We start from the raw sequence: 57,671 nt of genomic DNA on the forward strand, positions 1-57,671 counted from the left end.
GTAGACTTAGAAATGGTTGAGAAAGAAGCAGCTGATAAATCAAGACGTGTTTTTAGAGGAATCTTTATAACAACAAAAGGGATAATAAACTCAGATATCAATGGTAGTTTGAATATCCTAAGAAAGTATTTAGGTGAAAAAAATATTCCCAGGTTGATTATATCGATGAGGGATAAGGGGTTTCGAGATAATCCTTTTAGACTACGTGTAGTTTAATATGCTATTGTATCTTCGGGTAGAATAGAAGCGTCAAAGACGCCTTTCTTGTCAAAAGAACATATCCATTCAGGTAAGTTTTCAGCAGTTTGTCGTGAAGGGGATATAAAGGAGTTTCCTTTAACTTCTATTTCTTTGGCAGGGGTGCTAGGCACACTTTTTAATTTTGAAGATATAGAAAAACTGTCAGGTCACTTGGCTTCTGTTAAAAAAGATGTAAAAAAAGTGCTTTCAAGTTCTTATATTCTAAACAAAATATAAATCGCACTCATTCGAGTGCGATTATTTTATAGGTCAAAATACATTTCAAATTCTTTTGGATGAGGCATGTTGTCAATTGCAGCTGAGTTACATCTGTTTTGCTTAACAATATTCATCACAAGTTCTTTTGTAAATACACCGCCTTCAAGCAGGTAGTCATAGTCTTCTAATAAGGCATCTGTTGCCTCTGTTAGTGATTTTGGAAGACCTTTGATTTTTGCCTTTTCCTCATCTGGTAGGTCAAAAATGTTGACATCATATGGTCCAAAGCCTTCTGCAGTAGGGTCGATTTTATTCTTGATACCATCGATGGCTGCCATTAATAAAGCAGAATATGCTAAGTATGGGTTGCAAGTAGCATCAGAAGATCTAAACTCAAAACGCTTTTCTGATGGTCTGTTTGCATAACCTGGTATACGAATCACTGCAGAGCGGTTAGCAGTTGCAAAGCAAATACTTACTGGGGCTTCATAGCCAGGTACCAAACGCTTATATGAGTTGGTAGAAGGATTTGTAATAGCCAGAAGTGAAGCTGCATGTTTTAGCATACCCCCAATAGCGTATAGGGCTGTCTGACTCATACCTGAGTAGCCGTTTTCATCATAAAAGATTGGATCGCCGTCTTTAAATAAGTGGAAGTGAACATGCATACCGTTACCAGCCTCTTTGTGGAATGGCTTTGGCATAAAGGTCACTGTTTTTCCAGCCTTAAGGGCAGTGTTCTTTACAATATACTTTAAAAGCATGGTTCTATCTGCCATATCATGCGCATTGCCAAAAGACAGTTCAATTTCCAACTGACCAGGGCCACCAACTTCAGGATGGTGATACTTGACTGGTACACCGTTCTCTTCTAGTAATAAAACCATTTCATTTCTTAAGTCGTAGTTAATATCAAAAGGTATATCTACATGATAGCCACCATGATGAGGCACTTTAAAGCCAAGATTATCATCGCAGTGAGTGTTCCATTCAGCTTGTTCAGCATCTAATTTAACCATGATATGGTGTGGATCTAATCTGTATGAGAAGTGGTCTAGAATATAAAATTCGAATTCTGGTCCAAATGATGATTGGTCAGCAATACCACTTTCTTTCATATATTCTTCTGCTTTAGAAGATATGTAACGAGGGTCACCTTCGTAACGCTTAACACCATGATCTAGGGTGTAGATATCAGCCATCATGGTAAGTGTTTTTCTTTTGGTAAATGGATCGATAAATGCAGTTGATAAATCTGGTATGAAAACCATATCTGATTTTTCTACTGTTAGAAAGCCATAAGAAGAGCCGTCGAATCCAATACCGTCTTCTAAGGTATGTTCTGTTATTCTGTCTACTGTAATTGTCAAGTGGTGCCATCTGCCTGCTAAGTCGATGACTTTAAAATCAATAAACTTAACGTCATTTGTATGGCAAAATGCTTTTAATTCTTTTAAATCCTTAAACATAAAAACCTCCTTGTGTATAAGTCTATTATAATTCAATCGACTTATTATGACAATGATAATAGTTAAAACAACTATAAAATATAGAATTTGTAGTTAGAAAAACTTTCAAAAAATTCATGAGATAGAGGCAGATTTATTGGGTAAAAAAATTAACAAAATAAGTGTTGCAATCTTTTCTTTTAATGATATAATGAATCTTGCTTTTTAGAAAAAGGAGGTCAAATGAAAGTAAAAGAATTATTACTAGAAATTTTTTATGTAGCAATTGGTTGTATATTATTGGCCTTTGCTATAACAGCTATTTTAGAACCCAATAACTTAATGACAGGTGGTATTACAGGTTTATCCTTAATACTGGATAATCTATTAGGTATAAACTATACAGTGTTTTATTATGTGTTTTCTTTAATCATTCTTCTAGCAACCTATTTAACACTGGGTAAGTATGAGGCGAGTAAGATTATCTTGTTATCAATCCTATTTCCTGCTGTACTGATGATTTTTAGTCAGTTTAAGTTTCAGTTGATTGAAGATGATATGTTCTTAGCAGCATTCTATTATGGTATTATCGCAGGAGCGGGTGTTGGTCTGATTTTAAAGTCTGGGTATTCGACAGGTGGAACAGACTCTATTGGTAAGATTCTTCATAAGAAGAAATACCCATATATTTCAGTGAACCAAATCATCACCATGATAGATATTGTTATCATTATTGTTTCTATATTTGTTTTTGATGTAAGAGTTGCCTTATATGCCATCTTAACTCAGCTGGTGCTTTTAAAAGCTGTAGAAGTTGTTTTATATGGTTTGTCACCCAAACTTGTTAAGTTAGAAATCATTTCAGATGCAGAGGAAAAAATTAAAGACTATATACTTCATGAAATAAAACGTGGCATTACCAAATACAATATTATTGGTGGCTACAGCAATGTTTCAAAGACTAAAATCATCACCATATGTTCTCCTAGAGAATCTTTGATGATTAAGAACTTCATTGCCGATCTTGATGAGAAGGCATTTGTTGATGTACTGCCAATCATGTCGGTATGGGGTGAGGGTTTAGGTTTTAAGAGAATTACAGAAGAAAACTAAAAAAAGCACCTGAGTGCTTTTATAGATTAAATGGATAGTCACTAGGTGATGCCTTATGGGTCATTTTAGATTTCTTTTTAGGATGGACAAATGTCACTTCGTTTGAGAAGAGGGCAATTTGGAACCATCCTTTTTTAGTCATAAAATCAGGATGATACTTGGTGTCTCCCCAGATTGGATGACCAATATGAGAAAGTTGAACTCTGATTTGATGGTGTCTACCTGTCTCTAATTCTATAGAAATAAGTGAGTAAATCTCATCGTCTATCGTCATGGTCTTAAGACGCTTGATGTGCATAACAGCTCTTTTGGCCTTAGGTGTTTCTTGATCAACTACTGATGACACATTGCCTTTAAACTTCTTTTTTAAGAAGTGAACCAAAGTCTGGTCCTCAGGTGTCCCTTTAACCACAGCTAGATAGGTCTTTTTAAAAGTTCTAGCTTGAAGCTGTTTAGATAAATGAGCCGTTGCCTGGGGTGTTTTACCAAATACAACAAGTCCACCTACGGGCCTATCTAACCTATGAACAAGTCCTATATAAGGCTTTTCTAAGCCTTTTTTTCTCATATACTCATCTAGCATAGAAGCTAAATCTTTATCATTACTCAAGTCTGATTGAACAGGCACACCTGGTGCTTTTAAACAGACGATAATATCTTGATCTTCATAAATAATTTCTTTCATACATACCACCTTCTCAAGCATTATATCACATGCTTATCTTTGATGCTAATGCAATTAAAGGCAAAAAAAATAACAGATATGATCTGTTATTTAAAATATAAGTTTTAAAACGAATCCTACACATGCTAGAAATGCACCGAAAATAGCAATTGGAACGAGGAGGGCTAGTCCGACTGGTATTAAGGCGATAACGACTGCAACTGCAAGAATGCCTAATAATAATCTAAATAAACCAACACTGATACCTACAAATAGTTTTAAAAATAATATAACAACTAATAATGTAATTAAAAATCCCATAATTTTCTCCTTTACTTTTCTTTATCTACTATGATTGGATTAGGTGATACAAGTTTCTTTCTAGAGGCCAGACCCAATAACAAGATGATGATGTCATCAATTGGTCCTGGTGCTAGATCAACTGGTGAAACAATGTATAAAACTAAAAATATCATTAAGAGTAACTGTTTCATTGATTATCTCCTTTTCTAATCTGTTATGTCTTTTGATACTTATACTATAGATGTCTAAGGTTAATGAATAATTTGAGTAAAATTAGAATTAAATTAGAATCCTGACTTAATACTTTTTTAAGGTATTTTAAAGTAAATTTCCATCTTATACTTGTAGAATAGTCCTGGAGGTTGTTATGTTAAAAGTAAATGAAGTCAGTAAGAAATTTAAAAAGCTTGTGGCAGTAGACCATGTAAGCTTTGAAGTGGATAGTGGAGAAATTGTTGGTATACTTGGACCTAATGGGGCTGGTAAGTCAACGACTATAAAAATGATTGCAGGTCTATTAAGGACGTCTAGTGGGACCATTACCATAGATGGTCATATGAATAAGTCTGTGGAGGCCAAGAAAAAATTTGCCTATATACCTGAGTTTCCTGAAATGTATGATTTATTAACAGTAGATGAGCATATGCGTTTTATAGCCCAGGCTTATGAGATTGAGAATTGGGAAGACTTTATTGAACCCTATTTTGAACGTTTTGATTTAATGGATAAAAGAGACAAACTAGGAAAAGAGTTATCAAAGGGGATGAAACAGAAACTGAGTATTTGCTGTGGTCTTCTGACGCAAGCAGACCTTTATTTATTTGATGAGCCTATGATTGGCTTAGATCCAAAGGCCATAAGAGAAACAAAGAAGATTATGAGCGAATTAGCACAAGCGGGTAAAACCATCTTAGTTTCTACCCACTTGTTAGATTCTATAGAACAAACCTGTAACAGGGTCCTTGTTATGAAAGAAGGTTCTATCATCGTCAACTCTTCTATGGCGGATTTAAAGAGCCATGGCGATTTATCCTTAGAAGAAATCTTTTTAGAGGTGACGGAAGATGAAATCATTTAGTGTCCTTTTGAGTATTGAAAAAGCCATTATAAAGAACAAAGTACTTGAAATTATAAAGAGTCCCAAGCGTCTGATTACATACACACTTTACATAGCATTTATGGCTTGGGTTCTTGTTTTCAACAGCAGGAACTTTGACGGCTTTAATAGGGAGTCTATGATGACCTATGGGCAAGGCGGTGTTTTTATCTTTGTGTTTATGATGGCTTATGGCTTGACTAAAAAGTCCAGTATATTCTTTAAAATGAGTGAAGTAAACCTCATATTTTCTTCACCTGTAGATCCGAGAAAACTTCTTTTGTTTACACTATTAAAGAGGATACCCCAGTATCTTTTTACAAGTGTCATTACATTGGTTTTTCTTTTGGCCATGGTTATCAGTGTATTTAATCCTTCGCTTCAAGAAGTGATCATAACGGGACTTGGTTATTCTCTGCTTTTATTAACCCTAGAACCTTTAGGTTTTTGTTTGTTTGCCATATTTACTAAAAAAGGCAGACCTGAAATGAGTGAAAGCCTAGTAAAGAAACTCTTTATTCTAATAGGCCTAATTGCAGGTGGATTTGTCCTGAATAATATAAGGGTCAATGGCTTTTCAATGACATCAGTCTTTGATGGCCTGCGGCATCAACTTCTTAATATGATTCCTATTGTGGGTTGGGGAAAAGCCTTAACTGTAACAGCTATGACAGGTGTTACAAGCTTAACTTATATATATTTAAGCCTGATGGTGCTTATGTATATAGCTTTGGTAGGCCTAACATACTTTTTAGGGACAGATTATTATGAAGATGTAATTGGTGCATCTGAAAAAAGACAAAAGCTTATATCAGAAGCCAAACAAGGCAAGAATCAATTTAAAGGTTTTCATTTTAAAAAGAAAAAGGTAACCATCAAAGACAAGTATAAAAAGGCCGGTGCCATCCACTGGAAGAAAAAGATGCTGACATCTAAATCAGACTTAAGTGTCTACCTGTCGTTAGAGTCACTTTTATGCTTGATTTTATCTATCGGTGGAAGTATCTTTATGGAAGAGACCCAAGCTTTACCTTATATGGTCATGGGACTTTATTTTTATATTAAGTTTCTTTTCTCCATGAACACATCCTTAGATAAGGAACTGAATAAACACTTTTTCTATACCATACCGGATAATGGTATGAGAAAGCTTGTTATGGTTTCTAAAATAGATGTAGTAAGGTTTTTCATCAATGCTTGCATTGTTGTCATGACGACTTACATAATGACAAGAAACAATGATATTGGTCTTATAGTCTTGCCTTTTGCTGCAAGCATGTTTTATGTCATGATGCTTTTATCAAGTTTTACTTTGAAGCTCTTTTTTACAGCAGAAGACTTTAACAGACTTTTACTTTTGTTTAAAATGTTCCAGATGATACTTGTTATGATGCCATCAGCCATAGCAATGATGATCATCGGCATGCTTACAGAATCTGTAGCACTTGCCTTATTAGGAAGTTTAGGTATAAATCTATTGCTGGCAAGTATCTTTCTAGCGCTTGGCGACACCATTTTAAATCGCATGGAACTTAAATAGTCTTTTAGAAGATGTTATACACTGTATGACATCTTTTGTAATTGAAATATGTCGACTGTTTCTTTATAATACATTTAGAAGAAAGGTGGCATTATGTTAACTACTAAATCTTGTTGAGACGTTGATGTAAAAGCATCGAGTTTCGATGAAAGAAATATAATGTTTGAAGTTTCCATGTTAAAGCATGAGGACATTTCAAATGATAAAGTCATCCATGCTTTGGATGGAAATAGACTTAAAAGACAACTTACTTTAAAAGATCACTTAGGTAGCTTAGGTGCAAGGATTGGTTTTAGAGATGATTATATGATCAAACCTGGTCTTTACCAGATCGGTCATCCAGATCCCTCGTCAGATGTTTTGGTTACTTGCAACTATAAATTGACCATCGATCTTTTAAGAAAACATTTGAAGAAAGACTACCATATACTCGTTCTTGATACAGATGGTATCAATGTTTGGTGTGCTGCAGGAAAAGGTAAGTTTGGTACGGCAGAGCTTATATATGCCTTGAATAACTATGGACTTGAAAAGGTCGTCAATCATAAAAAGTTGATTTTGCCTCAGCTTGGCGCGCCAGGTATGCAAAAACATTTGATTCAAAAGGTAACAGGCTATCAGATTCTCTATGGACCTGTCCGTATCAGTGATATGGATTTCTACACAGAAACTTATCAAAAGACGGAAAAAATGAAAAGGATAGATTTTGATATAAAAGACAGATTGGTTTTAACACCGCTGGAGTTTATCAAGGGTTTAAAAGTGATTATTCTTGTTATACTTTTAAGCTTAACACCCATTATAAATCTAGAACATATCTTGATGACTCTTGTGAGTTTGACTCTTGGAACCATTGTTTTTCCGGCCTTACTGCCAATAAGACCTATGAAGATGTTCTACTTAAATGGCATTCTTTTAAGCCTTGTATGTAACTTTGTATTCTTATATCAAAACATGTCTGTCTTTAATCTAGGCTGGTATCTTTTAATGGCACTTTATACGTCTTACTTGTGTATGAATTTTACAGGATCTACGACTTTTACATCTTTATCGGGGGTAGAAAAGGAAATGGACTCAGGGTTAAAGTTTTAATTAGAGGCAGTCTTCTTGCTTTACTCATGATGGTGATAGGGGTGATGGTATGATGTATTTAAATGATGTGGTTACCATAAAACTAGATTCAAGTAAATGTGTTAAATGTGGGGAATGTGTTCAGGTATGTCCAAGAGAAGTTTTTAAGCTATCAAGTGAACTTCAAATAGTAAAAAAAGATGCCTGTATAGAGTGTGGTGCTTGTCAGATGAACTTCCGACAAAAGCCTTAAGCGTGGATGCTGGAACGGGTTGTGCTATTGCGATCATGGCCAGATACTTTAAAAATAGCAAATGGCTTAAGCCACTTGCTAATAAGGATTGTTGCTAAATTCAATTTCATAAATTGGCTCATAAGTCAAAATGTCTTTGACACGATGACTGTGCATAAGAGCCAAGGATTTGATTTCTAAATCCAGTGGTGGAATCATAAAATCATTGGTTTGAATATCTAATATAACTTGCCGTCCCATAGTAATATGTGGATGGTATTTTCTTTTTTCGAAAGGCAGATCATAAACTTCTAGGAGTTTTCTGAGATTCTTTTGAAGCCTTATTAGGTCTGGACTATCTTTTAATCCAAGCCATAAGACAGATTTGTTCTTTTTAGGAAATTCACCAACATGATTGCAGACAAGTGGAAATGAATCATGTGACAAGTGGTCCAAAACTTCCTCGTAAACTGCAAGGTCTGCCTGTTTGATTTCGCCGATAAATTCCAGTGTCAGATGAATATTATCTTTAGTTACAAATTTGCCTTTTAATGCATGGTTGGACAAGCTGTCACGATAAAAAGACAGTTTTTCTTTAGTTTTTTCAGTGAATGTAATCGCGTAAAATACTCGCATGTGGCCCTCCTGTACATATTATAGCATTTATTTTTGAAAAAAAGTATTGACTATTTATGCATGTCTATGTATAATTATTTTCAAAATAAGAAATGCGTCAGATAAAAGGATAATATATGGGATCCAGTCCAGCGAATCAGGGTATGGTGTGAGCCTGATCAAGTATGAACATATTGAGAACCTTTTAAAGCAGCTTGTAAGAACTTATGTAAGACAAGCCGGAAGTCCACCGTTATAGGGAATAGGTATCGTTTAGTCCGTACTGAAAAAAGAGAGCTTTTGCTAATTTGGGTGGCACCGCGGTCGTAGGATCGTCCCAAGTATGGGTAAGTTTTGTATAAATATCCTAGGGATATTTTTTTAGTTTTTGGAGGTAATTATGAAGAAGGTTGTACTTGCATACTCGGGTGGTTTAGACACATCAGTAATTTTAAAGTGGTTAGAAGTTGAAAAGAATTATGACGTTATTGCTGTTTGTGTAGATGTTGGTCAAAAGGACAATTATGAAGACGTCGCTAAAAAAGCACTTCAAGTAGGTGCTAAGAAAGTTTATATTGTTGATGCAAAAGAAGCTTTTGTTGAAAATTATGTATTTAAAGGATTAAAGGCTGGGGCCGTTTATGAGTCAAAGTATTTATTAGGTACAGCTTATGCTAGACCCTTAATTGCCAAGCAGCTGGTGGAGATTGCCAAAAAAGAAGGTGCTGTTGCTATTTCACATGGGGCAACTGGTAAAGGGAATGACCAGGTAAGATTTGAGGCTGGTATCATGGCCTTGGCGCCTAAAATAAAAGTCATTGCACCTTGGAGAGAGTGGGATTTAAAATCACGTGAAGATTGTATTGCCTATGCAAAAAAATACAATATCCCTTTAACAGTAACTAAGAAGAACATCTATTCAAGAGATGAAAACTTATACCATATCAGTCATGAAGGTGGTGAGCTTGAGTATCCAGATCAAGAGCATCAAGAAGGTGTTTACAAGTGGGTTTCGCCCATGTCAAAGACACCTGATATTCCTGAGAATATCACCATTGACTTTGAAGGGGGTATTCCTGTAAGCGTTAATGGGGAAAAAATGGATCCAGTTCAGCTATTAGGTCATTTGAATAAACTAGGTTCTACCCATAAGGTAGGCGTTATTGACATCGTTGAGAACAGACTGGTAGGTATGAAGTCTCGTGGTGTATATGAAACACCAGGTGGCACCATCTTACACGAAGCCCACCAAGCCTTAGAGTCTTTGGTATTAGATAGAGCAACACTTAAGATGAAAAAATCTCTGGCAATCAATTATGCTGATTTGGTTTATGATGGTCTTTGGTTTTCGCCACTCAAAGATGCCTTAGATGCATTTGTTGATACAACACAAGAAGTGGTAACAGGTCAAGTGGTTTTAACACTTTTCAAAGGCCAAGTAACAGCAGCTTCTATGACATCGCCATACTCACTCTATGATGAAGAGTTTGTAACCTTTGGTGAAGACAATGTCTACAAGCAAAATCATGCAGAAGGCTTTATCCAGCTTTTCACATTGCCACTTAAGATGAAGCATTTGAAACAAGAAGTTAAGACAACAGAAGATGTTTGTCATATGATAGTTAGTGAGGGTACTTATGAAAGCATGGCAGGGACGATTTAGTGAAGCGACACATGAGCTGATGGAGAAATTTAATGCATCCATTGTTTTTGATAAAAGACTTTATAAGGTGGATATAAAGGGGACCATAGCCCATGTAAAGATGTTATCTTCTATAGGTGTCCTTACTCCTAAGGAAAAAGACACGCTTGTAAAAGGACTAGAAGTATTATTAAAAGACATAGAAGCAGGTCAAGTAGAGTTTTCTTTAGCTGATGAAGACATTCATATGGGGATTGAAAGAGTGCTGACAGAAAGGCTTGGTCCCGTTGCAAAGAAGATGCATACTGGAAGAAGTCGTAATGATCAAGTTGCGACAGACATCAGACTTTATGTCAAAGATGCCATATTAGACATTCAGGTATTACTGATGGAAACCATGACGACCTTGTTAAAACTGTCAAGTGAACATGCCTTTTATATGATGCCTGGCTATACCCATCTTCAAAAGGCACAGCCGATTTATCTTTCTTATCATCTAAATGCCTATATCCACATGTTTAAAAGGGATTATGAACGTTTGGAAGATGTTTTAAAAAGAACCGATGTTTTACCACTCGGTTCTGGCGCCTTAGCTGGTGTGAACTATGATTCAGACAGAGAACTTGTTGCAGAAATCTTAAATTTTACAGCGATATCATCTAATGGTCTTGACGCGGTAAGTGACCGAGATTTTATCATAGAATTTCAATCAGCGCTTTCACTGATTATGATGCATTTAAGTCGTTTATCTGAGGAACTCATTATGTGGCAAACAGAACAGTTTTCCTATATTACAATAGGTGATGCATTTACAACAGGCTCAAGTCTGATGCCGCAAAAGAAAAATCCAGACGCCTGTGAACTGATCAGAGGTAAGACAGGCAGGGTATTTGGTTCTTTGATGAATATCTTAACAGTTATGAAATCACTGCCTCTTGCCTATAACAAGGATATGCAAGAAGATAAGGAAGGTTTGTTTGACTCAGTAGATACAGTAGGCATGATCCTGTCACTCTTATCACCTATGCTTGAATCTGTAGTTTTTCATGAAGACAAGATGAAAAAGGATGTATATAATTCTTTTCTAAATGCCACTGAACTTGCTGATTATTTGGTATCTAAAGATTTTCCTTTCAGAGAGGCGCATCATCTAACAGGGGAGCTTGTAAAGTACTGTATTGATAATGACATCTACCTTTTGGATCTGCCACTTGATGTTTACAGATCTTATACACCTCTTATAGATGCGTCTGTATATGATGCATTAGACTTTGAAAACGCCATAGAAAATAAGTTGAGCTACGGGTCTACATCGAAAAAATCTATAGAAGCGGACTTTGAGATTATAAAAGGATTTTTAGAGTCTTTGTAAATCTTCATTTTCATTATATAATGGATTTGGAGGCTATATGAAAACAGTGGGGTTATTGGGTAGCAGGAATTATAAGAAGGCTACCATGTATTTAGAAGCGATCAATCAAAAGCTAAAGACGCATTTTAGAGAAAAAAGAACAGCTAAAGTCGTCTTAAATACCATCGATGTTTCTGAAATCAGTAGGGATAAGGTGATCTACTCAAAAGAGTTGATCTATTATTCAACTGTTTTAAGAGAGGCCGGTGCACATATTCTCGTTCTATGTGATGATCTAGACCATGAGTATGCCAAGTCTATAAGAAGAAACATCAATATGCCGCTCGTTCACATAGGAGAAGCGGTTGGTGAAAGACTGAAATCTGATAATATTAAGAAGGCACTTTTGATTGGTTCAAGAGAAATCATGCAGGCAGACTTTTTTATCGCTGCCATGAACAGGTCTGGTGTGACAGTTCATCTACCACCTATGAAGGTCATCAATGAAATTCATGAGATGATTGAAAAGAAAGAGGATCCCATTAAGCTTATCAGCATGATAGAGTCTTTTAGAATGAAGGGAGTCTCTGGTGTTGTATTGACAGAAGATGTTGGCATAGACCCCAGTGATTTAAGTATCAATGTTTACAATAGTTTTGATATCCATGTAGATAAAATCGTTAATGAAATAATGAAAGGTATCATTTAAGAAAGGTAATTCACTATTTGGTGAATTACCTTCTTTTTTAAACTTTGAATTTGTTCATTTCGTTTTGAAGAACTTCTGCCATAGAGTTTAGTTCTTCCATGCTAGCTGTAATTTCTTCAATTGAAGCAGATTGCATCTGGATATTGGTAGTGATTTCACCAATGGCGCCAGCACCTTCCATAGAAGAATGTGTAATAGAATCCATCGCATGAGAAATATCTTGTGTAACAGCTGTTTGATTATTGATCATACCAGTCATGTTGTCGATATTTTCTACAACATTTGAAACCAGTGAAACTATATTACTCATTTCTTTATCTGTATTTTCTATGTTTTGTACACTTACCTTAACCTGTTCTTTTTCATTGGCAACTGATTTGAGTGCTTGGTTGGACTGTGTCACGATTTCGTCTATAAGTTGCGTGATGCTTTGTGCAGAGGTTCTACTTTCTTCTGCAAGTTTTCTGACCTCTTCGGCAACAACAGCGAAACCTTTACCATGTTCTCCAGCCCGTGCAGCTTCAATTGCAGCATTTAAGGCCAGCAGATTTACTTGCTCAGAAATGTTGGTAATTATATCAACGATTTCGCCGATTCTGTCGGTAGACTGGCTTAAAGAGCCCATTACATTTTCCATCTCATTTGATAATGATTGTACAACTTCTACACTCTCTTTGGCTTTCAGTAGAGCAGAGGTCCCTTGTTGAGTAGCTGTTAGAACTTCAGCACTATTTTTAGCAACTTCTTCAGCTTTTTCTGCCATAACCATTGAGTTGCTAGCAATTTCTTCTACAGATGCATTGGTTTCTTTTGTAGTACTTGCATTACTTGTGATGCTTTCATTGATTTCGCTTGCACTGTGATTGATGTTTTCTAATGACTTAGAACTTTCGTCCATTGTAGCAGATATTTCAGTTACAGAGGTAGATAAGCTCAGTGCATTATCTGAAACATCTTTGATGATGATTCTCAGTTTTCCAACAAATACATTGAAGAGTTTACTCATTTCTCCAAATTCATCTTTAGTATCTACTTGAAGTTCTTTAGTCAGATCGCCTTCACCTTCTGATATATCCTTAAGCATCAAGTTAATGAGTTTGATTGGCTTTACGATTAATCGAATAATGACGAAGGTCATAATTAAGACTATGATAATAGCTGCGACTAAGATGCCAAATACAATTAATCTTAGATTTTCAACTGGTACCATGGCTTCTGCCACATCCACTTCAATAACAAGTCCTAAGTGTTTATCACCGATTTCAACAATACCTAGTGCACCCAATACAGGATTATCTAGATAATCAAGGTATGTGCCTACATTTCTGTATTCATAGTCTTTGTCTTTTAAAGCCTGTGCGAGTCCGCGTGTACCTTCTGAGTCAACGGATTCAATTAGTGAAGCGTCTTTAATGAAATCACCCAGTAAAGTCTCAGAATATAAGAGTTTGTCTTCATTCACCAGGTATGAGTCACCTGATTCTCCTAAAGATTTAACACCAGTATGGACTAGACTGTTAATAACTTCTTGGCTTATGACAATGACAAGAGTTCCATCTACCGTACCATTATTCTTTATTGGATAGGCAAAGGCCATTACATTGGTATCCACTAGCCCTGAATAAAACAAGTCGGACCATGTTGGTGTACCTTTTAATGCTGGGATCATATAGTCTCTTGTGCTGAGGTCGGCTCCCAGTAGCTGTTGGTCATCTGATAATATGATGATACCGTCTTTGTTCGTCACACTTAGAAATGAGTAGCCATAAGAATCGCGTATCTGTTGCATAAATTCCATATCTACAGTAGTCGCAGAATAATTGGGATTGTTAACAGCGTTTCGAAGATTTCTTGATGCTGTTATTACTTCAGCATCGCCATTTCTTTCGATAAAGTAATTGTTGATTTTGATGATGGTGTTTTCTAGATAAACACCATTACCGCGGTATATGGAAGCTTCTAGTGAATCCGCAGATCGGAAGTAGGTGATGGCTGCTAAGACAATTAGAGGAATAATACCTACAAGTATAGCAAAGCTGATGAGTTTTGCCCTAAAGGGAAGTTTGTTCATAATTATGTCTCCTTTTCTATATTGAATGTTGGAGTACAAATCTTGCTGAGTTTTATATTAGATAATTTTCGATATACTTGCTTATACCCAATTAAAAAGAAAATAACTGTTAAAGTATCATGTAAGCAACTTTTTAGATTTCAATATAGAGATTAATCAGGACGGCTAATTAAAATTTGACACTAGAACGTATGTTTGGTATAGTGGAATAGGGTAGTAATTTAATATAGTGGGAGGAAAATATGGACAAGTATTTAGAAGGTTTAGAAATGATTGAAGCATCATGTGGTAATGGTAAAGACAATATAATTGCACTTGCGACTATTGCTATCGAAGACAGTTCAAACGGTAATCCAAGACCATTTGTACGTGAAGTAGACGCATATTATGAAGATGGCGTATTTTATGTAACGACTTGGGGAAAGTCTAATAAAATCATGCAGGTTGAACACAATGAGGAAGTTGCATTTGTGGTTTGTCAGGAAGGTATTTCAGGTTCGGGTATTGGTAAGAATTTAGGATGGGTCATGGATCCTAAAAATGCAGAATTAAGATTAAAGCTTAGAAAAGCCTTTGCCAATTGGTATGACCATGCCAATAATGAAGAAGATGAAAACTGTGTTATTATGGCCATTGAAATGACAAGAGGAGCCATTTTTAGAGATGAAGGTAAAATTGTTTATAATTTAGATTTCATCAACAAGAGAGCTTTGTAATTTATGATTGTAAATAGAAAAGAGCAGTTAGACTAAGTCTTTCTGCTCTTCTTTGGTTTGAAAACTTGTTTATTGTAAATTTTTTATTCTGTCACTTGTTGGTGGATGACTGTAAGTCAGCTTTACCACCAGTGGGTGAGGTGTTAGATTTGAGAAGTTTTCTCTAGAGAGTACTTTTAATGCAGAGACCATAGCATCTTTATAACCAGCCTTTTTAGCAACAGCATCGGCTCTGTATTCTGCCTTTCTAGATAAATAAGAAAGCGGCATGTTGATCAGGATGCTGATTGGTTCTAATAAGATACCAAATAAGATAATTGAAAAGCCCGTATGTACTTGTGTGAATCCAAAAGCAAGTGACAGTGCGTTTGATGATAATATCTGAAAAAGTATGGCTAGAAAAATGCCTGTTTGAACCAAAGCGATGACAAAGTTTCTAAAAACATCTTTATGAATTGAATGACCGATCTCATGGGCTAATACTGAAATGATTTCATCAGTGGTACATTTTTCTAAAAGTGTGTCGTATAAGATGATGCTCTTAAACTTACCAAAACCTGAGAAAAAAGCATTGAGTCTTGATGAACGTTTGGATGCATCCATAACGCCGATTGACTTAATCTCATAACCTAGTGATTTAGATAACTGAGTTGCTTTATCATAGAGTTCGCCTTCTTCAAGTGGTGTTATCTTGTTAAACAACTTGATAAAGACCTTTGTGTATAAAATGTTGATAAGAAGAGTAAAAACTGCCATGGCTATCCATGCGTATAGAAGTGCCATTTTACCTGTAAACTCATAGAAGTAGAGTAGAAGTGCTAATAAGCCACCACCTATGATTGCGCCTAATACAAGGCCTTTAATTTGATCTAATATAAATGTTTTTAGAGTGGTTTTGTTAAAGCCGTATCTTTCTTCTATGTTGAAGGTACGATAAATAGAAAAACCGATCCCAATCATATAGGAAATCAAAGCATAAACACCTAAGAACAACAAGGTCTGTATGATATTATTTTCTGATAAATTATCTGTAAAAGCTGCAATTCTAGGGAAAACGCCGACTACAAAAAAGAGTATCAAAACACCTGTATTGATAATCTTTGAAATTAAGTTGAGTTTAAAGACTTCCATGGTATAAAGATGCCATTTCTTATAGTCTTCTTCATCATAAACATCTTTCACGTTTTCTGGAATAGGCTGGTTTCTATTCTTATAGTTTAGTGTAGATAGTGTGATGTCTATGGTAAATACCAAGAGTATAGCTGCAATTATCAATACAAACATGATTTCTCCTTATAAGAATGTTGTGAAATATCCTAAAATCCCTGCTATTGAAATAAGGATGATAGGGTGCATTTTTTGCCTTAGGGCAATAAATAATATAACAATGGTAATGATAAATGTTTCGAAGTTAAAAGCAATCTGACCATGGCCGCCACTTAGAATGGTTGTTCTTGCCATAACAAGGGCTGACGCTAAAATCAAGCCGGCTACAACGGGTCTGATACCCAAGAAAATATGTTTCATTATTGGGTGATCGCTGTACTTGAAAAAGAAACCTGATACAAACAGTATCAATAAGAGTGATGGCATAGCCACACCAAGTGTTGCAGACATAGAACCTAAGATACCTGCTGTTTTGTAACCGACAAATGTAGCGGAGTTAACAGCGATAGGGCCTGGTGTCATTTCAGCGATACCAATTATCTGTACAAATTCTTCTTGTAACAGCCAACCTTCTTTGGTAATCAAATCTGAGATCAATGGTATCATGGCATAACCGCCACCAAATGAAAACAAACCTATTTTAAAGAAGGACATAAAGAGTCTAAGATAAATCATCGTCGCCTCCTTTATAATGATGGTTGTACAAGTAGAGTAAGAAACCTACTAGGCCGCCTCCGATGATCAAGAAAATTGGGCTGATATCAGTAAATAATATAACGACTACTGTTACAATGACCAGCACAACACTCAGACCATCATGTATGGCCACCTTCAACATTTTTCTAGCAGCAAGTATAATTAGAACAATGACTGCACCATTAATGCCTGTAAAGATGGCTTTGATGGTATTGTTGTCAGAAATTCTAGAGAAGAATGTTGCTATGATTGTGATGATAAAAAAGGATGGCAAGATAACCCCGATGGTTGCAAATATAGCACCTAGTTTACCGGCTACCTTATAGCCTACTAAGGTTGATGTGTTAATGGCTATTGCACCTGGGAAAGACTGAGAGACTGCAAAATAGTCAAAGATGTCTTCTTTTTTTACCCATCCCTTGTTGGTCACGATTTCTTCTTCAATCAAAGGAATCATGGCATACCCACCCCCGAAGGTGAATGCCCCTATCTTGAAGAATACTTTAAAAAGTTCCAAGTAAATGCTCATGTTATATCTCCAAGATGTCTTTGATTACTTCAGAGGCAATGATTAGACCTGCTACTGAAGGTACAAAAGAAACACTACCTGGTGTAGAACGTCTACTTTCTGATGTTTCTAACTCAAATGGTTTTAATGGTTGTTCTTTAGAATAGACAACCTTTACCTTCTTGATACGTCTCTTTTTAAGTTCATTTCTCATAACCTTAGCAAGAGGGCACATTGATGTTTTAGAGATATCTGCGACTTCTAGCATAGCTGGATTAAGTTTGTTACCTGTACCCATGCTGCATATAAATGGTAGGTCTAGTTCCTTACATCTTTCAATAATTAAAAGTTTTGATGTGACCATGTCAATGGCATCTACCACATAGTCTAAGTCATTTGAAATAAGTTCTAGGTTATCTTTGTTAAAAAGAACGGGTAGCGCTGTCACTGTAATATCTGGATTGATCAGCTTGATACGTTCTTTCATGGCTTCAACCTTTAGTTGACCTACTGTCTGAGTATGTGCATGTATCTGTCGGTTGATATTCGATTCTACAATATCATCAAAGTCTATTAGAACAATGTGGCCGATACCTGTTCTAGCAAGTGCTTCAACGACAAATGAACCGACACCTCCGATGCCAAATACTGCAACTTTTTTATCCTTAAGTTTATCAATGCCATCTTCTCCAAGAAGCATGGCAGATCTTATAAATTTATTATCCATAGTAACCTCCGTTTTCATTATATATCTATATAGTTTTTTTTCAAGTAATCTTTTTATCGTTAAAACTTATCAATCGTTAAAATATAGGGTATAATAAATATGTTGTTGATTAGATGTTATGTTGGAGGAACGTTAAAATGAAGGATAGTATTACGCTGAAAACCATGAACGAAATAAAAATTATTTCGAATCCGATTCGTATGCGTGTCTTAAGAAATTATTATTCTATAGGTAAACCAGCGACTGTTAAACAGATGGCTGTCTATATGGGAGAAGTACCAGCAAATATTCACTATCATGTGAAAAAACTTGTTGAGATTAATGTCTTAGAGTTAGATCATACTGAGAGTGTCAATGGTATTACAGCTAAGTTTTATGTCCCTACTGCGAGGCATATAAAGATTGATGATGAACATGATGTATCAGAAAAGTACATCGACGAAAAAGAAGTTATTGTTTCAAACATCTTTGATGATGGTAAAAAGGAGTTCATGAAGGCCCTTAGATCTAAGTCAAATGATGAAAAAGGCACAATCTTTGCTTCTAAGATAGCCCTTACAGAAAGTGAATACGAGAAGGTATTAGACTACATGACTAAACTTGTTGATGAACATCGTGTAACCGATAAGGATGATAAGAAGTACCTATTGTTTACAGGGATTATTGAAATAGAAGATTCTTCAGAGGAAGAATGATAAAATAGCACAAAAAATGTTTATCTACCCGCATTTTTGGGGATATATACAATAGAAATAGAGACGTTTAGAACTAAAGTGGGCTTAATTCCAGGGAGGTTCGTATGGGTAGATATAAGTATAACATTAGAGTAAATAAAGCCAATAAGCAGTATGGTTATATAGATGGTTCTATCAATGATATTTATTGGTTTGCACTTGTTCATAGTGAGGTTGTAGAAAATGGCATAGATCCTGTGACGCTTGAGAAAGGCTTCGGTAGGATTACAAGACTGTGCCTGTATAAAGACAACACGACCTTTGAAGGAGATCCATTTTTACCGTCAATGACAGTTAGAAGACAAATCTATGTTAATTATCAAGAAGAATGGAGTGTCTTGAATTCTGGATATGTGGATATGGCAAGAGATTTAATCCAGTATCTAGAAAGACGTTACTCACTAAAATTGGTATCATGTTAAGCCGGAGGTAATCCGGTTTTATTTTTTTGTTATCAATGACCTGAATTATGATATAATAGCTAGGTATCTGTAACACAGGATACTGCAATAGACTATAAAATATATTATTCTATACATGTAAACAGGAGGAAAAATGAAAAGATTATTTGTATCAGATTTTGACGGCACAGCAACGGCCTTAGATTTCTATAAAATTGTATTAAACATGATTGGTCAAGAAGGTTGGGATTATGTAACCGACTACAGAAAAACTGGTAAAGTGGACTATCATTTCTTAAATAAAATATTTGGATGGCACAAATTATCAAATGAAGAATACGATGCCTTAATTGATACCATTGAACTTGATAAGACTTTAAAGGACTTTTTAGCCTATTTAGAAGAGGTAGGCGTTGACTTTAAATTTGTAAGTGCTGGTTTTGACAAGTACATCGATGATATCCTTGAAAAAGAAGGTTATAAAGGTGTTGAGGTCATGACAAACCCTGGATCATTTGAAGAGGGCATCATGAAGATGTCACCAGATAAAAACAGTCCATTTTACCATGACTTATTTGGTATTGATAAGGGTAAAGTGATGCAGCACTTAAAGAAGGATGCTGATAAGGTATACTTTGCAGGAGATACAGAACCAGATTTTACAGCAGCCTTAGAAGCTGATGTTGTATTTGCAAAAGGTGAGCTGATTCCAATGTTAGAAAAGCATAACAAACCATATATCAAGTTTGATAAGTACATTGAAATAGTGGAGCATTTGAAAGCAGGTGTGTAATGATATCACAAGCGATTGCAATACCAAGATTAATTGAAAGTAAATACCATGCCTTAAATGATTTGCCTGGAGCTTTGAAAGCCCATGGTTTTAAGAGGGTTCTTTTTACAGTAGGTAATGGCATTGAAGACTTGTTTAAAGAGAAGATAAGTCACCTGACGAGTGAGCCTGAATTGATCATCACAGGTCCTGTCATCCTAGAAGAGCTGGATGTTGAAAAGTTAGCCCCAATGGCTTATGACTTTCCAAATTACGATGTCATTGTTTCCATGGGGGGTGGCAAGGCTATAGACTCTGGTAAATATACAGCTTTTTTAAAGGGCATCCCCTTTATCAGCATTCCAACAAGTATTTCAAATGATGGCTTTGCTTCTTCTGGAGCATCTTTGATGATTGAAGGTAAAAGAAAAAGTGTTTCAGCAAAAATGCCTTATGGTGTAATAGCGGATCTTTCTATACTGTCTACAGCACCTGAAAGATTTTACTACAGCGGGCTTGGAGATGTGGTTTCTAAGATTACAGCCTCTTATGATTGGCAGTACGAAGCCAATCGTGGTGTGGGTTCTGTTGATCATTTTGCACTTTTAACATCTAAAAAATCGGTCAACTCAGTTGTGAGACTGCCAAGACCTTATATTGAAGAGGGTTTATTTTTAAAGGAAGTAGTAGACTCCTTGATTATGAGTGGTATTTCAATGGAGGTTGCGGGTTCTAGTGCACCGGCATCAGGGAGTGAACACCTTATCTCTCATGCTATGGATAGACTAGCACCAGGTGAGTATTTGCATGGCATCCAAGTAGGGATTGCTACCTACATTATGTCTTTGACCCAAGATTACAGAGTCAATAGGGTAAGAACTTTCTTGTCTGATACAGGTTTCTTTGATTATGTAAAGACATTTGAAATACCAAAACAGCTTCTTGTTGATGCCATCCGTTTAGCACCATCCATTAAGCCTAATAGACATACGACACTACATGAACAGAAATATGTAGAAAAAGCAATTAAATATCTAGATGAAGACAGGATTTTAAGGTCGATTCTATTTTAAGTTTAAGCATCTGAAAATTTCAGGTGCTTTTTTGCTTAAAGTCTATAATTTTGGTGTAAATATTATATGATGGACTAAATTAAATTTAGAATGGAGGAACAATGAAGCAATTAATGATGACAGGAAACGAAGCTATTGCTAGAGGGTTCTATGAAGCAGGGGGTAAAATAGCAACCTCTTATCCAGGTTCGCCAACTGTACAGATACTAGAAGCAGCAAAGCAATATGAAGGTGTATACGGTGAGTTTTCCACCAATGAAAAAGTAGCACTAGAAGTTGCTATTGGTGGCTCGTTTGCAGGTGTAAGATCTATGGTGAGCATGAAACATGTGGGGGTCAATATTGCAGCTGACCCATTAATGACATTTACTGAAACACCAACAAATGGTGGCTTTGTTTTGATTTCTGGTGATGATCCAGGATTGAAGAGCTCACAAAATGAACAAGATAATAGGGTATTTGGTAAGTTTGCCAATATGCTCATACTGGATCCTTCTGATGCACAAGATGCCAAAGACTTTGCTAAAAAAGCCTTTGATCTTTCTGAAAAATATGAAACGCCAGTCATGATAAGAATTACATCTAGACTATGTCATTCCAGATCAATTGTGAATGTTGAAGAAAGATTAGAGTCTGTTAAAGAGGTCTTTAAAAAAGATGGTAAGTACTGTATGATTCCGCCTAATTCCAATAAGGCCCAGTACTTTATGAAAGATAGAGTTCAATCACTAGCTGATGATACAGAAACAATTGATTTAAATAAACTAGAAGCTGGACATTCGAAGGATGTTCTGATTATCACATCTGGTTTACCCTATGTTTATGTAAAAGAGTTAGGTTTAGAAATAGATGTTTTAAAGTTAGGGATGGTTTATCCGCTATCTAAGTCATATATAGAAAAAATAACAAGTGGCTATAAGAAGATTGTTGTCATAGAAGAAATGATGCCATTTATTCAAAATGAACTTAAGTTGATGGGCATTGAATCTGTAGGTAAGGAGTATTTTTCTTTTACTGGCGAGTTAGATGCTACATCTATCCATAATGGTCTTCTTGAAGCAGGACTTATCAGTGGTGATATCAAGTCTGGCAAAATGGATTTACCGACTGTTAACAGACAACCTCTCTTCTGTGCGGGCTGTCCTCATAGACCAATCTTTGATATTTTAAAGAAATCTAAGGCCAAAATGGTGATTGGTGATATTGGTTGTTATTCTCTAGGCGTCTTAAGTCCAACTGAGATATCTCATTCCATTATTTCAATGGGCGCCAGTGTAGGTATTACAAAAGGTATTAGAAAGGCTATGTCTTTGGGACAAAAGGAAGAACCTATTGTTTCTTTAATTGGTGATGGTACCTTCTTCCATTCTGGTATACCTTCATTTATCAACCTTTTGCACCAGCAAGAGGACTTTGAGAATATGACCTTTTTAATTCTTGATAATAGAACCACGGCTATGACAGGTGGTCAGCACAATGGTGGTTCAGGTAACTTTAACGAAAAAGATGATTTGCATGTAGATATAAAATCACTTCTTGAAACCATTGGTTTTAAGAGGGTCATAGAGGTAGATCAGTACGATTACAAGGCAACTAAGAAAATAATCGATGATGAAATAGGCTTTAATGGCTTGTCGATTGTCATTGCAAAAGGTCAATGTGCCCTTAAATACAAGGTGAAGAAAACGCCATATTATGTGGATCCTGAAATATGTATCGCGTGTAAGTCATGCATCAGAACCAACTGTCCGCCACTTAAGATGAAAAAATACGATGGCATTGAAAAGATGAAATCATCTATTGATGAAGATATGTGTGTGGGCTGCGGTATTTGTGCTCAAGTGTGTCCGGTAGGGGCTATTAAGCTTGTGACAGATAGAAAAGAGGTGTAGGTATGAAGAATATCATGTTATGTGGTGTAGGTGGACAAGGTCTTGTGATGACATCGGGTATTATTGCTGAGGTGGCAAGACTTTCTGGTTACGATGTAAAAACCAATGATGTTATAGGACTTTCTCAGCGTGGCGGTCGTGTATGGGCCAGTATCAGATTTGGAGAAAAAGTCTATTCACCTAATATTGAAGAAGGTAGCTTGGATTACTTATTAGCTCTTGAACCTCTTGAAGGTTATAGATACAGTAAGATGTTAAAAGAAGATGGTGTCATCTTGATGAATGATAAAATCATTTATCCAGCTGATGTAGTATTTGATAAATCAACTTATCCATTTGATGAAATTGAGAAGATGAAAGAAAGATACGAGACTTACGCCTTAGATGCAAGTCATAAGGGGGTAGAGCTTGGCAATAAGATGGTTGCCAATACCATTATACTAGGCATGCTTGCTGGTAAGCTTACATTTGATACTACCAAGTGGTTACAGGTTATTAGAGAAAGGGTACCTGAGAAGGCTATTAAGTTAAATGAGGAAGCATTTAGGTTTGGCTATAATTTTGTAAACCAATAAAAATAAAGGCATTGAGAAGTAAAACTTCTTCAATGTCTTTTTTCGATGATTCTTTCGTCAATATCAATGGCGTGATTTAAGCGATTGAGCATCTTAAATTGTTGTTTTCTATATTTTTGATACTTTGAAATATGGTTGAGTTGAGCTTTGTTTAGGTGTTCTTCATTGAAACAAGAGATGCCTAATCCTACCTCGATTTCTAAACGAAGGGCCTTAAGGTTAATGAGTTCATGAATTTCTCTGTTCATACAGTCACCTCCTTAGTCTATTTTTACCCAATTTTGAGGATTTTAATCGTGATGACATTTGCCTTATACTTTTGTATCAAACCAGGTGTAGGATAACTGTAATGTATAAGTTGTTTTTAAGTGAATATACCTGCTTGTAAAATGGTAAGATGAAATAAAGATAGGAGGAAGCTATGTATAGAGATTATAATTATTTGAATACTGATAATGAGTTTCAGAAAGTGAAAGATTTTTTAAGAGGTCTAGAGGCTTATAAGAATCATGACAACAACTGGGATCCAAGTCGTTTTGATTGGTGGCGTTACAGTTACCATTACAACAAAGACCAGCATTTTTTTGAAAAGAGTACCCACTACTGGACGCATGATGACGAAGTTGTGGCATTGGCCATATCGGAGTATGGAGAAAAAGATATCTTCATACTTGTGCATCCAGATCATCATGACCTATATGATTCGGTTATTGATTGGGTTATAGATGTGTTTGGCAAAGGCAAAGAAGAAATTATTTCACCTGTTTTTTTAATTGATCCTTATAAGGTGGCTAAACTTGAAGAAAGAGGTTTTGTAAAAGGCAGACATGAAAACAATGTAAGAACTTATGATTTGACCAGCTATGATTTTGAGTATGAACTGGATGCATCTTTTAGACTATTAAATTTTTCTGATTATCTGGACTATAAAAGCAAGAGTCGACTGATCTGCAGCGCTTTTTCTAAAAAAGAACACCCAGTTTCTAGAATAGAATCCTTTATGAAGACACCTGGTTATATGGCTGATTTAGATCTGATTTGCATCAATCAGGATAATGAAGCTGTGGCTTATTGTACAGGCTGGCTTGAACAGCATAATGAAAAGCTTGGTTATATTGAGCCTATGGGGGTTCATGAGGCTTATAGAAGAAGGGGGTTAGGTAAAGCTTTGGCCAAGGCGTGTTTTAAAAGACTGCGTGACAAAGGTGTCGACTTTGCAACTATTGCTTCTAATGCAGAACCCGATGTTTCTAACTACTTATACGACTCATTAAAGCCAATTGGGAAAAAGTCGGGTTATGAGTTTGTACTTAAGCTGACCTAGAAAAAGTCAAAGAATTTGTTATAATCAAGGTATGAAAAAGATAAAAATGACATTTTACAACAAGGTTGACGAAAAGCTAAAACCTTATATCAGGCATTATTTCGTGACTTATGGCGACTTAGATGAAAACGAAAAAATGCAGCTCCTTCCAATGGATCACTATGATATTATAGTGCCAGTTGAAGGTAAACTTTCATATGTCCTTCATGGTCATAAAATGCCCTTAGACAGTGCTTTGGTTCATGGTTTAAGACATAAGAATATCACATTAGAACAATCTGGTTTTGTGAGGGCGTGGGGCATATCTTTTACACCTTGGGGATTTTATGCCTTTTATGGAGCTCATATGTCAAAACTAACGGATAAGATTTTAAAGCTATCCGATTGCATACCTGAGTTGAATACAGTTATTGATAATGTAAATGGATTCGAGATGAATCAAGTGATTGATGCATTGGAGGACTACTTGACTGAAAACATCCCTGAAAAGTTTGACTACAATCTAATTGAGGCATTTATAGATGGGGACCTTAATGTCGGTGATTTCTGTATTAAACATGGTATACAAAGAAGAAGCTTTGAAAGACGTTTTTTAAAGATCATAGGTGTATCACCCAAAGACTTTAAGGGCATTAGGCAGTTTGAAATTGCCTCTAGAGCTCTACTTTATGATGAACAAAGACTGTCAGAAATTGCTCTATACAGTGATTATTATGATCAAGCACACTTTACAAAAAACTTTAAAAAATACGCCTCTTATACACCGAAGGCCTTTGTAAAAGAAAAGCCTGCTCTGAAGTCAAAAATAGATTTCGACTAGTGTCGCATTTCTACAATAAACATACTTCTAATCATGCTATTATGTTTTCAAAGGAGGACATAATATGCCAACAATAAGAGTAACATCTACACCGCTGAGTATGGAACAGAAGCGTGAGCTTGTGGAAAGATTGACTCAAGTATCTATGGAAGTCACAGGTGCACCAGAGCAGTTTCATACAGTTTTAATAGAGGAACTATCACCTGAATCAATGGGTGTTGGTAAAAAGACAGTTGAAACAATCATTGCGGAACTAAAAGCAAAGTAAGGAACATCTTTATGATGTTCTTTTTCTATTGTTATTGACAGTTAACATTTCCTTTATTATAATGATATAAAATCAATGAAAAAGAGGAGTAGACAATACTTGCTTTTAGAGAGAAAAATGTTTTGGTGGAAGTTTTTCAGTAAAGGTTGTTGAAGGTAGCTTTGGAGATGCTGTTCTGAATAAGTAGGAACAGACGGGTTAGATACGTTACATCGATAATGAGTGTCAGTGCTTGCGCTGGAATTTGGGTGGTACCGCGATCTTTCGTCCCATATGAGGATGAAGGGTTTTTTATATTTTTTGAGAAAGTCTTCATCAAACACAAAGGTTTATAAACAGTATTTGAAAGGAGATCAAAATGGCAGAGTTAAAAATGGGCACAACCTATGACCCTAAGTCATTTGAGGAAAAGATTTACGAAAAGTGGGAAGAGACTAAAGCTTTCGAAGCCAACGTAAATAAAGAGAAAGAGCCTTATACAATCGTTCTTCCTCCACCAAACATCACTGGTCAGTTACACATGGGTCATGCACTTGACCACACATTACAGGATGTTTTAATTAGATTTAAGAGAATGCAGGGTTATGAAGCATTATGGCTTCCAGGAACAGACCATGCTTCTATAGCAACAGAAGTTAAGGTCTTAGAACACTTAAGAAACACTGAAGGTCTATCTAAAGAAGATTTAGGTAGAGATAATTTCTTAAAGCATGCATGGGCATGGAGAGAAGAATACGGTGGACGTATTGTAAGACAAATGAAAAAGCTTGGTAACTCATGTGACTGGTCTAAAGAGAGATTTACTTTGGATGAAGGTTGTAATGATGCTGTTACAGAAGTATTCCTAAGACTTTATGAAAAGGGTTATATCTACAAGGGCTACAGATTAAACAACTGGTGTCCAGATTGTAAGACGACTTTATCGGATGCGGAAGTTGATCATGAAGAAAAATCAGGTAACTTCTGGCATATTAAGTACTTTATCAAGGATTCTGATGAGTATTTAGAAATTGCCACTACTAGACCAGAAACATTAATTGGTGATACGGCTGTTGCTGTAAATCCTAATGATGACAGATACAAACACTTAATCGGTAAAACATGTATCTTACCAATCGTAGGTAGAGAATTGCCTATCGTTGGTGATGAGTATGTAGACATTGAATTAGGTACGGGTGCTCTAAAGGTAACACCTGCTCATGACCCTAATGACTTTGAAATTGGTAAGCGTCATGATTTAGAGCAGATCATCGTAATGAACGAAGATGCGACAATGAACAAGCTTGCAGGTAAGTATGAAGGTATGGATCGTTATGAGTGTAGAATAGCGCTTGTTAAGGATTTAGAAGAAGCTGATTTATTAGTAGAAATCAAAGCACATGACCACAATGTTGGTACTTGCTATAGATGTCATACAGTAATCGAGCCGATGCTTTCTGACCAGTGGTTTGTTAAGATGGAAGACTTAGCTAAGCCTGCAAATGAAGCTGTAAATAATGGCAAAATGAAGTTTGTTCCTGAGAGATTTGATAAAATCTATTACTCTTGGATGGACAATGTAAGAGACTGGTGTATATCTAGACAGTTATGGTGGGGACATAGAATTCCGGCATACTACTGTGACGCTTGTAAACAAGTTCATGTAGCTAAGGAAATGCCAGATGTATGTACAGCTTGTGGACACACAAACTTTACTCAAGATCCTGATGTATTAGATACTTGGTTCTCATCTGCTTTATGGCCTTTCTCAACATTAGGTTGGCCAGAAAAAACACCTGAGTTGGATTACTTCTACCCAACAAATGTATTGGTTACGGGTTATGATATCATTTTCTTCTGGGTTGCGAGAATGTTATTCTCAGGCTTAGAGCAAATGGGTGAAGTACCTTTCCATGATACCTTGATTCATGGTCTTGTTAGAGCATCAGATGGTAGAAAGATGTCGAAGTCATATGGTAATGGTATTGATCCATTAGAAGTAATTGACAAGTATGGTGCAGATGCACTTAGATTTATGTTATGTACTGGTAACTCACCAGGTAATGACTTCCGTTTCTACATGGAAAAAGTAGAAGCATCAAGAAACTTTGCTAATAAATTATGGAATGCTTCTAGATTTGTAATGATGGGTCTAGAGGATAAAGATTATACTTTAACTGGTGATGAAAAATTAGAGTTATCAGACAAGTGGATATTATCTAGAGTGAATGCTGTGATTGAAGAAGTAACATCTAACTTAGACAAGTATGAGTTAGGTATTGCTGCTGATAAGATCTATGGTTTTATCTGGGATGAGTATTGCGACTGGTACATTGAGCTTTCTAAGAAACGTCTTTACAGTGAAGATGAGACTGAAAAAGAAACTGCTCAAAAGGTACTTATTAAGGTTCTTAAGGATATGCTTAAGCTTCTTCATCCGTTTATGCCATTCATCACTGAAGAAATTTGGTCACACTTACCAGGTACATCAAGTGATTTAATCACGGCTCAGTGGCCTAAGGTAATTGCAGATAACAATGATCAAGCTTCTGAAAAATCAATGAGAATCATCATGGAAGCAATTAAGAATGTACGTAACGTAAGAAGTGAAATGGATGTTAAGCCATCTAGAAAAGCTAAGGTTATCGTAGTTGCAAATGAAGAAATTTCAAACTTATTCAGTGAAAATGCAAACTACTTTACAGCATTGGCTTCAGCTTCTGAAATTGGTTTAGATTCTAAAGACAATATTCCAGAGGATGCAGTTGCTGTTGTTACTGAAGGTGCAGAATTATTCTTACCGCTTGCTGATTTAGTAGACTTTTCTAAGGAAGTAGAAAGATTAGAAAAAGAGAAGAAGAAATTAGAATCTGAAGTTGAGAGAGTTGTTAAGAAACTTTCTAATGAAGGTTTTGTAAAGAAGGCGCCTGAGAAGTTAATCAATGCTGAAAAAGAAAAGCAAGTTAAATATCAGGAAATGCTTGATAGTGTTAATGAAAGAATTGAGGCTATGAAGGCTAAAATGTAATCAAAGGCGGTTTTACCGCCTTTTCTTTAGAGGTTTTTTTATGAATAAATTAGACTTTGAAAATTGGTTGGATCAAATAAAATCATATGGTATAAAACCCGGTTTGTCTAGGGTCAAAGAACTCTTGAATCGACTGGATAATCCCCAAAACAAACTGGATATCATTCATATTACCGGTACCAATGGTAAGGGGACAACAGCAACAGTACTAACGAATATCCTAAGAAAAGCTGATTATAAGGTTGGGCAGTTTTCAACGCCTTCTATTATCAGTTTTAATCATATGTTTGATATTCATGGGCCTATTAGTGATGAGAGGTTGTTTGAACTTTCAGCTAGAATTAAATCCTTATGTGAAGACATGTTATCTGATGGTTTAGAATATCCTACAGAATATGAAATCATAGCAGCCATTATGTACTTATATTTTTATGAAGAGCATGTGGATTTTGCAGTGGTTGAGGTGGCCATGGGTGGAGAAAACGACTGCACCAATGTGATGGACTTTTCTATTCTCTCTATTATAACGCCGATTTCACTTGACCATACAGGTTTTCTAGGAGACACGGTCTTAGATATTGCAAAAGAAAAATCGGGTGTTATCAAAAATAATTCAGCACTGATCATGCATCCTCAGCTTAAAGACGTTGAAGACTTCTTGCGAGCAGACTGTCAACGAAAAATGGCTCTTGTAAAAAGTTTTGATCCGGATGTAATTTGTTCATATGATGAGCTTATGAGTTTCTCATATAAGGGCTTAAAACTCCAAACAAGACTTATGGGTAAACATCAGGCAGCGAATATTATTGGTGTATTAGAAGCTGTACACTATTTGAATGTTAAGGGTTATACCAGTGTTTCAAATGATCACATGTTAGAAGGTGTATTAGAGACTGGCTTTGAAGGCAGATTTGAAAGAATCGATCAATGGATATTGGATGGAGCCCATAATCATGAAAGTCTTATGGCTTTAAAAGATGTTCTAGAATCCTTGAATCTTTATGATTTGGTGGGGGTTTTTGGTGCTTTAAGGGATAAGACCATCGATGAGGCCTTAATGGCTCTAAGGGGACATTTTAGGAGGGTGATCTTAACTGAACCCAATAGTTTCAGAAAACTTGATGTAGAGCTTCTGAAAGAAAAGTTTGAATCCTTGGGTTATGACAACTTAAGAGTAAGTAGATCCATTGAAGATGCCTATATTCAGGCCGAAAAGATATCAGGTACAAAATTGGGCTTTGGTTCCTTTTATATGATAGGTGATTTAAGAAGGTATATAAAGAATGACACTCGATGAGTGTCATTTCATATTTATCCAGGATTCCAGGTCGTGTACACCATAATGAATGAAGTTACACCTTTTCTTGAATCTCAGTTTTATTTCATTAAATGTTTGTAAGACTGTTGTCTTTTCCTGACCGGCAAAGGAGATGTGTTCACCTTCTTCAGAAGGTCTTGTTTCTAAAGTGACGATAAGTTTTTTTTCGTTTTCTTTGGAATAATCTGCTTCATTTTCTATTAAAGTCAAAACACCATTATCGCCATATAGCTTATTTCGATAAGCCATGACTGTCACTTCATCAGATGTTCTAATTATCCATTCAGCCAGGTTTTCGTCTAATTTCATGTTAGAAAGCTTAACATCATCATACCAAAATGGGATGACAATATTTAAGGTCAAATCAGACGTCTGGGCTTGTTTCTGTGCCTCTAAAATCAAATCCTGAAAGGTCTGGTAATCTGATTCAGTGTCCCTGTCCTTAAGAACATAGGGTTCAATATCCAATATAATTCCCTCAAAATGAGGATACCTTGATGGGTCGAGTTCGCTTATGTACTTAAAAAACTTATTCAGTTTATTAGGCTTATCAATCCATGTATATGAACCGTTAAGAGCATAAACAGATATATGCTTGTCTGAGATCAAAGCCAGCTTTTCCTCGAATAAGTCTTCATCACTTGAGCAGTACAAGTAAATTTTATTAAAACCATCCTCTTTTATATCTGATAATAATTCTTCATCTATTAAGTTGATGTCCCAAACAAACATGGCTTGATCTATAGGCTCAGCAGGGCAAAAACAGCACGCTGAGTTCATGATTAAATACCATGTTAATAAAATCAATATCATTTCATACCTAAACTTTCTCTGTTTTTAGGTGTTCGCTTCTACTGATGCTGCCCCAAGAGTGTCCCTTTCTAAAATATTCAAAGGTTCCGATGATTCTCAAGATGGAATTGTACTGCCTGTAACCAAATGCTTCAACGATTGCCAAACCGATAAAGGTTAAGAGGTACCTGAACTTGTACTGGTTGTCCATCATATAAAAATCAAGTATCATAGCTGAAACTGAGACGATGACGCTGTAGAAGATATACACTGTAAAAAAGGTCATTAAAAACTGAACATTGATAAATCCTGTGATAAAGGAAATTATAATGGTCAAAAATCCGATGACTTCGAAAAAGGGTGAAAGCATCTCATAAAACAAGTAATAGGCATATGAGAAGAACCCTATCCAACCAAAACGGGGATTTAAAAATATATATCGGTGTTCTATCAAACTTTCCATCAAACCTTTATGCCAGCGTTTTCTCTGAACGCCAAGGTCTTTCATGGTAGAAGGTACCTGTGTCCAACAAATGGCTGTTGGTACATAGGATATCCGATATTCTCTTTTGTTTCTCCTGAAGAAGGAATGAATGTTGACAACAATCATCATGTCTTCTCCGAGACTCTTATTTTTGTATCCACCAATATCTATAATAACATCTTTCTTAAATAAACCGAAGGCCCCTGAGATAATTAAATTACCGTTAAACTGATTGAACCAGACTCGGGTAGTGATAAATATACGAGCGTATTCGACCATTTGCATAAGAACAACAAAGTTCTTAGGTATAAAGGTCTTCTTTATCTGACCGTTTTCTATAACAACTTGATTGGCAATCTTGATGTTGCCTCCAACTGCAATGGTTCTATCATCTTCCATAGTGGGCATGCTGATTTGTTTAAGAGAATCTCTTGCAAGCAACATGGAATCTGCATCGAGAGCAACAACATAAGGAAATCTAGCAGTGTTTAGACCTACATTTAAGGCATCAGCCTTACCACCATTTTTCTTTCTTGCTAGTGTTAAAAAAACATTTCCTACTCTAGCAGAATGTACACTTTCAACTTCTTGGGTATGGAGTCTTCTTCGTACTGGTCGATTGGTCTCTTTGAGTTGATACTTATCAATGATCACTTGAGAAGTTAAATCTTTTGATCCGTCATCGATAACAATTACTTCATATTCAGGGTAGTCTAAGTCGAGTAGTGATGCTAAGCAATCGCATATGGTCACTTCTTCGTTGTAAGCTGGAACTAAGACTGAAATTGGGATGAAGTTTTTTTCGTTTCTGATGTATAAATCATTGTCATGTCTTTCTCTTTCTTTGTGGTCAAACAAGTTAATCAGTGCATATACTGTCGACAGAAAGAAAATTACTGCATACAGAAAAATATAGATCATGAAGAGCCAGTTGATACCATCAACAATATTTTCTAACATTTAGAACTCCTTAATCTGTTAAGTGTTTAGCGTATTCCATTGCACCTGCTGCAAAATTGTCATCTAGTTCATTTATGAAACTTTCTACGTTTTCATCTGAGTAACCCAAATGATTGGTTAAATGTCCTAATATAGCGATTGCAGTATTGGTTCTGACGTACCAGTTGAAATCACCTAATGAGTCGATAATATCATCTAATACAAAGTAATCAGTATAGTTAGATAAGGTTTTAGCAGCAATGGCTCTAACTTCCCAATAAGTACTTTTTAGATTTGACCTTATGGTTGGCAAAACATTTGGGTACTGAACTGCACCAAAGTATTTTAAGAGCTGTATCTGCTCTTCTTTGTCTTGTGTTGTTTTTAAGTAGGCATCGAAAATTTTTAGTGGTGTTTCAGCAATTTCGTTGTTGAAGTAGTTGATGACAAGAAGTTTAAGTTCGTGATTAAACTGATTAAAGCTTTCTACTAACTTTTGATTCAGAATATCCTTATCACCCTCAAAGTTATCTAGGATATCGGTGAGTACTTTCTTACTCATGTAACGTCTTTCAGCTGAAGTAATCATCAGTGACTTAACTAGAGCATCTGAATTGCCAATCTTAGAAATCGCTGACATACAGTTGAATCTGGAGTTGATGGATATACTGTTGACACCCTCTATCAAATAGGAGATCACACTGGAATGATTGTGCCTGAACTCACCTAACATAAAGACATTTTGAATATGTCTGACACCACCGTTGGACCGGGTGTTTTTTAATCTTCGTATGATGTAGTCATGATACATAGCCATATAGTCTGAGACGAAAGGTCTTTCTTTTTCGTTAGATGTAAACTCCAAGATGACTTCTTGGAATACTTTTTCATAAGCTCTTTGCTTAAGACGACCTTTAATGACATTGATTTTATCTTTTGAAGTTGACATCTTGAACTTATGGGCATAAAAACTCTCCTGAATTAAGGTTGCAAACTCAGGATGAATTCTGTTAACTCTTCTGTTAAAACGTTTGTTGCTCCAATCGGTATAAACCAAGTAGATCAATGATGAAACAATAATGGTTACGAAGGAGAAGAGCATCATGTAAATAAATATAATGGCAAACATATTTTTAATCCTTCATGGCTTCCTTCAGTGTATAAAACATGGGTTTGATGCGTGTTGAAAAGGTTGGTTTGAGCCAATTGTCCCATGTATAATAATAAGGCTGAGCGTAATCTGTCCTATCTCTCTTGACTTCAACAAGCTCAAGGGTGATACCATCTATCATCTTCATCCTAAAAGTGTGATCGATATTAAAGTCATCTATAATCATTTTACTGGCTGGTGACATGAAATTCAGAAGACCATAAGGTAACCTGACTTCAATGATCTTGTCTTTTTTCGACCAATCAGCAGTCGACTGATAATCTTCGGATGATGGATTGTTATTACCTTCAATGAGTTTTCCAGTGATTCTGATATCATTATCATCGAGTGGTTTGAACTTAAAGTATAAAGCTGAATCATCACTGTATTGATAAATTGAGTTAAAAACACTGGAATCGGGACTTGGTCTTTCTAAATCTGGAAATCTTCTCAACATATCCTTTTCTAGTCTGAATGCATTGACATCATAATAATCTTGAACGAGGATTTCTTGATTACCAGACATCTCTAAAAGAAGGATGAAGTCAACTGCTTGTTGAAATTCTAAATTCAGTTCAGGTATGCTAGTAGTTCCTGAGTTTGGTGTAACATCAATACCTAAGTAAAAACTTGTATTATCAGAAATTACATCCTCACATTCAATGAGTATATGAAATGCAGAAGCATCGTGATTGATGCTATAAGATGTTAAATTAGACACACGAATTTTTTTGATATCATACCATTCTTCAATCAGTCCGTCCTCATAATGGATGTGATCCCCATCCGGCTCAAAAGCAATGACACCATAGCTTTGGGCGTATGTCTGAAGATCTCGCCACAAGACAGAATGATCTAAGACTTTTAAATTGTAAGAGTACCAAGAGGACTTAAACCATGCATCCTGCCAGTCTCTTAAAAATTGTCCTGCAACACCTGAACTTTTAATGCTTTTATATTGATTTGCTGTTTTACTGGCTTGGTCAACCTCATCTAAATAAGGTTCTGAGTCAAAAAGTGTGTATTCTGCAGTAAACCGGCCTGTAGGAAAACCATATGCACTGATAATAACTGGTAAGCTGTGATAGTCAACAATTTTATCAAGCTCACTTTGTTCATTTTCAGTTGCAACATTGAATTTGACTTGTTCTATGTCATAATTCACAAAAAAACCTGATTTTAGATGCTCACCAGGAATGATGTGTTCAGCATCGATTACTGATGGGAGTCTGATTGCATCATATGCTTCTTCAGCCACATCTTCAGTAAGTGATCTAGCCAGTCGGCTACCGTGTGAGTGAATGGAGTAAAGACTCTGCTGTGAGTAATAAGATACTTCATATGTGGCAGCATGATCTAACATACGCGTTAGAAATATTTCAAAGTTACTGGCATGAACAGAGGATACAAAGTAATCACCTATATAGGGATCTTGGTCGAATGTTAGATTTGAATAAGTGATGTCATCGGCTCCCCAATTGACACCGATTATATAACCTAGTAGATAGTCTGAAACATCTATTGGATTTTTTTTGAAAAGGTAAATGGAATCAAAAATATTAGCATTGCCGTGGACGGCGTCGATGGCTTCCTCGATATCTGTCTTGAAGGCTTTTTCCCACTTGTCATCGAGAGGTGAGTAGCCATCTTTAAGAGCGACCTCATCAAAGTAAACACCTTGTAATAGATAAAGAGGTTGGTCTACAGACTGGTTGTATTCTAAGAAAGCTTCATAAAATTTTCCAGGCATCAATGCATCTACCTTGACCGTGTTCAGTCCCATTTCTTGCATGAGGCCGAACCACTCAACATATCTTTCGTGTGTCACTTCGTTACCAGAAGGTATAACACCAGGCTGAGTTGCAGTTAATGTGACCCCATTTGGAATGAAAATCTCTGAAACACCATCCCTTATAAGTGCTATTTCAGTGCTTTGAGAAACGAACTGGAAAGCCACATTTTCTTTATTATATTGTCTATAAAATTGAAAGAGCAATAATAGCATTATTGCAATTACCAGTGTGGTGCCGTAAATGAATCTTTTCATAGGCCTTTAATCCGTCCAATCAGAAATACTGTTTATATGTTGGTCCAACCAATTAGCTCGGTTGATTATAAATGATTTGAGTCTGTCTATTTCACCTTCAAAGTCTGCAATTGGTTGTTCTAAACTTAAAAGATGATCTAGAAGTTCTGGATCTGAGTTTTTTAGAAACTTAGTCATATTATCAACAACAACTGCTTGTGGGTATGTCTTGTGATCTTTTTCTACGTAGGGTCTTAAAACTACTGCGGCCTGGTCTATAGATGCTAGGATATTGTCAGTTTTTAAAGGACCTCGTCTGAGTTCTTCATATCGTTCAAGTACCTTATCAACAAAAACTGGGTCTTGCAAGAGTCTTTCGTATAAAGGTCTGTCGTGTAATGTAAGCCCAGTATAGTCACCGAGTTTAAATACAGCATTGATACTACCCATAGAGTTGTTAAAATCCCAAACTGGACCGATGTGTAAGGGGCCTCTGACGTCTTTGTAGAAATAGGTGGACTTAAGACCTGCATCCGTATTTTGGAAAAATTCGTTGATGATATAGTAGTCTACAAAACTGTCTACGTTAATCAGTTCTGCATAACCCAAACCAGGTATGTCGTATTTATCATGATAGAGGTTTCTTTCAAACTCTGTCATGATATCGCCTATATAGTTCATCTGGCCTTGGGTAAGGGTTCTTTTAGGATAAACATCAATGTATTGGTAGCTATACATATAAAGTTCTTTACCGTATACATTGATCAGTTGGTTGCCGTCTCTGTAGGTATCCTTGGATATAATAAAAGATGTTTCATCTAGGTTCATAATAGTAGGGGAAATATCCACCCTGTTACCACCTTGACGTATTTTTTCAGTCCATTGATAAAGACCAAGGTATTCGGGATTCTCATCATTGACTTGTACATAAAGCTCTGTATATTGCGTTCTTGGGGCGTAAGGCATGATTTCAAAAGCTGTCTTATAGCCGATGTAGTTTCGCATCATTGTCCTGTCGATAATAGGTCCACTTAAAACCCAGTCTTCTCCCTTTGGCATATCTAGAATCTTCTTCTTGACCTGCATGCCATCTTCATCTTGTAAGGAAACTGAAAACTGATGTTTGACATAAGAAAAGGAAGAGGCACCTCTTTTGCTGACAAGGGCAGAGTAATTCTTTTTATTATTCGATTCTATGATGATATTCGCTGAAAACTTATCTCTATTAAATACTGTATTTTCAGTGATGTTTTCACTACCTGCAATGTAAATGTTTAATGGCTTCTCAATGACAAGGGTTGTTTTCGAAACACTTTCCAATTGAGGAAAAGGTACAAAATCAAACTCGTTTGCATCTGCAGATGGTCCTAAATAGACAAATGTCAGCAACAAAAGCCCAACCAATAAAACAATGTAGGAAATGATCATAATTAATCTTTTATCCAACGGTCTCACCACTTTGCGCGAGTATGTTGACACTCTTAATCCCGTGTAGTTGATAAAGTCTTCCTGTAAGACCCATATCGTCGCCGTTTTTCATTTTGACTTGATAAACCAATTCTAATGATTCACCGCTTGTATGTTTGGATTTAAGGAGATACTGGCCAAAAGTCCTGTTGATTTCCGCCATGATATTATCTTGTTCTGATCTTGCACCTCTAATGACGATGATATAACGTTCATTTTTGGAAGTCAGTCCTAGGCCCATGACCATCAAAACCCCGCTGATGATAAAGGTTGTGATAAAACCTATGAAGAAATTGCCTGTTCCTGCACATAGACCAATGGTTATGGCCCAGAAGATATAAGCAGCATCCCTTGGATCTTTGACTGCAGTTCTAAAACGAACAATCGATAGGGCACCAACCATACCAAGAGATAAGGCAACACTAGAACCGATGACCATCATAACTGCTGATGTCACCATGGCAATCATAATTAAAGATGTGTTGAACTTCCTGTTATAGGTGACTGTGGTATATGACAATCTGTAAGTGATGTATAAGACAAAAGCCAGTGCAAATGCAAATAAGAGTCTGATTAACATGTCATAAATGGTTATGGATTCGCCGGCGCCTGCCAGCAGATTGTATAAGGTATCTCTCATAGTATTCTCCTATAGGATATTGAGTTCTTCGAATAACCAACGTGATTCTCGATATTTACTGACTGCCCTAGATGATTCTGTTAGAGGGGCCAGTTGGGTTTTGATATAGTGTGGAAGTTCACCTGTGCTTTTGACTTCCAGTATGGCGAAAAACTGAGTAGGGATTCTTTCTAGATAGTCCTCTGATTCAAACAAATCCAAACTTGTTTCTGAGACGCGCAGGTCATAATCAAAGGTGATTCTTGTAGCATTAACCTCACCTATAAATGCACGTCTGGTGTACTGTATTTTAACAACGGGTCTATAAGAGCGCGTTGTCATGATATGACGAATCTTATCTGCAAAAGGATCTTGATACTTAAGGAGGCAATCGTATTCGCCTTCTTGGAGTAAGATGGCATCACCTTTGTAGATAAGCATGCTCTCCTTAGCCTGATAGGTGTTGTCTTTTATTTTCATTTCAAGTTTGATTTGATCAGTCTCTCTGTTATAGAATCTTAAGCGAATCTTTTTTCGATTCTCAAGGCCATCAATTTTATCATAGTAGTCCTTGTTCAGCACGCTGTCAAAGTAAAGTGATGTTACTGTGTAACCAAAAGGGCCATTATGTTCATCTGCTTCTAATAGCCTTGTCAATTTATCAAGAAGAAGGCCATACTTGTCTGCAGAGAGTCTGTATTTAGTTTCTGTTCTTGCTATTCTCATGTGCCTCCAATAATAAGATGCTTTCTTATTTATGTTTATTAAAGATGTAAGAGTTTTCTATATATACTTTTATACCCAAGTGGCTATGAAGTACACATTTTAATATTGTGTAGTATTAGTATTCATTAGATGATAATAAGGGAAAATAATAAAATTAATTGGTTTTACAGTAAAACTATTATAGCTTATGTTTTAGAGGATTTCCATGTAAAAAAACATAGAAATACGCAGACGTTAAAATATCTAAGAGTCAAAGTTTCAGAAAAGAAATGTGTCATGACACGCACGTATAGTATTTGCACTGGTTTGGTAGACTTATGTATTTATTACCAAAGAAAAATGATTATTTCAAATGTGGTTTGACAAATAGGCGAGTGAAAAGCTAAAAAACTGAATGCATAATGCAAAAAATTCCAAGATTTTGGCAAAAAAGCATTGTAAAGAAGAATTACATATGTTCACTTTGTTTTACAAAGTACTATGAAATGTAAGGAGGTAATATGGAAAAACAGTTAGAAAATGTAGTAGATGATATTTCTATCATCAAGAGTGTCATAGAAAAAACAAGAAGGTCTTTCAGCGGTTTCTCGAAGATCTTTCTTATATGGGGGTGTATGTACATTGTAATGTCATTGATCAATTTCATACAAGGTATGAATAAGGAAATGACCATGTCTTTTTATGCGTCCTACACCTTTATGATATACCTTATGCCCTTGGTCTTCTTTTTATTAGGAGCTTATGTCTTTTATAGAGTGGTCAAGAAACAGCCTTTAATAGGCCTTGAAAGACATTTAATGGTCTTATGGGTCTTGGTTATTTTTCTACAAGTCATCAGGATGAGGGTTGTTGTAGAAAATGCGGGTGATACCATGATGATTTTAAGAACCAGTAATCTAGCCATTATGGCTTATGGATTAAGCATTGCCCTTATAATGACGGGTATTTTGACAGAGTTGAAGCATTTGATTCATTTAGGCAGTTTGTATATCATCATCGCTTTTTTACACTCTTATATAGGCAACTTTGGTCTAGGCTACACTATCGTGGAGCTTCTAGACAAGCTGGGTTACATCATCATGCCTTTTACTTTGCTCTATGTGGGTGTATACTTAAAGAGGCAAAGTGAAAGGGGATAAGTATGGAACTGAATTCGATTCCTGACATATTTCAGTCAAAAATAAGAATAGCCATTGTTTCATGTCTTCTAACAGGCAAAAAGACTTTTAGAGAAGTTAAAGAGTTAACTGGTGCAACAGATGGTAATATTTCAACACATATGAAAAAACTTGTTGCAGTGGACATTGTTCAAGTTGTCAAAGATTTTGAAAACAACAAACCTAGATCCACATACACTTTAACACCATCTGGTCGAAAAGAGTTTGAGATTTATGTAAGAAGACTAGAAGAAATCATAAATCAAGCTAAATAGCAGTCTTTGCTGCTATTTCTTATATGATGACAACTTTCATCATTCATGTTATAAATTGCGGCAAACACCATCAAGAACTTTGTCTTGAACCATCCTATAATTAGATTACAAGATGTAATTGAATGAGGGAGGTTAAAATGAATCTTAAGGAAATTGGAAAAGTAAAGGTAGATAAAGGCTTTAACTTGGTCATCGACCAAACTTATAAAGCGGGACTTAAAGGATTAGATGGTTTTTCACATCTTTTAATTACATGGTGGGCTGACCACTTTGACGATGAAGAAAGCAGAACATATCTTACATGTCAAAAGCCCTATAAAACAGGACCAGACGAGCTTGGTATATTTGCAACAAGGTCACCTATAAGACCAAATCCAATATGTGTTACTGTTATCAGCGTAAAAGACATTGATTTTGAAAAGGGAATTGTATCGACTTATTATATAGATGCTGAGGATGAAACACCAATTTTAGACATCAAGCCTTATTATCCTTGTAGTGATCGTGTGAGAGATTTTAAGTCACCAAAGTGGTGTGATTTTCTACCTGGTGATATTGAATCATCAGCTAGTTTTGATTGGTCAAAGTTCTTTAACTTCTAGGAGTATTTATGAATAATAAAGAAATCATCTTAAAATCAATTGATATTTTAGAAGAAAACCTTGGAGATAACATCTCTATTGAAAACTTAGCAGGACAAATGGGTTTTTCCAAGTTTTATTTCAGTAGGTTATTTAAGGCGATTACAGGTTATTCACCTAAACAATATTATCAAGCAAGAAAAATATCTTCTTCTTCAAGTAGAATACTAGAAACGCATGATAAGGTAATTGATATTGCCTTGGATTATGGTTTTAAGAGTCCAGAAGTTTATACCAGGGCTTTTACAAGTGTGTTTGGCATCACACCAAGTCAAGCAAGAAAGACTGGTCTTAACAGAAAACTGATGATAAAGAGACTTACACCGAGTATTTTAAATAAGGAAAAGCATGCTATAGATAAAACTCCTACGATTGTAGATCTAGAGAAAAAGCATTTGGTAGGTATTCAGTTTTATCATGACCTCTCAATGGTCAATGATTTAAGTAAGCAGTGGCAGCTTCTTATGGATTATTTGGACAAGATTCCATCTAAAGTGAAGCCGCTTAAGTTTTATCAACTACAATACTGGTTTGAAGACATGTCTGATGAGTTGTTTTTCTTCTGTGCAGTAGAAGTAGAAGGACCTGTGGATGTTTCTTTTCAGTTCACTTACAAAGAAATACCTAGCCAAAGGTATTTGAAGTTTAGACATAAGGGAAAGGCCAATGAAGTTGGATATACCTATGCTTATATATTTGAGGAATGGTTACCCCAAACGGATTACAAGCTACCGGGACTCTTTAACTTTGAATATTACGGCGATGAATATTTAGGACCTTATAATGATGATTCTATCAGTGAAATCTACATTCCACTGAAAAAATAAAAACACGTTTTCGAACGTGTTTTGTCACTTTTCTAGATAAAGAACATCTTTTCCTCTAGCCTTGGCATATTCAATTTCACTTCTTGTACTAGAGCCGATATAGCCATTTCTATTGATGACATAAATATAATCTGCCATATCGATTTTTCTTTTGTGCATATCATCTAACATTTCCTTTGTACCGTCTTTCCAAACTTCATCATCTCCTGAATGTCCGAATAGGCCAACCGAGATAACGATCTTTCCTTCAAGGGTCAGCTTCTTTTGAACTTCAAGGAAGTCATCTTTGAATCTAGTAGAACCGCACAAGGTGACAACATCGTAATTTTTAATCATTTTCTTCCTTTCTTTAGGAGCTTTTTCTGAGTGGTAGTGACTTGTTATCTTTCTTCTTGTATTCCAATATGACGATACCCAGTATGATAATGAGGCCACCTAGGATGGTATTCATAGTGAAAACTTCGTTTAAAAGCCACGCCGAGAATAAAACAACAAACATGGGTTCAACTGAAGAAATTAATGTAGCTGAACTCGGACCTACGATACTTAGACCTTCATAGAAGGTGATAGATGCCAGTATAGTAGAAACAAAAGCAAGTAAAAGGGCACTTGTAACAGTTGATGCCTGAGTGGTAACCAAAGGCATATCTGTCAAAATACATTGTATGCCCATAGCAAGACTGGTTGTTGTTGCTACATAAGCCGTTACAACAACACCACCGAGCTTTTGGGTCTCTTTTTCAGAAAGTCCCAAACAGTAGGCACCGTATGTGATAGATGCAACAAATGCATAGATTATACCTTTACTGCTTAAAGGTTCTTTGACATAAAGTACGATAAACAAGCCGATGATTGTAATGATTAATGCCAAAACCTTTCTTTTAGTGACCTTAGACTTTGTTATTATTTTCTCAAAAATCAGTACAAATACTGGATGCGTAAACAATATCAGTGTTGCGATGCTTGATGATATATGTTTATAGGATGTGTATAAAGTTGATGTTGCTATGGTAAAACCTAGTAAAGCAATGGCAATGATGTAGATTAAATTTTTAATAGAGGTCTTAAAAGGTATCTTTCTAAGGTAAATATAAAGCCATAATATCAATGCTGCTGTAGAAAAACGCATAAAAAGAAGGTTAGACACGGCCGTCCCTTCCTCAAGTGCATTGACTGAAAATATTGGCATTAATGCATAGGCTATAGCAGATATGATGATTAAAAATACACCTGTGTTCTCTTTAGTCTTCATCGCGTACATCCTTATATCTTATTTGTTTGATTGTTACATCTGTTATTTTAAGTAAATCTATGACATCTCTTTTATGAACTTGTCCGTTTGAAAGTTCCAGAACCTGCACAACAGGTCTTAGTGGAAAGTCTATGTTGGTATCAATGACCACTGCTGTTTGTAAGGTGGACAGATCTACTAATGTACCAACAGGGTATGGGTTGATTCTTCTTACAAATATATTTGCAATATCAAAGTCAAACTTTGTACCGGCATTGCCCATGATGTATTCTATGGCTTCGCTTGCAGGTACTGCAGGAGAACCAATTGAGTCAGACACCATTTTGTCATACTGGTTGCATATGGCTACAATACGGGCGTTCTTATGAATGGCATCACCACTTGTACCATTTGGAAAGCCTGTACCATCATAGTGTTCATGATGCTGCAAGATGACTATTTTTGAAGTGGCTGAAAAACCTTTGTTTTCTTTTACATAACCATAACCTTGAGTTGTATGTGATTTGTATTCTTCATATTCATCAATGGTAATTTCCTCACCGGCTTCTAAAACACTTGTTGGAATAAATACCTTGCCTAAATCGTGAAGAATGGCACCTGTAAATAAGGTCAGTAAATCATGTCTGTTCATTCTAAGGGCCATGCCAGTGATTAAAGACAGGACTGCCACATTCAATGAATGTTCGTAGGTATATTCGCCTAGGTGTTTGATATCAATGACGTTGATGAGCAGGTTATGTGATTTCATAATATCTTCAATAATGGCGTTGGAAACATTTCTTAAGTTTTCTACATACTTGTTCATAACTTTGGCTTGAAGTCGTTTGTTGAGTTCTCTATCTGGACTGAGCTTCTTAGCCAAATCATTTTCTATGTTTTTAAATGTTTCTTTTATTGTTTTAACAGCGGCGTATCTCAGTTCTGGTTTAATGACATCTTCTATTTCTACATCTGAATAACCATCATCAATATAAACTGTGTTGATACCAGCATTTTTTATCTTTTCTAATAGGGACGCTGTTAGAGTTGTCCCTTGTCGTAATAGAACATTACCATTACTGTTATGTATTGTTTTTGCGAGTTTTGTTTCTTGTGTGATACAGTTAACTGGAATAATTCTCATAGTTGCCTCTTTTTCTCATTTTCTTGTTTAAGATTATACCTTAAATTGAATAAAAAAGATATTATTAAGTGTCTGTAAGATATTATTTCGCACTTCGAAAAAAATAAACATTATCTACACTTTCTTTTGATTTTTTATCTTGTATACAGTATAATGTTAGAGAATGTGTTCCAATAATAAAAAAGCTTGGAGTCAAGTAAAATGAATGTGATAGGATAACTTGTTAGTTAAAAATATAACGAAGTTTTACTGGTGTTAAACTAATTTTTTTGTTGTTGAAAAAAATATAATTTAATAAGATAATTATTACGACGAGTTAATAATTGCTTTTAAGAACACGAAAAATTTAAGATGAAATCTTAATGGTTTTAAAAGGGGGTAAAACATGGGTCTTCTTTCTTTTAAAGGTGGTATTCACCCACCTCATGCAAAGAAATCGACTGAAAAAAAACCTGTAGAACAAGCTGTTCAGCCTAAAATCGTTGTGATTCCACTACAGCAACACATTGGTGCGCCATGTGAAGCTCTAGTGAAAGCTGGGGATTATGTAAAGGTTGGGCAAAAAATTGGCGAAGCGACATCATTTGTTTCTGCTCCAGTACACAGCAGTGTTTCAGGTATTGTCAAAGAAGTTTCGAAGAAACTGACTCTTGGGGGAAAAACAACATGTGTTGTCATAGAGTCAGACGGCGAAAACACCATCAGTGAAGAAGTTAAACCTAAGGGTGACATTTCATCACTAGACGGAAAAGAAATCCTTAACATCATTAAAGAAGCGGGTATAGTTGGTATGGGTGGTGCAGGCTTCCCTACACATGTAAAGTTATCTCCGCCACCAAACAAACCAATCGAGTTTGTTATTCTTAATGGTGCTGAGTGTGAGCCTTATTTAACAGCCGATCATCGTTTGATGTTAGAATCACCAGAGAAAGTGGTTTACGGTTTAAAAGCTTTAATGAAAGTTTTAGATGTTAAAAAAGGTTTTATCGGTATCGAAGTTAATAAGATGGATGCTTTAGACAAGCTGACTAAATTAACAGAACAAGACGATACCATCTCAGTAGTGGGTCTTAAGACCAAGTATCCACAGGGTGCAGAAAAGCAATTGATTTATGCCTGTACTAAGCGCCAAGTACCATCTGGTGGTTTACCACTTGAGGCAGGCGCTGTTGTATCAAACGTGGCAACTGCCGCTGCAGTTTCAGACGCTATTTTAATCGGTATGCCTTTAGTTGAAAGAATCTGTACAGTCACAGGTGGCGGTATCAAAGAGCCTAAGAACTTGTTAATCAAATCAGGTACTATGGTATCTGAAATTGTCGAGCAATGTGGTGGCTTAACAGATGATATCGGTAAAGTTATCTGGGGTGGTCCTATGATGGGTATTTCAATGTCTACATTAGAAATTCCTGCAACAAAGACGGCATCTGGTGTGCTTTGCTTAACTGAAGAAGAAGCATATCAACCAGACGGTTCATCATGTATTAAGTGTGGTAAATGTGTAGATATTTGTCCAGCATTTATACAGCCAATGTTATTAGATGCTCACTCACTTAGAAGAAATTATGATCAGACAGAAAAACTAAGAGTACTTGATTGTATCGAGTGTGGTTCATGTTCATTCGTCTGTCCGGCAAAGAGATCACTTCTTCAATCGATTAGAGTAGCTAAAAAAGAAGTGCTCGCTAAGAGAAAAAGAGTATAGGGAGGGAACATGGAGCATAAATTGAATCTATCATCATCTCCTCATATTCGCTCGACAGATAAAACGAGCACAATCATGAGAGATGTGGTTATCGCATTAACACCAGCAACGCTTTATGGTTTTTATATCTTTGGTATGAATGCTGTAATGGTTGTTGCCTTAACTATCTTGGCTGCAGTGGCAACTGAAGCTTTGATGTGTAAAATGAGAAAAAGACCCATAACAATTGGTGACTGGTCAGCAGTTGTTACAGGTTTATTATTAGCAATGAACTTGCCAGCAAACGCAACTTGGTGGATGGCAATTGTCGGTGCTGTATTTGCAATTGCTATTGCAAAACATGCATTTGGTGGTTTAGGTCATAACTTCATCAACCCAGCTTTAGCAGCTAGAGCATTTTTAATGTCTGGTTGGATGGGTAGAATGACAGCTTATACAGTACCTAAATTACATACTGTTTCTCAAGCGACACCACTTAACGTTGTTAAACAAGCAATGGCTAGCGGTGGTAATGGCTTAGATGCATTAAAGGGTGCTGATGTTACATTAGCAGATATGTTCTTAGGAAATATCGGCGGTGTTATTGGTGAAACTTCAGCTTTATTATTAATTCTTGGTGGTTTATACCTAATCTTTAGAGGTGTAATTACTTATAGAATTCCAACTTTCTACATTGGTACAGTAGCGATTTTAACATTCTTCCTATATGGTTTTGATTTAGAATTGACATTGTATATGTTATTAGGTGGTGGTTTGATGTTAGGTGCTTTCTTTATGGCAACCGATTATGCATCGTCACCAATCAATCCAAAAGGTCAAATCATCTTTGCTATTGGATGTGGTCTTTTAACAGTGATCATCAGAAGATTTGGTGGTTACCCAGAAGGTGTATCTTATTCAATTTTATTAATGAATGTTGCTGCACCACTTATTGAAAAGTACTCATCACCTAAAGTATTTGGAGGTGGTAAGTAATGAAAGAGATTATTAAATTAGGTTTGGTTTTATTCCTAGTATGTGCAATTGCTGCCATGGCCTTAGGTATGACAAATGAAGTCACTAAGGGTCAGATTGCTGATAATGCAGTCATTGCGGCTAGAGAAGCACGTCAAGCAGTTTATCCTACAGCTGATGACTTTATCTTAATTGCATCATCTTCAGCTGAATCATATGAAGCACATCCTTCTGCTGATGCTTTCTTAAAAGAAAACACAGTGGTAAGAGAAGTTTATAAGGCTATGACTTCAGGTGAGCATGTTGGTTTTGTAATCAAAACTGCACCAAATGGTTATGGTGGTGAAGTTGGTGTTACAGTAGGTCTTTCGCTAGACGGTTCTATTCAAGGTGTTCAAGTTGATACACCTAATGAAACACCAGGTCTAGGTGCTAAGGCTAAGACACCAGACTTCTATTCACAATATGAAGGTTTGACAGTTACGTCTCCAATCGAAGTATTGAAGCTTGAAGTAACTGATGAAAATGCGATTCAATCAATTTCAGGTGCTACAATTACATCACAAGCTGTAACAGATGGTGTGAATTATGGCATGGCTGTTATTGAGACATTTAAATAGGAGGTGTGGTTATGAGAATGAAGAACTTAACCAATGGATTGATTAAGGAAAATCCAATTTTTGTTCAACTACTCGGTATGTGTCCGACTTTAGCGGTTACCACATCTGCTACAGATGGTTTCGCTATGGGAGCTGCTACGACAGTAGTATTGGTACTTGCTAACATCGTTATCTCTTTGATCAGAAAGTTAGTACCTAGTAAAATTAGAATTCCAATCTTTATCGTTGTTATTGCGACATTCGTAACAATGGTAGGTTTATTTATGAAAGCCTACTTACCAGAACTTGATAAGTCTCTAGGTCTGTTTATTCCACTGATTGTTGTTAACTGTTTGATCCTTGCAAGAGCAGAAGCCTTTGCATTTAAAAATGGTCCTGTAGATTCAGCATTAGATGGTATTGGTATGGGTCTTGGATTTACACTTGCTTTAACTATTTTAGGTATTGTAAGAGAAATTCCTGGTAATGGTACATTATTTGGTATGACAGTAACGCCAGAGTGGTTTGAGCCGGCAGTTATTATGATATTACCAGCGGGTGCCTTCTTAGCTCTAGGTTTACTTTTAGCAGCTAAAAATGCATTTGACATGAGAAAAGGAAACTAGGAGGGTATTATGGGAGACGCAAGTTTATTTGTCATTATTGTAAGTGCCATCTTAGTTAACAACTTTGTTTTATCTAGATTCTTAGGTATCTGTCCTTTCTTAGGTGTATCTAAGAAGGTGGATACGGCACTTGGTATGGGTATGGCTGTTACATTCGTTATGACGATGGCAGGTATCATTACCTATTTTGTAGATGTATTAATTTTAAAGCCATTTGATATTGAATATATGCAGACTATTGCATTTATCTTGGTTATTGCATCATTAGTACAGTTTGTTGAGATTGTTTTACAAAAGGTATCACCAGCACTTTATCAAGCACTTGGTGTATTCTTACCACTTATTACAACAAACTGTGCAGTACTAGGTTTAGCACTTTTAAACATTCAGTTTGAGTTTAACTTAGCACAAGTTGTAGCGCACTCTGTAGGTGCTGCACTAGGTTTTACACTGGCAATTGTATTATTTGCTGGTATCCGTGAAAAACTAGAAATTTCAGATATTCCAGAACCTTTTAAAGGATTCCCGATTGCGCTTATCTCTGCGAGTATGATGGCAATGGCATTCTTAGGTTTCTCTGGACTTGTATAGGAGGCTGACATGAATATTGATTTTTCATTGGTGTTAAAATCTGTAGCCAGCCTTAGTGGACTAGGTTTGGTCTTTGGTGCAGGACTTGCTTTTGCATCACAAAAGTTTAAAGTAGAAATGGATCCAAGGATTGAGCTTGTAAATGAAGCTTTACCAGCTGCCAACTGCGGTGGTTGTGGTTATCCTGGATGTATGGCTTTTGCAACAGCAGTTGTTAATGGTGAAGCACCTGTTAATGGTTGTCCTGTTGGTGGTGCAGAATGTGCTGCTAATGTGGCAGAAATCATGGGCGTAGATGCTTCTGCAGCAGAGCCACAGGTTGCCAGAGTATTGTGTACAGGTAAGTTAGGTGTCTGTAAAGAAGAATTTACTTACCATGGTATTGATTCTTGTTTAGCAGCTAACATGATTGCTGGCGGTTCAAAGGCTTGTCAGTTTGGATGTATCGGTTTTGGTTCATGTGCAGATGTGTGCCCATTCGGTGCTATTGAAATTGACGAAAACCATTTGGCAAGAGTTATTCCTGAAAAGTGTGTGGCATGTGGTAAATGTGTGGACGTCTGTCCTAAGCATATCATCCATATGGTGCCTAAGGAGCAATTTGTTGTTGTAGCTTGTTCTAACCTTGAAAAGGGTGGTTTTGTTAAAAAGAATTGTGCTGAAGCTTGTATAGCATGTGGTATTTGTGAACGTTCATGTCCATTTGATGCTGTTCATGTAGAAAACAATGTGGCTAAGATTGATTACACTAAGTGTACAAACTGTATGATTTGTGCTGAAAAGTGTCCAACTAAGGCCATTGAAGCTGAGTTTGACAAGAGACAAACTGCTAAGATAGTAGATGACTTATGTATTGGCTGTACAATTTGTAAGAAGGTATGTCCAGTATCTGCTATTGAAGGTGAAGTTAAGCAGGTTCATGAAGTAGATCCTGACAAGTGTGTAGGCTGTGGTCTATGTGCTGAGAAGTGTCCTAGAGATGCTATCAATATGATTTAATTTAAGGGGCTGATTGATATCGGCCCTTTTTGTATGAAAATGGCTTTCGAAATGCAAGTTAGTCATTTTTTTATGTTTAAAATATGTAATTATGGTTATATAAACAGTAAGAAACAATACAAAAGGACTTATATTACTATACGAATTGAAATGATTTGTAAGATTGTTGTATACTATATGTATGTTTGAAAGGAGCAATTATGTTTAATACTTTAGATTTAATCGATCAGGAGATTTTAAAACTCTTATCAGAAAATGCCAGAATGTCATATGTTGAGATTGGTAAACGTGTCAATTTATCAAGAGTTGCGGTTAAGTCACGAATGGAAGCTTTAGAAAATGAAGGGATTATAGAACGCTACAGCATCGTTATTAATCCTGAAAAAGTCGGTAGAATGATTTCAGCATTTTTTGATGTAGAAACAGAACCTTCAAAGCTTTTAGAAGTAGCAAAAAAGATAACTGCTTTAGACCAAGTAACAGATGTTTACCAAATGACTGGTTCTTCAAAACTTCATGTACATGCAACTTTGGAACTCAATGAAGACTTAGAAAGATTTTTAAGAGAAGATATGTATGTTATTGGTGGCATCGTTAAAATTGATTGCAATGTAATTGTATCAAGATTTAAGACGAGAAAGGGTTTGAGAATTTAAAATGAAAGTTTATTTAGACTTATTTATGGCCTTCTTCAGATGTGGTATTTTTGCGTTTGGTGGAGGTCCTGCAACTGTTCCTCTAATTGAAAATGAGGCAGTTAACACATTTCAATGGTTGAGCGTTGCTGAGTTTGGTGATGCTTATGCAGTCGTTTCTACATTACCTGGACCGATTACAACTAAAATGGCTGCGCTTATCGGCTATAAGATGGGTGGGGTCTTAGGCTCTGTCATTGCTATTATTGGTATTGTCTTACCATCTGCCATTGCGGTTGTTGTCCTGTTTTCCTTTTACCAAAGAAACAAAGACGCCAAATGGATGCAAGGTATGATGAAAGGTGTAAGACCTGTTGTTGCTGTGCTTTTGTTCCAAGTATTTTATAAGATGGCCAAATCAGCATTTGGTTTAACAGCTTTTAACTTAAGATATGCAAGTATTACAGGTGTCGTTGCTCTTGTTGCAGCTATTATGTTATTTAAGTTTAAAATTCATCCGATTGTTATGATTGTTTTATCATTAATATTTGGTGGTATCTTTTTAGGTTAGGAGGAGAAACTTGTTTAATCCATTAGAAAAAAGGTTTCCATCTGTAAGGAATCCTGTATATTCTAACAAAGGTATGGTTTGTACATCTCAACCACTTGCAGCAGAAGCAGGTGCTGAGATTTTAAGAAAAGGTGGTAATGCAGTGGATGCAGCCGTAGCAACGGCTGCTTGTTTAACGGTTGTAGAACCAACATCTAATGGTATTGGTGGCGATTCATTTGCCATCGTCTGGATGAAAGACAAAATGTATGGTCTTAATTCAAGTGGTCCATCACCAGAAAGTATTTCCATTGAGGCTGTTAAGGCACTTGGCCATGAAGACATGCCTAAACTTGGTATGGTACCCATTACAGTGCCGGGTGCACCTAAAGCCTGGACAAAGCTTATAGAGAGATTTGGTAACTTAAAGCTTTCTGAAGTTTTAGAGCCTGCAGTAAGAATAGCCCGTGAAGGTTATCCAGTTAGTCCGACTTTGGGTAAGTCGTGGCAAAGGGCCTTTAAGACATACTCTAAGGAGGAAGGTCAGGCCTTTGAAGAATGGATGAAGGTCTTTACAATAGATGGTAGACCACCTCAAGTAGGGCAAGTTATTTCTTTAAAAGACCATAGTGATACTTTAGAAGCCATTGGTAAAACTGATGGACAAGCTTTTTATAAAGGGGCTATTGCCGATAAGATAGAAGAGGCATCTAAGAAATTTGGTGGTTTTATTAGAAAAACTGATTTAGAAAAATTTGAGCCTGAGTGGGTTGAGCCGGTTTCAGTTAATTACAAAGGTTATGATGTCTGGGAAATTCCCCCTAATGGACAGGGCATTATTGCCTTGATGGGTTTAAATATCATGAAGGCTTTGCCTGAAAAGCCTTTTGGTACTGTTGACTTTTATCATCAACAGTTTGAAGCTATGAAGTTAGCCTTTACAGACGGTCTTCATTTTATCACTGATCCTAACCATATGGGCATAGGTGTAGAGGATCTCTTATCAGAAACATATGGTAAAAAGCGTGCCTCTTTGATAGGGGATGAGGCTGTAGAGCCTCTCGTAGGAGAGCCGCTTAGATCTGGTACGGTTTATCTAGCGACAGCTGATAAAGACGGTAATATGGTTTCTTATATTCAAAGCAACTATATGGGTTTTGGTTCTGGTGTGGTTATACCTGGAACAGGTATTGCCATGCAAAATAGGGGCCATACCTTTAAGTTAGATGAAGGTCATGTCAATGCTTTAAAACCAGGTAAAAGAACCTACCATACCATCATTCCTGGTTTTATCACAAAAGATAAAAAGGCCATAGGACCTTTTGGGGTTATGGGTGGTTTTATGCAGCCACAAGGTCATCTTCAGGTTATCATGAACATGATTGATTATAAGATGAATCCTCAAGATGCTTTAGATGCGCCAAGGTGGCAGTGGGTTAAGGATAAGACTTTTTCTGTAGAAGCTTCAATGAACCATGATGTGGTTAGACAGCTTTCCTTAAAAGGACATCAAGTTCAAATGACACCGGAGCCAGGTTCATTTGGTAGAGGTCAAATTATTTTAAAATGTGAAAATGGCGTTTATGTTGGTGGTACTGAATCGCGAACAGATGGCCATATAGCCATATTATAGATTAGACCAACTGCTCTAGCAGTTGGTTTTTCTTGTTGTCATATGATTAATCTGATAAAATAAACCGAATAGGATTGAATTATATGGAAAATAATGTAAAATAGAGGTAAAGATGAAAAAAATCATTTTGGCATCAGGCTCACCTAGAAGAAAAGAAATTCTAGAAGCTGTTGGTGCAAAGTTTGAAATTGTAACAAGTGACATTGAAGAAGTTGTTCGTCAAGGTGAATCACCTGAAACTGTTGTAGCTGCACTTGCTTTTGAAAAAGCCATTGATGTGGCTGAAAAGATGGAAGAAGGCGCCTTGGTTATAGCTGCAGATACCATCGTCTACAAGGACAAGATTATGGGAAAACCTAAAGATGAAGCAGATGCTTTTTCTATGTTGCAGTCATTGAGAAATGACAAACATACTGTATTAACAGGATTTTGTGTCATGGAAGTGGGTACACTTAACAAGATTGTACATGTGGTAGAGACCACGGTATATACCAAAGATTATTCTGATGAGAAAATCAAGGCTTATATCGCTTCTGGAGAAGTCTTTGGCAAAGCTGGTGCTTACGCCATTCAAGGTCTAGGTGGTCTTTTGATTGACCGCATAGAAGGTGACTACTTAAACGTGGTGGGCCTTCCGGTATCTGCCCTTGAAGTTGTACTTGAAAAACACTTTGATACAAGATTCCTTTAAGGAGAAAAGGTGAACTTAAAATCTATTCCTAGTTTTGATCGACCAAGAGAGAAAATGGCCATTTATGGACCGAGCAGTCTGAGCGATGCAGAACTTCTAGCCATTGTACTTCAGTCTGGTTTTAAGGATGAATCAGCCCTTGTACTAGGACAGAAGGTTGCATCTTTTTTCGAAAGTGGCTTGCAAGGGTTGTCTAGTGTAACAGTAGAGGAACTGACCTCTATAAAAGGGATTGGTCTGGCAAAGGCTTGTCAGGTATCTGCTGCTATAGAATTAGGAAAGCGTGTCTGCAAGAGTCAAAAGAAACTGATTGGCCAAGTCAAATCACCTAAGATGGTAGCTGATTATTTCTTGGTAGAACTCAAACATGAAAACAAGGAAAAGTTCATCGTAGTCTTTTTAAACACAAAGAATATCATCACATCTTATGAGGTGATTTCAGTGGGGTCACTTTCAGCATCTATCGTCCACCCCAGAGAGGTTTTCAATCGTGCCATAAAGAGGAGTGCGGCATCCATTATTTTGGTACACAACCATCCTAGTGGCAAAATAGATCCCAGTAAAGAGGACCACCAGATAACGGAAAGACTCTGTAAAGTTGCTGAAATAATCGGCATAAAAATACTGGATCATTTGATTGTAAGTGGTGAAAATTATTATTCTTTTAAAGAAATGGATTTAATATAGTGCTTTTTAGCACTATTTTCTTTTTTGTCACAAAAAAGCCTTAAAAATGTGTTACTATTGTAGGTAGAGAATTTTATAAAAAATTCATAATAAATATGGCATTTCTATGGCTTTTAGCCATTTATTATAGTACAATCTTTGAGTACAGATTTGGAAGGAGAAAACAACTTGGGATTATATGATTTATTCAACAAGGAAATTGGTATCGATTTAGGTACTGCAAATACATTAGTAACAAAAAATGATAAGAAGATCATCTTAAGAGAACCATCGGTAGTTGCCATGAACTTAAACACACAGGAAGTGGTAGCTGTAGGTGCTGAAGCCAAAGAAATGATTGGTAGAACACCTGGTAATATCAAAGCTATTAGACCTCTTAGAGATGGTGTTATTGCAGATTTTACAGTAACAGAAAAAATGATTAAATACTTTATCAAGAAGACACATCCAAAGCAAGGACCATTTGGTTCTATTAATGTTGCTATTTGTGTGCCTTCAGGTGTAACTGAAGTTGAGAAAAAAGCCGTAATAGAAGCAGCAGAATCTGCTGGTGCTAAAAAGGTTATGTTGATAGAAGAACCTATGGCTGCAGCAATAGGTGCAGGACTGCCGATTGAAGATGCATTTGGTTCTATGGTTGTAGACATCGGTGGTGGTACAACTGAGATTGCTGTTATTTCTTATGGTGGTATTGTACTTTCAAGATCCATCCGTGTTGGTGGTGATGAGTTAGATGAAGCCATCGTACAGTTTGTAAGAAAAGAATACAACTTGATGATTGGTGAAAGAACGGCTGAGGAAATCAAAATCAACATCGGTTCTGCTTATCCTTTAAAAGAAACTTTACAAATGGAAGTGACAGGTAGAAACCTTCTTACAGGTTTACCAAAGACATTTACCCTAACATCTAAAGAGATTCTTTTAGCTTTAAAAGAGCCTGTGAATTCTATTGTTGATGGTGTTAGATATGCACTTGAGAGAACACCGCCAGAGTTATCATCAGATATTATTCAGCGTGGTATCATGCTTACAGGTGGTGGTGCTATGTTAAAGGGCTTAGATGTCTTAATTAGAGAAGAAACACAAGTGCCTGTAGTGATTGCAGAGAATCCACTTGACTGTGTAGCAGTGGGTACAGGTATTGCTGCCAAAGAATTAAGATATTCCTCAAAAACAAGTAAAAAATCTAGAAACTATTAGGAGTGATGATGGACGGCTATAAAGTAAGAAGATGGTTGATCTTAGTTGTCGCAATATTTGTCATCACAATCATGGGTATTACCATGGGTGGTAGAGAGCGTGTCACTTTTGTAGAAAATGCAATAGGGACAGTTATAGCTCCTATACAAAAAGGGTTCTATAATGTAGGTAGTTTTATAAGCGATAAGATTAGACCCATTGTTTCTATTTGGGAAATAGAAGCAGAAAATAAGGAACTGGCTGCTGAAAACGAGAAACTCCATCAGGAGCTTATAGAAGCCCAATTAACAGCCAATGAACTGGCTGATTTGGAAAGTTTGCGTACAGCCTTAAATTATGCTGGTAATCAAGGTATAGATAACTATATAACAGCCAATGTCATTGCCAAGGATACAGGCAATTGGTACAGCATGTTTACCATTGATAAGGGAACTGCTGATGGTGTTACAAAAAACTCAGCTGTTATGAACGGTGATGGTCTTGTAGGCCTTGTTTATGAAGTGGGTACCAATTGGGGACAGGTTATTACCATTATTGACAACAAGTCTAATATAGGCTTTGAGGTTTTAGATGCAGACCAAACCTATGATGGTATGCTTCATGGTTCTGTTGATGCTGTAATTTCTGGTGAGTTATTAGATCCTAGAGCCACAGTAGCAGTGGACAATATTGTTGTAACTTCAGGTCTTGGTATTTATCCAAAAGGTATTCATATCGGACATATATCTGAAGTGGTCTATGATGAAGATGACTTGTTATTATCAGTGGTTGTAGAGCCGTCTGTTAATTTTAAGAACATCGATAGATTGTTTGTGATTCCAAAGGAGTCTTCAGATGATCAATAGTGATATTCATATTAAATACAGATACTTGTTTCTGATAATTGTTATAAATTACATTTTACAATCGACGATTTTTCAGGCCTGGAAACTAGGAGACATATCCGCCAACTTAACACTTGTTTTAGTGATTGTCATTACCATCATCTATGGTTTGGAAAAAGGTCTCTTCACAGCAGTAATCGCAGGATTGTTTGTGGATGTCTTTCTGTCTATGGCAGTTGGCATCAACCTCTTTATACTTGTGATCATATCTGTGCTTATAAGTATTATCGGACGACCATTATTTACAGGTAATAGATTAACACTGGTCTTTATGACAGGGGTAAGTACACTATTATATCATTTGATGTATTTCTTTTTCATGTACTTTTTAAATAAGGGTGTTAGTTTCAGTTTGGTTATGACGCATATTGTTCCAATGGAAATTGTTTTAAATTCTATAGCATGCGTTTTAATCTACCATTTCTCTTTGAAGTGGATTGAAAGATATAAATTAGATTAGACAGTTCTTAGGGGCTGTCTTTGTTGGTATTAAATACGTAACGAAAGGTGATATTATTGTTTGAAAAAATATTTGATAGAAGACACTTTGTAGTAATTATTTTAATCATACTATTTGCCATTTTGTTATACAGACTTGCGCAAATAACCATCATTGATGGTGAAATGTACCGTGAAAAGGCCGATGATTCCTTCTTACAGCGTATCACGCTGTCGGCAAAAAGAGGGGATATTTATGATGCCAATGGTGTTTTGTTGGCTGAGAACATTCCTTCCTATACAGTTAAGTTCTTAGATGCACCACAAAATGCAGCTGAGATTGACAGGGTAGCCATTGAGCTTTTGTCACTCTTAGAAGAGCGTGATGAAGTATATTTAGAATTTCCAATTCAAATTATAGATAATAAGTTCTATTTCAGAGACGATATTTCTACAAGGGCATGGTTGGCTTCAAATGGGTTTCCAGTCAACTCTTCAGCGGATTATGTCTATGAAAAAATCAGAGAAAGAGAATTCATTGATGAATCACTTGATGTATACGGGGCACAGAAAATGCTCTTGTATCAAGGTATTTCATTACCGATTTCTGTTAAGTCAATGAAGTTTCTTAATGAACTGAATAAAGAAAGATTTTTGGAGCGTTATGGCTTTGATGTAAAAATGACAGCAGACCAGGCCTTTGAGGCTTTAAAAGAGAACTTTATCAAGGCTTCTGACCAAGAAAAATACACTGATGAGGAAATGCTTAAAATCATCACAGTTAGGGATGCCTTTAGGAAACAGGGTTACCTGTCTTATATTCCTATAGAAATAGCCAACAACATCTCTAAGGAGACAGCTATACTTATTCAAGAAAGAAGTATGGACTTTCCAGGTGTTTCTATAGAAATTGATCCTATTAGGAATTATCCTTTTGGAGACAGTGCAGCCCATGTGATCGGTTATATGGGTAAAATATCTTCTGCTCGTGAAATAGAAAAGTACAACTCAGAAACGGGTTACAATCCTAATGACATGATTGGTAAAACGGGACTTGAAAACACTTTTGAAGATGTCCTTCATGGTGAAGATGGTTACAAGTACATTTACGCCGATGCTAAGGGTAACTATATTGGTGATTTCATAGAAGGTATTCCTGGCAAGGAAACCAAGGAATCCAACTCGGGAAAAGACATTCAACTGACTATAGACATAGAACTGCAGCAGGCAGTAGAGCATTATTTAGAGTACGGTCTTGGCCAGATTCAAAAGGGTGAGCCTTATGTATCGCAGTGGGGACAGATGAATTACAAACCCTATGAGAATGCCAAATCTGGTGCAGCCATGGTTGTAAAGGTAGATACAGGTGAAGTACTTGCACTTGTCAATTATCCTTCTTATGATCTAAACTTATTTGCAACAGGGATTACAAGTGAAGACTACAACTCACTAAAACCTGAAAATCCAAGGAATCCACTGGATCCAAGACCCCTTTATAACATTGCAACCAATACGGCTGTTCAGCCAGGATCGACTTTTAAGCCCATTACAGTTTTAGCGGCTATAGAGCAAGGCCTTGACCCTGAACAAAAGCTGTTTGCTGCTGGTGTTGTGGAACTAGGGAAACAACTCTATAGATGTTGGTACTACAGAGCGCCTTATCATGGCATACATGGCTCTATCAATGCC

The 57,671-nt window shown here is 36.3% G+C and carries 60 protein-coding genes, 2 pseudogenes and 1 other annotated feature (1 of these 63 running past the window's edge); of the genes and pseudogenes, 41 read left to right on the top strand and 21 right to left on the bottom strand.

From position 1 onward, the window contains the following. Both EZV73_RS03425 and EZV73_RS03430 read left to right on the top strand, forming a co-directional pair. Positions 1–216 (top strand): annotated as a pseudogene (locus EZV73_RS03425) (hypothetical protein); the annotation flags it as partial. 48 nt (positions 217–264) lie between these two features. Next, entirely contained in the window at positions 265–477 is a 213-nt protein-coding gene (locus EZV73_RS03430; RefSeq protein WP_240838318.1) for a hypothetical protein, read from the top strand. Positions 478–503: 26 nt separating this feature from the next. Here EZV73_RS03430 and glnA read toward each other — a convergent pair whose 3' ends face one another. Further along, positions 504–1,928 carry a type I glutamate--ammonia ligase gene (glnA, locus tag EZV73_RS03435; RefSeq protein WP_240838320.1) on the bottom strand — a complete coding sequence of 475 codons (1,425 nt, stop codon included), beginning with the start codon at positions 1,926–1,928 and terminating at the stop codon, positions 504–506. 222 nt (positions 1,929–2,150) lie between these two features. On the opposite strand from glnA, the gene EZV73_RS03440 reads away from it, so the two are divergent. Continuing rightward, entirely contained in the window at positions 2,151–3,020 is an 870-nt protein-coding gene (locus tag EZV73_RS03440; protein WP_240838322.1) for a YitT family protein, read from the top strand. A gap of 19 nt (positions 3,021–3,039) precedes the next feature. On the opposite strand, the gene EZV73_RS03445 is transcribed toward EZV73_RS03440, so the two are convergent. From EZV73_RS03445 to EZV73_RS03455, 3 genes are all read right to left on the bottom strand, one after another. Then, complete coding sequence (locus EZV73_RS03445; protein WP_240838324.1) at positions 3,040–3,705, bottom strand: RluA family pseudouridine synthase; 666 nt, start codon at positions 3,703–3,705, stop codon at positions 3,040–3,042. Between the two features lie 90 nt (positions 3,706–3,795). Then, positions 3,796–4,005, bottom strand: coding sequence for a hypothetical protein (locus EZV73_RS03450; RefSeq protein ID WP_240838325.1), 210 nt, complete (start codon positions 4,003–4,005; stop codon positions 3,796–3,798). A gap of 11 nt (positions 4,006–4,016) precedes the next feature. Beyond that, complete coding sequence (locus EZV73_RS03455) at positions 4,017–4,178, bottom strand: hypothetical protein (RefSeq protein WP_240838326.1); 162 nt, start codon at positions 4,176–4,178, stop codon at positions 4,017–4,019. 176 nt (positions 4,179–4,354) lie between these two features. Between EZV73_RS03455 and EZV73_RS03460 the strand changes: the two genes are divergently transcribed. From EZV73_RS03460 to EZV73_RS03475, 4 genes and pseudogenes are all read left to right on the top strand, one after another. Then, complete coding sequence (locus EZV73_RS03460) at positions 4,355–5,065, top strand: ABC transporter ATP-binding protein (RefSeq protein WP_240838327.1); 711 nt, start codon at positions 4,355–4,357, stop codon at positions 5,063–5,065. Continuing rightward, complete coding sequence (locus EZV73_RS03465) at positions 5,052–6,623, top strand: putative ABC exporter domain-containing protein (RefSeq protein ID WP_240838328.1); 1,572 nt, start codon at positions 5,052–5,054, stop codon at positions 6,621–6,623. Before EZV73_RS03460 ends, EZV73_RS03465 begins: the two co-directional genes overlap by 14 nt. 93 nt (positions 6,624–6,716) lie before the next feature. Then, a pseudogene (gene hgcA / locus EZV73_RS03470) lies at positions 6,717–7,715 on the top strand (mercury methylation corrinoid protein HgcA). Positions 7,716–7,764: 49 nt separating this feature from the next. Continuing rightward, positions 7,765–7,947, top strand: coding sequence for a 4Fe-4S binding protein (locus tag EZV73_RS03475; RefSeq protein ID WP_240838331.1), 183 nt, complete (start codon positions 7,765–7,767; stop codon positions 7,945–7,947). A 78-nt stretch (positions 7,948–8,025) separates the two neighbouring features. On the opposite strand, the gene thpR is transcribed toward EZV73_RS03475, so the two are convergent. Next, positions 8,026–8,562 (bottom strand): RNA 2',3'-cyclic phosphodiesterase, encoded by a 537-nt coding sequence (thpR, locus tag EZV73_RS03480; protein ID WP_240838333.1) that lies wholly within the window; start codon positions 8,560–8,562, stop codon positions 8,026–8,028. A 376-nt stretch (positions 8,563–8,938) separates the two neighbouring features. Here thpR and EZV73_RS03485 point away from each other — a divergent pair, with 376 nt between their 5' ends. Genes EZV73_RS03485 through EZV73_RS03495 form a run of 3 tightly spaced genes read left to right on the top strand, consistent with a single transcriptional unit; the run spans position 8,939 to position 12,243 of the window. Beyond that, positions 8,939–10,204, top strand: coding sequence for an argininosuccinate synthase (locus EZV73_RS03485; protein ID WP_334303292.1), 1,266 nt, complete (start codon positions 8,939–8,941; stop codon positions 10,202–10,204). Then, complete coding sequence (gene argH / locus EZV73_RS03490) at positions 10,179–11,555, top strand: argininosuccinate lyase (RefSeq protein ID WP_240838336.1); 1,377 nt, start codon at positions 10,179–10,181, stop codon at positions 11,553–11,555. Before EZV73_RS03485 ends, argH begins: the two co-directional genes overlap by 26 nt. Positions 11,556–11,592: 37 nt before the next feature. After that, positions 11,593–12,243 (top strand): aspartate/glutamate racemase family protein, encoded by a 651-nt coding sequence (locus EZV73_RS03495; protein WP_240838338.1) that lies wholly within the window; start codon positions 11,593–11,595, stop codon positions 12,241–12,243. A gap of 37 nt (positions 12,244–12,280) precedes the next feature. Here the strand turns inward: EZV73_RS03495 and EZV73_RS03500 are convergent, their stop codons facing one another. Then, on the bottom strand, positions 12,281–14,314 hold the full coding sequence (locus EZV73_RS03500) for a methyl-accepting chemotaxis protein (protein WP_240838339.1): 2,034 nt from the start codon (positions 14,312–14,314) through the stop codon (positions 12,281–12,283). Positions 14,315–14,556: 242 nt separating this feature from the next. On the opposite strand from EZV73_RS03500, the gene EZV73_RS03505 reads away from it, so the two are divergent. Beyond that, positions 14,557–15,030 carry a pyridoxamine 5'-phosphate oxidase family protein gene (locus tag EZV73_RS03505; RefSeq protein WP_240838340.1) on the top strand — a complete coding sequence of 158 codons (474 nt, stop codon included), beginning with the start codon at positions 14,557–14,559 and terminating at the stop codon, positions 15,028–15,030. A 69-nt stretch (positions 15,031–15,099) separates the two neighbouring features. Here EZV73_RS03505 and EZV73_RS03510 read toward each other — a convergent pair whose 3' ends face one another. From EZV73_RS03510 to EZV73_RS03525, 4 genes are read right to left on the bottom strand one after another with little or no spacing between them, the layout of a single operon-like run. Then, positions 15,100–16,314 carry a M48 family metallopeptidase gene (locus EZV73_RS03510; protein WP_240838341.1) on the bottom strand — a complete coding sequence of 405 codons (1,215 nt, stop codon included), beginning with the start codon at positions 16,312–16,314 and terminating at the stop codon, positions 15,100–15,102. 9 nt (positions 16,315–16,323) lie between these two features. Further along, positions 16,324–16,872 carry a chromate transporter gene (locus EZV73_RS03515; protein WP_240838342.1) on the bottom strand — a complete coding sequence of 183 codons (549 nt, stop codon included), beginning with the start codon at positions 16,870–16,872 and terminating at the stop codon, positions 16,324–16,326. Then, positions 16,859–17,422: a chromate transporter gene (locus EZV73_RS03520; protein ID WP_240838344.1), complete on the bottom strand. Its 564-nt coding sequence runs from the start codon at positions 17,420–17,422 to the stop codon at positions 16,859–16,861. Before EZV73_RS03520 ends, EZV73_RS03515 begins: the two co-directional genes overlap by 14 nt. Position 17,423: 1 nt before the next feature. Further along, positions 17,424–18,128, bottom strand: coding sequence for a ThiF family adenylyltransferase (locus EZV73_RS03525; protein ID WP_240838346.1), 705 nt, complete (start codon positions 18,126–18,128; stop codon positions 17,424–17,426). A 137-nt stretch (positions 18,129–18,265) separates the two neighbouring features. On the opposite strand from EZV73_RS03525, the gene EZV73_RS03530 reads away from it, so the two are divergent. From EZV73_RS03530 to EZV73_RS03555, 6 genes are all read left to right on the top strand, one after another. Beyond that, the gene (locus EZV73_RS03530; RefSeq protein ID WP_240838348.1) at positions 18,266–18,823 is read left to right on the top strand and encodes a helix-turn-helix domain-containing protein; all 558 of its coding nucleotides are present in this window, start codon (positions 18,266–18,268) and stop codon (positions 18,821–18,823) included. A gap of 104 nt (positions 18,824–18,927) precedes the next feature. Beyond that, the gene (locus EZV73_RS03535) at positions 18,928–19,284 is read left to right on the top strand and encodes a hypothetical protein (protein WP_240838350.1); all 357 of its coding nucleotides are present in this window, start codon (positions 18,928–18,930) and stop codon (positions 19,282–19,284) included. A 133-nt stretch (positions 19,285–19,417) separates the two neighbouring features. Next, positions 19,418–20,056 carry an MtnX-like HAD-IB family phosphatase gene (locus EZV73_RS03540; protein WP_240838351.1) on the top strand — a complete coding sequence of 213 codons (639 nt, stop codon included), beginning with the start codon at positions 19,418–19,420 and terminating at the stop codon, positions 20,054–20,056. Beyond that, positions 20,056–21,108 carry an iron-containing alcohol dehydrogenase family protein gene (locus EZV73_RS03545; protein WP_240838352.1) on the top strand — a complete coding sequence of 351 codons (1,053 nt, stop codon included), beginning with the start codon at positions 20,056–20,058 and terminating at the stop codon, positions 21,106–21,108. Before EZV73_RS03540 ends, EZV73_RS03545 begins: the two co-directional genes overlap by 1 nt. 101 nt (positions 21,109–21,209) lie before the next feature. Beyond that, the gene (locus EZV73_RS03550) at positions 21,210–23,000 is read left to right on the top strand and encodes a thiamine pyrophosphate-dependent enzyme (RefSeq protein ID WP_240838353.1); all 1,791 of its coding nucleotides are present in this window, start codon (positions 21,210–21,212) and stop codon (positions 22,998–23,000) included. Positions 23,001–23,002: 2 nt separating this feature from the next. Further along, entirely contained in the window at positions 23,003–23,575 is a 573-nt protein-coding gene (locus EZV73_RS03555; RefSeq protein WP_240838354.1) for an indolepyruvate oxidoreductase subunit beta, read from the top strand. 29 nt (positions 23,576–23,604) lie between these two features. Here EZV73_RS03555 and EZV73_RS03560 read toward each other — a convergent pair whose 3' ends face one another. Next, a complete protein-coding gene (locus EZV73_RS03560; RefSeq protein ID WP_240838355.1) occupies positions 23,605–23,823 on the bottom strand; it encodes a hypothetical protein in 219 nt (72 codons plus the stop codon). Between the two features lie 173 nt (positions 23,824–23,996). Here EZV73_RS03560 and EZV73_RS03565 point away from each other — a divergent pair, with 173 nt between their 5' ends. The 5 genes from EZV73_RS03565 (at position 23,997) to EZV73_RS03585 (ending at position 30,291) form a co-directional block, all read left to right on the top strand. Further along, positions 23,997–24,899, top strand: a complete 903-nt coding sequence (locus tag EZV73_RS03565) for a GNAT family N-acetyltransferase (protein WP_240838356.1) — start codon at positions 23,997–23,999, stop codon at positions 24,897–24,899. A gap of 31 nt (positions 24,900–24,930) precedes the next feature. Then, entirely contained in the window at positions 24,931–25,719 is a 789-nt protein-coding gene (locus EZV73_RS03570) for an AraC family transcriptional regulator (protein ID WP_240838358.1), read from the top strand. Between the two features lie 64 nt (positions 25,720–25,783). Next, entirely contained in the window at positions 25,784–25,987 is a 204-nt protein-coding gene (gene dmpI / locus EZV73_RS03575) for a 4-oxalocrotonate tautomerase DmpI (RefSeq protein WP_240838359.1), read from the top strand. A gap of 66 nt (positions 25,988–26,053) precedes the next feature. Next, positions 26,054–26,262: a binding site (T-box leader), on the top strand. A gap of 83 nt (positions 26,263–26,345) precedes the next feature. Beyond that, positions 26,346–28,994 carry a valine--tRNA ligase gene (locus EZV73_RS03580; RefSeq protein WP_240838361.1) on the top strand — a complete coding sequence of 883 codons (2,649 nt, stop codon included), beginning with the start codon at positions 26,346–26,348 and terminating at the stop codon, positions 28,992–28,994. Positions 28,995–29,034: 40 nt separating this feature from the next. Beyond that, entirely contained in the window at positions 29,035–30,291 is a 1,257-nt protein-coding gene (locus EZV73_RS03585; RefSeq protein WP_240838363.1) for a folylpolyglutamate synthase/dihydrofolate synthase family protein, read from the top strand. Between the two features lie 3 nt (positions 30,292–30,294). Here the strand turns inward: EZV73_RS03585 and EZV73_RS03590 are convergent, their stop codons facing one another. The 7 genes from EZV73_RS03590 to EZV73_RS03620 are packed head-to-tail and all read right to left on the bottom strand — an operon-like array spanning position 30,295 to position 38,515. After that, a complete protein-coding gene (locus EZV73_RS03590) occupies positions 30,295–31,125 on the bottom strand; it encodes a hypothetical protein (RefSeq protein ID WP_240838365.1) in 831 nt (276 codons plus the stop codon). Positions 31,126–31,132: 7 nt separating this feature from the next. Continuing rightward, entirely contained in the window at positions 31,133–32,548 is a 1,416-nt protein-coding gene (locus tag EZV73_RS03595; protein WP_240838366.1) for a glycosyltransferase, read from the bottom strand. Positions 32,549–32,558: 10 nt separating this feature from the next. Continuing rightward, the gene (locus tag EZV73_RS03600; RefSeq protein WP_240838368.1) at positions 32,559–33,656 is read right to left on the bottom strand and encodes a HEAT repeat domain-containing protein; all 1,098 of its coding nucleotides are present in this window, start codon (positions 33,654–33,656) and stop codon (positions 32,559–32,561) included. 4 nt (positions 33,657–33,660) lie between these two features. Continuing rightward, positions 33,661–35,724 (bottom strand): hypothetical protein, encoded by a 2,064-nt coding sequence (locus EZV73_RS03605; RefSeq protein ID WP_240838370.1) that lies wholly within the window; start codon positions 35,722–35,724, stop codon positions 33,661–33,663. Between the two features lie 6 nt (positions 35,725–35,730). Next, on the bottom strand, positions 35,731–37,149 hold the full coding sequence (locus EZV73_RS03610; protein WP_240838372.1) for a CotH kinase family protein: 1,419 nt from the start codon (positions 37,147–37,149) through the stop codon (positions 35,731–35,733). Continuing rightward, positions 37,142–37,810: a DUF4956 domain-containing protein gene (locus tag EZV73_RS03615; protein ID WP_240838374.1), complete on the bottom strand. Its 669-nt coding sequence runs from the start codon at positions 37,808–37,810 to the stop codon at positions 37,142–37,144. The genes EZV73_RS03610 and EZV73_RS03615 overlap by 8 nt, the downstream gene beginning before the upstream one ends. A 9-nt stretch (positions 37,811–37,819) precedes the next feature. Further along, entirely contained in the window at positions 37,820–38,515 is a 696-nt protein-coding gene (locus EZV73_RS03620; protein ID WP_240838376.1) for a polyphosphate polymerase domain-containing protein, read from the bottom strand. Positions 38,516–39,015: 500 nt separating this feature from the next. Here EZV73_RS03620 and EZV73_RS03625 point away from each other — a divergent pair, with 500 nt between their 5' ends. The 4 genes from EZV73_RS03625 to EZV73_RS03640 all read left to right on the top strand — a co-directional run bounded on the left by EZV73_RS03625 (position 39,016) and on the right by EZV73_RS03640 (position 41,415). Beyond that, positions 39,016–39,654 carry a hypothetical protein gene (locus EZV73_RS03625; protein ID WP_240838378.1) on the top strand — a complete coding sequence of 213 codons (639 nt, stop codon included), beginning with the start codon at positions 39,016–39,018 and terminating at the stop codon, positions 39,652–39,654. 2 nt (positions 39,655–39,656) lie between these two features. Further along, complete coding sequence (locus tag EZV73_RS03630) at positions 39,657–39,947, top strand: transcriptional regulator (RefSeq protein ID WP_240838380.1); 291 nt, start codon at positions 39,657–39,659, stop codon at positions 39,945–39,947. A 137-nt stretch (positions 39,948–40,084) separates the two neighbouring features. Next, positions 40,085–40,549, top strand: coding sequence for a TrmO family methyltransferase (locus tag EZV73_RS03635; RefSeq protein WP_240838381.1), 465 nt, complete (start codon positions 40,085–40,087; stop codon positions 40,547–40,549). Positions 40,550–40,557: 8 nt separating this feature from the next. Beyond that, positions 40,558–41,415: an AraC family transcriptional regulator gene (locus EZV73_RS03640; protein WP_240838382.1), complete on the top strand. Its 858-nt coding sequence runs from the start codon at positions 40,558–40,560 to the stop codon at positions 41,413–41,415. Positions 41,416–41,439: 24 nt separating this feature from the next. Here the strand turns inward: EZV73_RS03640 and EZV73_RS03645 are convergent, their stop codons facing one another. From EZV73_RS03645 to EZV73_RS03655, 3 genes are read right to left on the bottom strand one after another with little or no spacing between them, the layout of a single operon-like run. Then, positions 41,440–41,751 carry a hypothetical protein gene (locus tag EZV73_RS03645; protein WP_240838383.1) on the bottom strand — a complete coding sequence of 104 codons (312 nt, stop codon included), beginning with the start codon at positions 41,749–41,751 and terminating at the stop codon, positions 41,440–41,442. Between the two features lie 13 nt (positions 41,752–41,764). Further along, positions 41,765–42,667: a DMT family transporter gene (locus tag EZV73_RS03650; RefSeq protein ID WP_240838384.1), complete on the bottom strand. Its 903-nt coding sequence runs from the start codon at positions 42,665–42,667 to the stop codon at positions 41,765–41,767. Next, a complete protein-coding gene (locus tag EZV73_RS03655; protein ID WP_240838385.1) occupies positions 42,657–43,790 on the bottom strand; it encodes an HD-GYP domain-containing protein in 1,134 nt (377 codons plus the stop codon). Before EZV73_RS03655 ends, EZV73_RS03650 begins: the two co-directional genes overlap by 11 nt. A 385-nt stretch (positions 43,791–44,175) precedes the next feature. On the opposite strand from EZV73_RS03655, the gene rsxC reads away from it, so the two are divergent. The 15 genes from rsxC to EZV73_RS03730 all read left to right on the top strand — a co-directional run. Further along, a complete protein-coding gene (gene rsxC / locus EZV73_RS03660; protein WP_240838386.1) occupies positions 44,176–45,495 on the top strand; it encodes an electron transport complex subunit RsxC in 1,320 nt (439 codons plus the stop codon). A 9-nt stretch (positions 45,496–45,504) separates the two neighbouring features. After that, positions 45,505–46,470, top strand: coding sequence for an RnfABCDGE type electron transport complex subunit D (locus EZV73_RS03665; RefSeq protein ID WP_240838388.1), 966 nt, complete (start codon positions 45,505–45,507; stop codon positions 46,468–46,470). Next, positions 46,470–47,069 (top strand): RnfABCDGE type electron transport complex subunit G, encoded by a 600-nt coding sequence (locus tag EZV73_RS03670; RefSeq protein ID WP_240838390.1) that lies wholly within the window; start codon positions 46,470–46,472, stop codon positions 47,067–47,069. Before EZV73_RS03665 ends, EZV73_RS03670 begins: the two co-directional genes overlap by 1 nt. Before the next feature lie 11 nt (positions 47,070–47,080). Continuing rightward, positions 47,081–47,674 carry an electron transport complex subunit RsxE gene (gene rsxE / locus EZV73_RS03675; protein ID WP_240838392.1) on the top strand — a complete coding sequence of 198 codons (594 nt, stop codon included), beginning with the start codon at positions 47,081–47,083 and terminating at the stop codon, positions 47,672–47,674. Positions 47,675–47,683: 9 nt separating this feature from the next. Next, positions 47,684–48,265: an electron transport complex subunit RsxA gene (rsxA, locus tag EZV73_RS03680; RefSeq protein WP_240838394.1), complete on the top strand. Its 582-nt coding sequence runs from the start codon at positions 47,684–47,686 to the stop codon at positions 48,263–48,265. A gap of 9 nt (positions 48,266–48,274) precedes the next feature. Beyond that, positions 48,275–49,264: an RnfABCDGE type electron transport complex subunit B gene (locus EZV73_RS03685; RefSeq protein WP_240838396.1), complete on the top strand. Its 990-nt coding sequence runs from the start codon at positions 48,275–48,277 to the stop codon at positions 49,262–49,264. Between the two features lie 200 nt (positions 49,265–49,464). Then, positions 49,465–49,920 (top strand): Lrp/AsnC family transcriptional regulator, encoded by a 456-nt coding sequence (locus tag EZV73_RS03690; protein ID WP_240838398.1) that lies wholly within the window; start codon positions 49,465–49,467, stop codon positions 49,918–49,920. A 1-nt stretch (position 49,921) separates the two neighbouring features. Continuing rightward, on the top strand, positions 49,922–50,470 hold the full coding sequence (locus tag EZV73_RS03695) for a chromate transporter (protein ID WP_240838400.1): 549 nt from the start codon (positions 49,922–49,924) through the stop codon (positions 50,468–50,470). A 10-nt stretch (positions 50,471–50,480) separates the two neighbouring features. Next, complete coding sequence (locus EZV73_RS03700; protein WP_240838401.1) at positions 50,481–52,082, top strand: gamma-glutamyltransferase family protein; 1,602 nt, start codon at positions 50,481–50,483, stop codon at positions 52,080–52,082. A 112-nt stretch (positions 52,083–52,194) separates the two neighbouring features. After that, on the top strand, positions 52,195–52,773 hold the full coding sequence (locus EZV73_RS03705; protein WP_240838402.1) for a nucleoside triphosphate pyrophosphatase: 579 nt from the start codon (positions 52,195–52,197) through the stop codon (positions 52,771–52,773). 9 nt (positions 52,774–52,782) lie between these two features. Next, the gene (radC, locus tag EZV73_RS03710; protein WP_240838403.1) at positions 52,783–53,460 is read left to right on the top strand and encodes a DNA repair protein RadC; all 678 of its coding nucleotides are present in this window, start codon (positions 52,783–52,785) and stop codon (positions 53,458–53,460) included. A 168-nt stretch (positions 53,461–53,628) separates the two neighbouring features. After that, a complete protein-coding gene (locus EZV73_RS03715) occupies positions 53,629–54,660 on the top strand; it encodes a rod shape-determining protein (protein WP_240838404.1) in 1,032 nt (343 codons plus the stop codon). A gap of 8 nt (positions 54,661–54,668) precedes the next feature. After that, a complete protein-coding gene (mreC, locus tag EZV73_RS03720; protein WP_240838405.1) occupies positions 54,669–55,505 on the top strand; it encodes a rod shape-determining protein MreC in 837 nt (278 codons plus the stop codon). Continuing rightward, positions 55,495–56,004 carry a rod shape-determining protein MreD gene (mreD, locus tag EZV73_RS03725; protein ID WP_240838406.1) on the top strand — a complete coding sequence of 170 codons (510 nt, stop codon included), beginning with the start codon at positions 55,495–55,497 and terminating at the stop codon, positions 56,002–56,004. The genes mreC and mreD overlap by 11 nt, the downstream gene beginning before the upstream one ends. Before the next feature lie 56 nt (positions 56,005–56,060). After that, positions 56,061–57,671 carry the 5' portion of a penicillin-binding transpeptidase domain-containing protein gene (locus EZV73_RS03730; RefSeq protein WP_240838407.1) on the top strand. The gene runs 1,299 nt beyond the window's last position, so 1,611 of the gene's 2,910 nt are visible here — the first part of the coding sequence; the start codon lies at positions 56,061–56,063; its stop codon lies off the right edge, out of view.

Source organism: Acidaminobacter sp. JC074, from assembly GCF_022496765.1.
Lineage (GTDB): Bacteria > Bacillota > Clostridia > Peptostreptococcales > Acidaminobacteraceae > JABXKX01.

Bases quoted from the DNA above. Each gene is read 5' to 3' on its own strand.
- thpR (WP_240838333.1), bottom strand. From the start codon at position 8,562: ATGCGAGTATTTTACGCGATTACATTCACTGAAAAAACTAAAGAAAAA.
- EZV73_RS03665 (WP_240838388.1), top strand. From the start codon at position 45,505: ATGGAGCATAAATTGAATCTATCATCATCTCCTCATATTCGCTCGACA.
- EZV73_RS03625 (WP_240838378.1), top strand. From the start codon at position 39,016: ATGGAAAAACAGTTAGAAAATGTAGTAGATGATATTTCTATCATCAAG.
- EZV73_RS03550 (WP_240838353.1), top strand. From the start codon at position 21,210: ATGAAGCAATTAATGATGACAGGAAACGAAGCTATTGCTAGAGGGTTC.
- EZV73_RS03690 (WP_240838398.1), top strand. From the start codon at position 49,465: ATGTTTAATACTTTAGATTTAATCGATCAGGAGATTTTAAAACTCTTA.
- EZV73_RS03455 (WP_240838326.1), bottom strand. From the start codon at position 4,178: ATGAAACAGTTACTCTTAATGATATTTTTAGTTTTATACATTGTTTCA.
- EZV73_RS03685 (WP_240838396.1), top strand. From the start codon at position 48,275: ATGAATATTGATTTTTCATTGGTGTTAAAATCTGTAGCCAGCCTTAGT.
- EZV73_RS03645 (WP_240838383.1), bottom strand. From the start codon at position 41,751: ATGATTAAAAATTACGATGTTGTCACCTTGTGCGGTTCTACTAGATTC.
- EZV73_RS03705 (WP_240838402.1), top strand. From the start codon at position 52,195: ATGAAAAAAATCATTTTGGCATCAGGCTCACCTAGAAGAAAAGAAATT.
- EZV73_RS03615 (WP_240838374.1), bottom strand. From the start codon at position 37,810: ATGAGAGATACCTTATACAATCTGCTGGCAGGCGCCGGCGAATCCATA.
- EZV73_RS03460 (WP_240838327.1), top strand. From the start codon at position 4,355: ATGTTAAAAGTAAATGAAGTCAGTAAGAAATTTAAAAAGCTTGTGGCA.
- EZV73_RS03505 (WP_240838340.1), top strand. From the start codon at position 14,557: ATGGACAAGTATTTAGAAGGTTTAGAAATGATTGAAGCATCATGTGGT.
- EZV73_RS03520 (WP_240838344.1), bottom strand. From the start codon at position 17,422: ATGAGCATTTACTTGGAACTTTTTAAAGTATTCTTCAAGATAGGGGCA.
- rsxC (WP_240838386.1), top strand. From the start codon at position 44,176: ATGGGTCTTCTTTCTTTTAAAGGTGGTATTCACCCACCTCATGCAAAG.
- EZV73_RS03595 (WP_240838366.1), bottom strand. From the start codon at position 32,548: ATGTTAGAAAATATTGTTGATGGTATCAACTGGCTCTTCATGATCTAT.
- EZV73_RS03655 (WP_240838385.1), bottom strand. From the start codon at position 43,790: ATGAGAATTATTCCAGTTAACTGTATCACACAAGAAACAAAACTCGCA.
- EZV73_RS03560 (WP_240838355.1), bottom strand. From the start codon at position 23,823: ATGAACAGAGAAATTCATGAACTCATTAACCTTAAGGCCCTTCGTTTA.
- EZV73_RS03590 (WP_240838365.1), bottom strand. From the start codon at position 31,125: ATGATATTGATTTTATTAACATGGTATTTAATCATGAACTCAGCGTGC.
- EZV73_RS03630 (WP_240838380.1), top strand. From the start codon at position 39,657: ATGGAACTGAATTCGATTCCTGACATATTTCAGTCAAAAATAAGAATA.
- rsxE (WP_240838392.1), top strand. From the start codon at position 47,081: ATGAGAATGAAGAACTTAACCAATGGATTGATTAAGGAAAATCCAATT.
- EZV73_RS03650 (WP_240838384.1), bottom strand. From the start codon at position 42,667: ATGAAGACTAAAGAGAACACAGGTGTATTTTTAATCATCATATCTGCT.
- mreC (WP_240838405.1), top strand. From the start codon at position 54,669: ATGGACGGCTATAAAGTAAGAAGATGGTTGATCTTAGTTGTCGCAATA.
- argH (WP_240838336.1), top strand. From the start codon at position 10,179: ATGAAAGCATGGCAGGGACGATTTAGTGAAGCGACACATGAGCTGATG.
- EZV73_RS03555 (WP_240838354.1), top strand. From the start codon at position 23,003: ATGAAGAATATCATGTTATGTGGTGTAGGTGGACAAGGTCTTGTGATG.
- EZV73_RS03530 (WP_240838348.1), top strand. From the start codon at position 18,266: ATGAAGGATAGTATTACGCTGAAAACCATGAACGAAATAAAAATTATT.
- EZV73_RS03540 (WP_240838351.1), top strand. From the start codon at position 19,418: ATGAAAAGATTATTTGTATCAGATTTTGACGGCACAGCAACGGCCTTA.
- EZV73_RS03565 (WP_240838356.1), top strand. From the start codon at position 23,997: ATGTATAGAGATTATAATTATTTGAATACTGATAATGAGTTTCAGAAA.
- EZV73_RS03515 (WP_240838342.1), bottom strand. From the start codon at position 16,872: ATGATTTATCTTAGACTCTTTATGTCCTTCTTTAAAATAGGTTTGTTT.
- EZV73_RS03465 (WP_240838328.1), top strand. From the start codon at position 5,052: ATGAAATCATTTAGTGTCCTTTTGAGTATTGAAAAAGCCATTATAAAG.
- mreD (WP_240838406.1), top strand. From the start codon at position 55,495: ATGATCAATAGTGATATTCATATTAAATACAGATACTTGTTTCTGATA.
- EZV73_RS03670 (WP_240838390.1), top strand. From the start codon at position 46,470: ATGAAAGAGATTATTAAATTAGGTTTGGTTTTATTCCTAGTATGTGCA.
- EZV73_RS03510 (WP_240838341.1), bottom strand. From the start codon at position 16,314: ATGTTTGTATTGATAATTGCAGCTATACTCTTGGTATTTACCATAGAC.
- EZV73_RS03580 (WP_240838361.1), top strand. From the start codon at position 26,346: ATGGCAGAGTTAAAAATGGGCACAACCTATGACCCTAAGTCATTTGAG.
- EZV73_RS03535 (WP_240838350.1), top strand. From the start codon at position 18,928: ATGGGTAGATATAAGTATAACATTAGAGTAAATAAAGCCAATAAGCAG.
- EZV73_RS03495 (WP_240838338.1), top strand. From the start codon at position 11,593: ATGAAAACAGTGGGGTTATTGGGTAGCAGGAATTATAAGAAGGCTACC.
- EZV73_RS03450 (WP_240838325.1), bottom strand. From the start codon at position 4,005: ATGGGATTTTTAATTACATTATTAGTTGTTATATTATTTTTAAAACTA.
- EZV73_RS03635 (WP_240838381.1), top strand. From the start codon at position 40,085: ATGAATCTTAAGGAAATTGGAAAAGTAAAGGTAGATAAAGGCTTTAAC.
- EZV73_RS03500 (WP_240838339.1), bottom strand. From the start codon at position 14,314: ATGAACAAACTTCCCTTTAGGGCAAAACTCATCAGCTTTGCTATACTT.
- EZV73_RS03525 (WP_240838346.1), bottom strand. From the start codon at position 18,128: ATGGATAATAAATTTATAAGATCTGCCATGCTTCTTGGAGAAGATGGC.
- EZV73_RS03570 (WP_240838358.1), top strand. From the start codon at position 24,931: ATGAAAAAGATAAAAATGACATTTTACAACAAGGTTGACGAAAAGCTA.
- EZV73_RS03585 (WP_240838363.1), top strand. From the start codon at position 29,035: ATGAATAAATTAGACTTTGAAAATTGGTTGGATCAAATAAAATCATAT.
- EZV73_RS03545 (WP_240838352.1), top strand. From the start codon at position 20,056: ATGATATCACAAGCGATTGCAATACCAAGATTAATTGAAAGTAAATAC.
- rsxA (WP_240838394.1), top strand. From the start codon at position 47,684: ATGGGAGACGCAAGTTTATTTGTCATTATTGTAAGTGCCATCTTAGTT.
- EZV73_RS03600 (WP_240838368.1), bottom strand. From the start codon at position 33,656: ATGTTTGCCATTATATTTATTTACATGATGCTCTTCTCCTTCGTAACC.
- EZV73_RS03640 (WP_240838382.1), top strand. From the start codon at position 40,558: ATGAATAATAAAGAAATCATCTTAAAATCAATTGATATTTTAGAAGAA.
- EZV73_RS03445 (WP_240838324.1), bottom strand. From the start codon at position 3,705: ATGAAAGAAATTATTTATGAAGATCAAGATATTATCGTCTGTTTAAAA.
- EZV73_RS03605 (WP_240838370.1), bottom strand. From the start codon at position 35,724: ATGAAAAGATTCATTTACGGCACCACACTGGTAATTGCAATAATGCTA.
- glnA (WP_240838320.1), bottom strand. From the start codon at position 1,928: ATGTTTAAGGATTTAAAAGAATTAAAAGCATTTTGCCATACAAATGAC.
- EZV73_RS03620 (WP_240838376.1), bottom strand. From the start codon at position 38,515: ATGAGAATAGCAAGAACAGAAACTAAATACAGACTCTCTGCAGACAAG.
- EZV73_RS03695 (WP_240838400.1), top strand. From the start codon at position 49,922: ATGAAAGTTTATTTAGACTTATTTATGGCCTTCTTCAGATGTGGTATT.
- dmpI (WP_240838359.1), top strand. From the start codon at position 25,784: ATGCCAACAATAAGAGTAACATCTACACCGCTGAGTATGGAACAGAAG.
- EZV73_RS03440 (WP_240838322.1), top strand. From the start codon at position 2,151: ATGAAAGTAAAAGAATTATTACTAGAAATTTTTTATGTAGCAATTGGT.
- EZV73_RS03475 (WP_240838331.1), top strand. From the start codon at position 7,765: ATGATGTATTTAAATGATGTGGTTACCATAAAACTAGATTCAAGTAAA.